Raw genomic sequence first — 57,354 nt, forward strand, 5'->3', positions numbered from 1 at the left:
GCACAATCCAGGCTGCAACGGTAATCCACACACCAGAGCCGGCCGCACAATTCAGGCTGCTACGGTAATCCACACACCAGAGCCGGCCGCACAATCCAGGCTGACCCGGCAACCCACACGCCAGAGTCGGCCGCACAATTCAGGCTGACCCGGCAACCCACACGTCAGAACCGGTCGCACAATCCGCCTGCGCGAGGAAAACCTGCAAAAGTACATCTTTTTCTCGAGGGATACGCCGACTACGGAATATTCCTGCAATTGTGCAGGCTTTTCACCGCGAACGTGGGCTCAGGATCATTTTCGTCGAAAAAGCCTGCACTTTCGCAGGCTTTTCGCCAAAATGAACCATTTTTGTGGAAAAAACCTGCACTTTTGCAGGTTTTCTCCCTTCAAGCCGCGTTGTCCCCCCCCCATTTCAGCTCCACAACCGAGCAAGAGATGCAACCCGTCCGTCGCTGATAAACAATCCGATTTTCGCAAGTTTTCTATACGTTTAAGGAGGTACGTCCGTCCGTTTTCTCACTAAACAGCCTGCACAATCGTGCACAATCGGAGGTTTTTGGCTTGCCCCCGCAGCTGTCACAGGCTTTGCGTCTAGCCCACCGCGCATCTTGCCCGCCGCTTGCGAAGGTGCGCAGGCTTGCCACGCCGGCTCATGAGCGAGCGGCTGTGCAGTCCCGAAAAAAGGGGCCGCCCCAAACTAACCCCGCCCAACGTCCGCCACGGTTGGTGAAAGTTGGCCCAACGGGCAGCCATGGTGGGTGAAAGTTGGCTCAACGGGCTACCACGATGAGTGAAGGTTGGCCCAACGGGCCGCCACGATGGGTGAAGGTTGGCTCAACGGGCCGCCACGATGAGTGAAAGTTGGCTCAACGGGCCGCCACGATGAGTGAAAGTTGGCCCAACGGGCAGCCCCGGTGGGTGAAAGTTGGCTCAACGGGCTACCACGATGAGTGAAGGTTGGCTCAACGGGCCGCCACGATGGGTGAAGGTTGGCTCAACGGGCCGCCACGATGAGTGAAAGTTGGCTCAACGGGCCGCCACGATGAGTGAAAGTTGGCCCAACGGGCAGCCATGGTGGGTGAAAGTTGGCTCAACGTCCGCCGCCATGGGTGAAAGTTAGTTCGAGACAGCCCTTTTCGGCATGTCATCGGCTTATGTGCGCCTTTCGCACCGCGCGCATCTCCCAGCGCGCGGTGTTGCGCTGCATGACGGCGGTTGGTCGACTACTTGTGTTACCGTGCTTCGCGCCAGCCGATCAGGCGTTTAGTTCGCGCCGGCGGCCTGCTGCTCGCTTTTTTGCTGCATATGCGCTTTGGCGTCGATCACTTTGCCGCTGCCGCGCTCGGCGGATGCAGCGCTCATCAGGCTGCTTCCCTGAAAAATGCCGCCTTCCTGAATCACGACGGAACGAACGTCGATGTTGCCGATCAATATGCCGGAGCTCGTTATGATGAGCTTGCCTTTGGTAAAGATGTTGCCTTTGACTTTACCGGCTAAAATGACATCGCGGGCATGAATGTTCGACTGAACGACGGCATTTTCGCCGATTGTAATATCCCCGGCGCATTCGATATCGCCGTTGAACTGGCCTTCGATGCGCACGCTGGCCTCGGAAATCATTTTACCCTCGCAAATCGTGCTTTCGCCGATTAACGTATCGGTCGTTTTGGCATCGATGCTTCTTACTTTGCCGTTTTTGAACATTAGCGTTCATCCTTTCTATCGGAAATGAGATAGGGAGTGGGGTCGATCTGGACGCCGTTCTTATGTACCTCGTAATGAAGATGAGTTCCCGTGCTGCGGCCGGTTGTTCCGACAAGACCGATGTTTTGGCCTTTGGTTACGGTTTCTCCCCGCCTGACGAGCAGCTTGCTCATGTGCATGTATTCCGTCTCCAGCCCGCGCGAATGATCGACAATAATATGATTGCCGTGTTGATCGTCATAGCCGGATTCGATGATTTTGCCGGCCGCCGTCACATAGACCGGATCGCCCAGTTCCCCGTCAAAGTCGATGCCCGTATGCATGGTCGGTTTTTGCGTAAAAGGGTCCCGTCTGATGCCGAAGCCCGATGTGATCGTGTGCGAGACGATCGGCCACAGCGTAGGCGTAATGCTGCGGAGCCGCTCCGCTTCCGCAAGTTTGGCCTCGGATTCCGTCAGATTGCTCAGGAGCTGGTTAATGTCTCCGACAAGCGAGCTGAGCCCTTGCTTCGTATTGGCGACAAGCTGAAATACTTGCCCGGAACTGACGGGCACTTCTTCACCTCCGACATCGTTTCTTGTTCCGGATGGAGTCGGGCTTTTCGTGCTTGTCCCTCCGGTCTGGCTCATCAGTTGGACGACGTGATTCAGCTTTTTGATTTCTTCCAGCTTCGTTTTGAATTCCTCGGCTTTCTGCGACAGGTCGATCAAATTGTTTTGCAGCTGTTCAAGCTCGCCATTTTTAAGGGAAATTTGATCGATCCATTGACGCTCTTGTCCATCAAACGACTCCTGCATCGTGGTCGTCGCTTCATTGAAGTAGGTATTCATCAAGTAAATGGTTGCAAAAAAACCGATCAGCACAAGTGCAATGACGCTGGGCACCACATAAAGGCTGCTTTGTGGAAGCTTGATTCGTACGGTTCGACGGTTGGCGCCCGGAATAATCATTAAGGTCAGTTCCTTTTTACCCCAGATGAACTTCAACCGATATCCTTCCTTTCCGTAACAAAGTCTCCCTCCTTGTTTTCGATTGTATTCGTCAAATCTTCGAGTCATGCCTATTTTATTTGGACAGAAAATCAGTAAGCCCTTTACAGGATGTCCACATGGTACGAGCAGAATTTGGAAAAAAATACATGTTTCACGGAATTCGGTGACATACTAGTGCAGCTTTGCCTATAACTTTTTGATGGTTGGCATCGTCTATACGAGTATAAGGAGGGAATATGAAATGAAGCTGAAAATATTTATGTACACGGCCATCATGGCCATTCTTCTTGCAGGGTGCGAACAAACGGTCGGGACTGCCGGGGAAACGCAGCATCCGGATGCCAGCCCCGCCGCCGGTCAATCGGCATCTCCGCAGCCGACCGCCCCTTCGAGCGCGCCTCCAGTGAGCGCCGCCGAAAGCCCGGCTCCCAGGGTGCCCGCCCAGACTCAAATGGGCAAAGTAACGGCGGTTCGACTCGCCGATGCGAAGTCCGGCTGGGCCGGCGGCGAAGGCTGGATCGCCAGAACCGATGACGGCGGAGCGCATTGGCAAATGCAGTACCAAGGCGCAGGCGCGGTCAAGCAGCTGTTCGCCTTGAATGGCCAGGAGGCGTGGGCGACCGTCGGCGATAACACGGAGCTGCTGAGTACGACCGACGGCGGCAAGCATTGGAGCAAAGCCGGAAAAGCGCCCAACCAGGGCTTCCTGCACTTTGTTTCCAAACAGGAAGCCTACAGTGCGAATGCAAAGACCTTAGACGGCGGCAAAAGCTGGACCCAGCTTGCCGTGCCTGCGAATATCGTGGGGGATGCTTATTTTCACGATAAAGAGAACGGCTGGGCGGCCGTGCAGGCCCAAGGCGCCATCGAAGTGCAGCGTACGCAGGACGGCGGCCGTACGTGGCACAAGGTCATGTCGCGGCAATCGGCAGCGCCGGCTGGTGGAGCCGTCATCCGGTCGGCGGGCGCGAATGACGCATGGATCGAGCTCATCGGCGGTTCCGGGATGACGCAAACGTCGTACTCCTTGTTTCACACAGCAGACGGCGGCAAAACATGGCAGACCGTCATCGCCAATTCGACGGCCGGAGGAGGGCCCGCGCCCGGGTTCCCGCTTGGCTACAACGACGGTCCGTCGAATACGGGGACGAAGCCCGGCCAGCTTTATGTCATGAACGGCCAGGTTGCCTTCATGGGCGGCCAATGCCCGTCTTGCGACAACGGACAAAATACGATCGGCTGGACGAAGGACGGCGGCAAAACGTGGACGAACGGGAAAGCGTCATTCAGCGGATACGGAGAGATGCTGCTGGCAATGGCCGATGCCGAACGGGGCTGGTGGATCACCACGGACAACAAGGAGCCGTCCGTCATGTATACAACCAAAGACGGCGGGGCGAGTTGGACCAAGGCGCACACTTTTGCCAAGCCGCAATAACTTTGTAGAAACTTTGATGAAACTTCTCGATTTGTGTCGCCGTAGTATAAGGTATAAAATAGAATAGATAAGTCTTAGAACAAGGTGGAGACAAAAAGTGAAAACAAAAGTTATTGCAATTTTGACGGCTCTTTTATTAGTCGCTAATACATCGATGGTTGACGCGAAAAGCAGCGCGCCCAGCACGTCGTCACGCTCGGGTTCGTTCTCGACCGGCTCCGGCTCCAAGTCGAACTCCAATTTTAGCGGCGGTTCCAGCAGCAAAACGTCGCCAAGCACATCGACCGACAGCAGCAGCTCGAGTTCCAGCTCCAGCTCCGGTTCGTCCAGCAGCTCGACCTCCTCAGGTTTCAGCGGCGGATCGTCCAGTAAATCGACCGTACCGAGCATGTCCAGTTCCAATTCAAGCTCAAGTACTAGCAGCAGCACGTCGGGCAGCACAGGGTACCAGCGTCCTTCGTCCAGCGTAACAAGCGGAAGCTCGATTAATCCTAACAACGGCAGAACTTACAGCAGAGGCAGCACTTACTCGGAAACCGTTCCGTCCGGAACGCGGGTCAGCAGCTTCTGGCCGGTAGTAGGAGCTTTCGCGGCAGGGTCGATGCTCGGCTCGATGATGCATCCGTGGGGCGGCTATTACCCGGCTTCCGGCGGAGGTTACGTACACCAATCGTTCTCCTTCTTGTCTTTGATTATGGATTTGATTGTGATCGGGGCGATTGTCGGTTTGATCATGTATGTGTACAGAAAGATGCGCAGAAGGAGCTACTAAACGATGAGAATATTATTGGACCAACAGGATGTTTTGGACTCCGTTCATGTGTATATCGCCGCTCAGGATAACCGCGGGAGAGTGGAGGGAAGCGCCCCGCACAACGTTCATGAGGTGGAGCTTTTCTATAACGAACGGCAAGGGTTTTCCGCCAAAGGTTTGTTGTACGGCAGGCAGTACCGTCTGAATGAGCGGGATGTCATCGATGCCGTGGCCGTGTATATGTCGTCCTATTATTCTTTCCGGGCGGACCGTCTGCTGGTCAAGCTTTCCTGGGACGAAGACGGACAGGGAGCATTCAGCGCCGACGTTCTTGTAGAACGGTAATTTCATAATCAGGCATGTCAACGAAAGGATCCGGGGAAACCCGGATTTTTTTATTTTAACCAAGAAATAGGATAGACATCGGTCTTAACGCTCACTTACAATAGTAAGGTCTTACATTTCCATGATTATCCAAACAAACGACGAGGATGGTGTACGATGGAGCAGCTTATTGCAACAGGAAACGGCTGGACGGACATAAGCCCGAAGGAAGCGGGATATGACGCTTCGGCTCTGCAACGGCTTGATGAGCACTACCGGCATTTGATAGACATCGGGACTATTCAAGCTGCGGGCTACTTGCTCGCGCGCGGCGGCCGGGTGTTCGCGCACCGATCGATGGGCAGGCAGACGTGGCAGCCGGACAGCGGGCCTTTGCAGCCGGGAACGATCCGCAAGGTGTATTCGATTACAAAAGTATTCACGGCGGCCGCCATTCACCGGTTGATCGATCAGGGGAAGCTGCACTTGTCGCAAAAAGTAAGTTCAATCGTGCCCGAATTCGATACGGGGCTCCATCGGGATATTAGTATATTTCATTTGCTTACGCATACATCCGGTCTTTCCGCTGATCCGGGCTTTTATGCCGAGCCCTACGGGCTGCCGTGGTACGAATGGTGGTACAGGCAGGCCAAAGAATCGGGCCTGACCGATAATTGGATCAAACTTTTGCTTAGCGGGCCACTGCAAAATGAGATTGGCAAGGAGTGGATCTACTGCTCGGCCGGATACGTCATTTTGGCGGAAGTCGTTTCACGGGTGTCCGGAAAGCCGTATGAGCAGTACGTCATCGATGAAATCGCCGCCCCGCTGGGGATGAAGCACACCTTCTTTGAAGTTCCCGGGCATCTGCACGAACAAGTGTGCTATGTCGACGAATGGGAAAGGGGGGAGTTGTACAATCCCCAGCCGTTCGAGGGACGACCGCCGCGCGGCGGCAACGGTCTTTATTCCACATTGGAAGATTTGTGGCGGTTCGGGCAAATGATGCTGAACGGGGGCGTATGGGGCGGTACGAGGGTATTGTCCAAACGGGCGGTGGAAATCCAGACGACGAATCATCTGCAAGGAATCCCGCACAACGGATGGGGGGACAGGAAAAAAGATTACCCGTTCGGCCTCGGCTGGTCGCTGTACGGCAAAGACCTGTGCTCGCCGGGCACGTTCAACCACGAAGGCTTCGGACACTGCGGCTTGTACATCGACCCGGTCGAACAATTGGTATTCGTATTCTTCGTTCCCAGCATTAAAGGCTACACGGACGAATCCGTCGTCACTCCCCGTGCGATCGCATGGTCGGGACTACTATAAGCGGTCAACCGCGGAAGAAAGGTGAACACCTCTCATGCTTACACAAATGTCATTCAGCCATATCAGTCCGGAAGAGGCGCGGTATGAACCTCAAGCCATCAACCGGCTGAACGATCATTTTCAACAGCTAATCGATAAAAAGAGCATCCAATGCGCCTCCTACATGTTGATGCGGGACGGAGAGATATTTGCCGGCGGAGCGTTCGGCCGATTGTCGCATAAAGACGACAACCATGCGCCGTTCAACATCGATTCGATCCGCAAGTCGGCGTCAGTCAGCAAGCTGTTTACCGCGACCGCCGTGTTTCAATTGATCGAGCAAGGCAAGCTGTTTCTGGATCAGCGGGTTTCCAACTGGATCGAAGAGTTCAAGCATCCTTTATTCGAGCGGATACAAATCTGGCATTTGCTCTCCCACACGTCGGGACTTCAGGCGGATGGCGGCTATTATACGGAGCCGTACTCGCGAGGCTGGTGGTCGGTGCTGTTCGCATTCGATCCTGACCGCGATTCTGAAAAGAAAAGCGAGGACGAGCTTGCGAGATTGCGCCGAACGGCATGGATTCGCGCGATGTTGTCCGGGAAGCCGCTCCATGAGCCGGGCGAAGCTTACGCGTATTCCACTATCGGCTATGCCGCGCTTGCGGAGATTGTCGCCAGAGCGTCAGGGATGCCTTTTGAGAGCTATGTGATGACTCATATCGTGGAGCCTCTTGGCATGACGCGCTCTTTTTACGAGGTGCCCGAATCGCTTCGCTCTGAAGTGTGTACGGTCAACGACTGGGATGAAAAGCATTTGAAAGACGAAGAAGACGGGAACGATCCTTACGCCCACCTTGCAATGCCGCCCCGCGGCGGGTACGGTTTGTATTCTACGCCGGAAGATTTGTGCAAATTCGGGAATATGCTGCTGGGCATGGGAACCTGGCGTGGGGTTAAAATTTTATCCCGCAAATCCGTGGAGCGCATGCTCCGGAAGCCCTCTGGCAAAATCGGCGGAGTGCATTGGGGAAACCGTCTTGAAGATGTTCCGTTCGGGCTCGGCCCCTGGATGCCGAGCGGCGACGAGTGGGTGTCGCCGGGCTCGTTCGGCCATGAAGGGGCCGGGCGCTGCAAGCTGATCGTCGACCCCAGGGAAAGAGCCGTTATCGTGTTCTTCACACCGTCCGCGTCGGATTGGTCGGCCGAGTCCGTCATTTCGCCGCAGACGATCATTTGGTCGGGGTGGCAGTAGCATCCATGAGAACGCTTCCGCAGTCGATTGCCGCAGTAGGCCTCGCCACTTACAAGGAATGGGCGGCGTTTCGGTCGCATATGGCCGTTTCGCTGCTTGTCGGGCCTGTCTTTTATTTGGTTCAGTATTTTATCTGGCATGCGGTGTATGAAGGGCGCGAGCAGATCAATGGCCTGACGCTGCATCAAATGCTGGCCTACTACGGTATTTCCGCCGTCATTCATTATTTGATTTTCGATTTTGCGGACTGGAACTTGCAGATGCTCGTCCGAACGGGGAAGTTCGTGACGTTCGCGCTGCGCCCGATGCCGCACTGGCTGTTCGCCCTGGCCCAAAAGCTGGGGCATCGCACGCTGGGCTTCTGGATCGAGTTCGTGCCGATCGGGCTTTTGTTCCTGTTCGTTTTTCAAGTCGATCTGATTCCGGCTCATCCCGGTTGGGCGGTCTTGTCGATTGCGCTCAGTTTTTTGATGAACTTCATCATCAATTATATGGTGGGGCTGACGGCTTTCTGGCTCGTCAGAGCGGAAGGCATCCGCCGTGTGATGCTGCTGCTGAAAGACATTACGGCGGGCGTGTTCGTGCCGCTTTCCTTTTTTCCCGAGGCGCTGCAAAAAGTGCTGTTTTTCCTGCCGTTTCAGTTCATCGCTTACTTGCCGACGCGAGTCATTATCGGCGATTATGAGCTGGCGGGCATCCGTCTGCCGCTCGCGCAAGCCGTCGCGCTCCAGGCGATTGCGGTGGCGTTGATGGGCGCGTTGATGCTGGTTCTTTATAATGCGGCGCTGCGGCGGTTCACGGGGGTGGGGGTATGAGAGGACTTGCCGCCTGCTTTGCGGCTGTGATCCGCACCAAATTCGGCGAGCAGATGGCGTACCGCAGCCATTTTTTTCTGAGCATCGCGCTGCTTGTGGCGGGCGACCTGATCGTGCCTTTGATTACAGTGCTTGTGTATAAGTCGGGGGCGTCATTTCCGGGCTGGACACTGCATGAAGCGATGCTTATTCAGGCTATTTTCGCTTTATCCAAAGGAATCGCCTTTCCGTTCTTCTTCGGAATGATCGGCACGACGCTCGGGCATGTCCGCGAGGGCACGTTCGATTTGCTGCTGCTGAAGCCGCGCCCGGTACTATTCATGTCGATGCTGTACGGACTTGATGTCGACGATTTTGGCCGTTTGTTCGGCGGGGCGATCTTGTTCGGCTATGCGCTTTCGGGGATTAAGGCGCCGACGGCGGCGGAATGGCTGCATTTTGCCCTTATGCTGTTTGTTTCGCTGACCGTGCTGGCATCGTTCTCGTTTGTCATGTCCGCGCTGTTGTTCAAATGGGTGGGCAGCAGCCGGGTTTACGATATTTTCGATGCGGTCACTGCGTTTGGCATGTATCCGGGGACGATTTTCGCCAAGTCGTTTCAAAACCTGCTGACCTACGTGATGCCGATCGCATTGATTGCTTTTATTCCGGCTCAGGCTCTGCTCGGCCAGGCGGGTGCGGAAACATGGCTGATGACAGCTGCCGCTCTGCTGTTCCTCGCTCTGACGCTGGGCTTCTGGCATCGCATGCTGCGCCACTATACGAGCGCAGGCGGATAAGGAAAGGGAGATTGTATGATCGAGATGCGGGATTTGACGAAAACATATACGACCTATGAGCGCGGGCACACCTGGAAGGAAATGCTCGTGAATGTGTTTCATCGGCCGATGAAGGAAGTGTGCGCGGTGCGCGGCATTTCGCTTCAGGTCGGGCAGGGGGAGATGGTGGCGTTCCTCGGGCCGAACGGCGCAGGGAAATCGACGACGCTCAAAATGCTCAGCGGCGTTCTCCATCCGACGTCCGGCGAAGTCCGGGCGCTCGGGTATGTGCCGTGGAAGCAGCGGCGCGAATATGTGCGGCATATCGGCGCTGTTTTCGGGCAGAAATCGCAGCTGCTGTGGGATATACCGCCGATCGATGCGTTTTATATGAACAAATCGATTTACGGCGTACCCGACAAGCCTTACAAGGATACGCTGGAGGAATTATCGTCCCTGCTCGGCGTAACCGGACTTATTCGCAAGCCGACGCGGCAGCTCTCGCTGGGGGAGCGGATGAAATGCGAATTCATCATGGCGATGCTGCATCAGCCGAAGCTCGTTTTTTTGGATGAGCCGACCATCGGGCTGGATGTCATCGCCAAGGAGAACATCCGTGATTTTATCCGCAGCATGAATAAAAAAGGGACGACGTTTATTTTGACCACACACGATCTGGATGATGTGGAAGCTTTGGCGGAGCGCGTCATCGTCATCAATCACGGGGAGATTGTCTTCGACGATGGCTTGCAGTCGCTGAGAGGGCGGCTCGGCAGCAAAAAGATGGTGCGGATTACGACGGAGAAGCCGCTGCGCGACAGCGATCTGCAGGCAGGCATCCGCCTGCTGAGCAGAGGCGGCGATTGCGAGCTGGAGCTGGAAATCGACACGGAGACGCTGCCGCTCAAGCGTTTTATCGCGGAGATCAATGAAACGTACGGCGTGCACGATATGGCGATCGCGCCTTTGGCGATCGAAACGATCATGAAGGAGCTGTACCACGCGGATGCCCGCCGAGAGGCGGCTCCGGCGGGGCAAGCTTCCCGCTGACGGCCTCAGCGCGGTGGCTGGTCGCCATCGCCGCTTTTTCCGCTGCCGTTCGCGCCGCCGTCATTGCTGCCATTGCCGCCGTTTCCGCCACCCCCGCCGCCGCCGTTGCTCCCGTTACTTCCGTTCCCGTTGAAGAACGTATCGGTGAGCGCGCGGATCTTTTCCATAAACTTCCCGTAGCCGTACCCGGTCAGGAAGGCGACACTGATGCGCGCTGCCATGGAATCGCCTACCTGCAGCAGCAGGATGCCGCTTTTGAACAGCACGATCGTGACGATGGCCGAACCGAAGCAGAGCATGGGGCGCATCACATACCAATAAATCCATTGTGTGGTCAGATTGTGATAATGCTCATGAAACATCCGCAGCCCGTAGAGCGCCCCGCCGAGCGCGCCGGCGAAGCCGAAAGAAGCGTAGTCGCGGTACAGCTTCACATCGATGCCCAGCAGCTTCCCTTGCAGCGTTCCGCTGCCGAGCACGGCCATCATCCAGAGGCTGCCGATGAACCAGACGAGCAAATAAGCGAAGATGAACTGTTTGCCGAACCGCTGAACGGGCTCCATAAAAAAACACCGCCTTACAAATGGTTAATACCATTGTATGAGCGGTGTTTTTGTTGATGACTGTATATAGGGGCGATTCTCGGACAGCTTCAAATGGTGAATGATCGCTTTGGAGCAATCCTGCGCCCGGAACTGCTGGCGGGAGCGGATGTCCGACCGGCGCTGCAGCAGAAGCGGGTACTGCTCCAGCAGCAGCCCGAACCAGTGATCGATCATTTCCAGCGATGTGATCATTTGCCCGTAGCCCTGTTCCTGAAAATATTGGCAGTTCTCTTCCTCCTGCCCCGGAATCGGGCTGTAGAACAGCATCGGGATGCCTTTGGCCATCGCCTCGGTGCAGGTCATGCCGCCGGGCTTGGTGATCAGCAGATCGGAGATGTCCATCAGCTTGTTGATTTCCTGCGTGAAGCCGATCAGATGGACGTTCGGATGCCGGAAAGCCGTTTCCCCGAGAAGCTGCTGGCGCGCTTTTTCGTTCGTGCCCAGGCAGATGAGCAGCTGAACGCGATCTTTCCAGGTGGCGATATAAGTCAGCAGGTCTTCTTTTTCATCCTTCTTGAAAATGCCCCAGCCGCCTCCCATGACCATGACCGTAGGCATATCCTTCAGGCCGAACTCGCTGCGGATTTGCTCTTTGCTGTGCTGGCGGCGAAAATTCGGATGCACGGGGATGCCGGTAACTTCCACTTGCACCGCCGGAACGCCGCGTTCGATCATCCGCTCTCTGACCGTATTCGTCGAGACGAGATATTTGTCTACGGCCGGGTCGATCCAGGTGCCGTGCGCGTCGTAATCGGTGATGACCGTAAAGAGCGGCACGGATAGGCCGGCTCGCTTTAACCGGGATACGATGATGCTCGGAAAAGGGTGCGTGCAGACGATGATATCGGGCTTCAACTGCTCGATCACGGCTTTCGTCTGCGAGTAGAAGAGCCGGTGCAGAGCAAGTCCTGCGACGCGATTCAGCGATTTTTTATGCTGATGGCGGTAGATCATACCATATAGTTTGGGCTGTGTAGTCACCGTGCGGCGGTATGCCGAAAAAATCAAGGGAGCCAGCGTCGGATGCAAAAAGGCGCCGAGCTCGATCACGCGCGTAATAATTTCGGAGGAGCTTTGCCTAAGCTCCACGGACAGCGCGTGCGCGGCTTGAGTATGTCCTTTGCCGAAGCCCTCGGATAAAAGCAGGATCCGTTTTTTGCGCAAGGCACTCACCTTTCTCTGCGATCAAGCCGTAACCGGCTTTTCGCGATCAGACTGTACAAGATTAGACGTTCACTCCGGGGCCTGGCCCTTCACTAACGGGGTTGCCAGCTTTCGTTTTGCGGCATAGCATTTGCGGCATACCGGCACGTAGCTCTCATTGCCCCCGATCTGAATTTGCTCGCCGTGGAATATAGGCTCTCCGTCTTTGCACCGCATATTCATAATCGCTTTTTTGTCGCAGTACCAGCAGACCGTCTTAATCTCCTCAATCGTATCGGCGACTGCGAGCAGCGCGTTGCTTCCTTCAAACAGCTGCCCGAGGAAATCGGCGCGAAGCCCGTAAGCGATGACGGGAATGTCCAAATCGTCCACGATATCGATCAACTGTCCCACCTGCTCTTTATTCAGAAACTGGGCCTCGTCGACCAAAATGCAGTTCGGCCGCTCGTCGCGCGCCATTCGGATCATATCGAGCTGATCGTCGACGACGATGGCGCTTTTGTTCATACCGATGCGGGAGGTGATCTTGCCGACGCCGAACCGGTCGTCCACTACCGGGGTGAACAGCAGCACCTTTTTGCCCTGCTCCTCATAATTGTGGGCAACCCGCAGCACTTCAATCGATTTGCCGCTGTTCATCGTTCCATAACGAAAATATAATTTTGCCAACCCGGCCAGTCCTCTCTGCGTAAATAAAATGAAAGAAAATTCACTGTCAAATGGTAAAAAAGTAAGTCGCGGCCAGCCGGTCCAGTTCGTCCAGCTTTCGTCTGGCGTCGATGCTCGCTTCCGAAGCGGGCCTGCCTGCGATCAGCGGCTGCTTTTTATAAAGCTTGCGAATATTGACTTGAATGCTGCCGGGCACAGGCTCGTAGGCGATTCGAATCCGATGGGGCTCGTACATAAGCACATTCATGATTTCCCCGGCCTGACTGTCGCCGCTTTGCAAAAGCTCCTGAATCAATTCATGGTCGGTGAGCGCGGGAATCCGCTCTTTCGCATCCGGCGAGACTCCGCAGTGGAGTGTCGCGGCTTTGGCCAGCAGCGCGTCCATCGCCAAAAATTCCGGCTGCAGGAAGATCCGGTGATCTTCCACGACGGCGTGGATGAGACCCATAGCGGTATCGGCATCCGCTTCCAAATAATGTCCGCGTATCCGCAGCCTTCTAATCAGCTCGGAAGGCGGCTGCAGATGGCGTCCGGCGGCATAAGTATCTCTTAAAAAGCTGTCTAGGTGATCCAGTCCCATAAGGGTCGTTTTGTTGGTTAACGGGCTGTCCTGATTCAATAAAGATACGATGGAAGCCGGAGACATGCCGTATTTCACTAAAATTTGCTCCACTTCGCCGCTTGTCAGCAGCTGCCCGGTGCGCTCATGATGATCGAATCCGATCGTGCGCTCGATCGCATGGGAAAAAGGCAGATGCCCGATGTCGTGAAGCAGAGCGGCAACCCGCAGCTGCAGATCGTCCGGGAAAAAATGAGCCATGAGCGACCAGACGCCGACGGTGTGCTCGAATCGGGAATGGGTCACGGGCGAAAACAGCGCAGAGGCGCCGAAATGATGCAAAAACTTCAAACGCCGAACCGGCTGCGACCGGAAGAGCGCGATCTCTACCGGGTGAGCTTGAATCTCCAAACGGTATAGAGGCTCCCAAATCGTACCGGAAGTAAACGTGTGCTGAATACTCAAAACAGGGTCCTCCTAGGGTGTGATTCTGGATGGGCGTTTCATTGCAGCGGCTTAAGCTATCATAGCATGAAATAGAGAAGGTTCGCTATCATGAGCGTATGAAATACAATCGCAAAACATGCCTTTTAAGCAGCAGGGACGCGGATGAAGGGGCAAATGCCGGTTTCCGAAAATAGGACTGCCGCCCGGCCGCATAGCCGTTAAGTCCCGGTGTTTGAAAGTGTGGTAAGGGCCTCTTAACCGCACCTTGAAAAAGAATTATTTTTAATAGTCTGAAAATCCATTCTTTTCAATTTTTTCAATTGATCAATAGGAAACCAGATGATAATATAAAATGAAAATAGGATTTTACTGCGTTAAAGCACACCATAGAGTCTGTCCGATGAACCCGGTAGAAAAAATCAGGAAAAGAAAGGTTGCCCAACATGAAAAGAAACGGATTACCTCCCAAACAGGGAATGTATGATCCTCAGTTCGAGCATGACGCCTGCGGCATCGGCTTCGTGGCCAATATTAAAGGCGTCAAATCGCACGAAATCGTCAAGCAGGCGCTTAAGGTGCTTTGCAACTTGGATCATCGCGGGGGCCAGGGCTGCGAAACCAATACCGGCGACGGAGCGGGCATCCTGATGCAAATTCCGGACGCTTATCTCCGGGAGGCATGCAAGCAGGACAATATCAAGCTTCCGGCGGCAGGCAGCTACGGGGTCGGCATGGTTTATTTGCCGCAGGATTTGGAAGCCAGACAAGCGTGCGAAAATATGATCGAACGCATCGTGAACGAAGAAGGTCAGTTCTTCCTCGGCTGGAGAACGGTTCCGACGGATAACAGCTCGCTCGGCGAATCGGCCAAGTCGGCGGAGCCTTTCGTTCGCCAGGTTTTTATCGGCCAAGCAGGGGACACCGCAAGCAACCTCGATTTTGAACGCAAATTGTATGTCATCCGCAAGCTTTCTGAAAACGCTATCTTAACATCTTACAGCAATATTCCGTTCTATTATTCCAGCTTGTCCAGCCGTACTATAGTTTATAAAGGAATGCTGACCCCCGGGCAGGTGGATGCTTATTACTTGGAGCTGCAGGATGACAAAGTGGAGTCCGCGCTTGCGCTCGTTCATTCCCGCTTCAGCACGAACACGTTTCCAAGTTGGGAGCGCGCGCATCCTTACCGCTATTTGATTCATAACGGAGAGATCAACACGCTGCGCGGCAACGTCAACTGGATGCATGCGCGCCAGGCGATGTGCGATTCCGAGTTGTTCGGCGAAGATTTCAAACGCATTCTTCCGATAATCGATACGGCCGGTTCGGATTCACAAATGTTTGACAATACGCTGGAATTTCTGATGCTCGCGGGACGTTCGCTGCCTCATGCGGCGATGATGATGATTCCCGAGCCCTGGTCCAAGCACGAAACGATGGACGACGAAAAGAAAGCGTTTTACGAATATCACAGCACTTTGATGGAGCCGTGGGACGGCCCGGCCGCCATAGCCTTCACGGACGGAAGCATCATCGGCGCGGTGCTGGACCGCAACGGCTTGCGTCCGTCGCGCTATTACGTGACGAGCGACGATTTGATCGTGCTCGCTTCCGAAGTAGGCGTGCTCGATATAGCCCCCGAGCGCATCGTGCACAAAGAGCGCCTGCGGCCCGGCCGCATGCTGCTTGTAGATACGGTCGAAGGGCGCATCGTGTCCGACGAAGAGATCAAAACCCGGATCGCCGGCGAACAGCCGTACCGGGACTGGCTCGACAAGCACCTGGTCAGCCTGGATGAGCTGGAGGACGCGCAGGCGGTGCCCGGCTCCGATTTCGATACCGTGCTGCAGCGCCAGCAGGCTTTCGGCTATACGTTCGAGCAGCTGCGCAAAACGCTGGAGCCTATGGCCAAAACAGGCGTAGATCCCGTCGGCTCGATGGGGATCGACGCTCCGCTTGCCGTGCTGTCGGATCGGCCGCAATTGATGTACAACTACTTCAAACAGTTGTTCGCGCAGGTCACGAATCCGCCGATCGACGCGAACTTCGAAGAGATCATTACCGCACAGGGCACGACCATCGGGCCTGAGCGCAATCTGATCGCCCCCGAGCCGGAAAGCTGCCGCCAGATTTGTCTGAAGACGCCTTTCCTGACGAACGGGGAGCTTGCGAAGCTGCGGCATATTCAGCGCGAAGGGTTCAAAACCGTTACGCTTCCGATTTTGTTCGACGCCGCACAGGGAGCCTCCGGTCTGGAAAGCGCGATGCAGGCGCTGTTTGCCGCCGCCGATCGGGCGATTCAGGACGGAGCGACGCTGCTGATCTTGTCCGACCGCGGCGTTGACGGCAGGAACGCGCCGATTCCGGCGCTGCTGGCAACGTCCGGGCTGCATCACCATTTGATCCGCGAAGGCACGCGCACTAAAGTCGGCCTGCTCGTTGAATCCGGCGAACCGCGGGAAGTGCATCATTTTGCACTGCTGCTCGGCTTTGGCGCAGGGGGGATCAACCCGTATCTGGCGCTCGAGACGCTGGACGACATGATCCGCCGCAAACAGTTGGTCGGCGTGGACACGGAGAAGGCGACGGCCAATTATTTGAAAGCGGCGACGAAAGGCGTCGTCAAAGTTTTGGCGAAAATGGGCATTTCCACGATCCAAAGCTATCGCGGGGCGCAAATTTTTGAAGCGATCGGGCTTAGCCAGGAGTTTGTGGACCGATATTTTACATGGACGTTTACCCCGGTCGGCGGCATCGGCATCGACGTGGTGGCGCAGGAAGCGCTGCTTCGCCATAACCGGGCTTTCTCCGGGCAGGAGGGCCGCGACCGCGTGCTGGATACCGGCGGCGACCTGCAGTGGCGCAAGGACGGCGAGGAGCATTTGTATACGCCGGAGACGGTGCATGCGCTGCAGACGGCGGTGCGGACGAACAACTACGCGATGTACAAACATTTTGTGAAGCTCATCCGGCGGGAGGATGAGAAATATATGGCTCTCCGCGGCCTGCTCAGCTTCAAGGACGGGCGCGAGCCGGTCCCGATCGAAGAGGTGGAGCCGATCGAGTCGATTTTGCGGCGCTTCAAGACCGGAGCCATGTCATACGGCTCCATCAGCAAGGAAGCGCACGAGACTTTGGCGATAGCGATGAACCGCATCGGCGGCAAGAGCAATACCGGCGAAGGCGGCGAGCATCCGGAGCGCTTCGCGCCGGACGCAAGCGGCGATCTTCGCCGCAGCGCGATCAAGCAGGTGGCGTCCGGCCGCTTCGGCGTCACGAGCCATTATCTCGTCAACGCCGACGAGATTCAGATCAAGATGGCGCAGGGCGCCAAGCCCGGCGAGGGCGGCCAGCTGCCGGGATCGAAGGTGTACCCCTGGGTCGCCGAGGTTCGCGGGGTTACTCCGGGCGTGGGGCTGATCTCGCCTCCGCCGCACCATGACATTTATTCGATCGAGGATTTGGCGGAGCTGATCCACGATCTCAAAAATGCCAACCCGCGCGCCCGGATCAGCGTGAAGCTGGTTTCCGAAGTCGGCGTCGGCACGATCGCTGCGGGCGTAGCGAAAGGCAAGGCGGACGTCGTTCTGATCTCCGGCTACGACGGAGGAACGGGCGCATCGCCGCAGACGAGCATCCGCCACGCCGGACTGCCGTGGGAGCTGGGGCTGGCCGAGACGCATCAGACGCTCGTGCTCAACAACTTGCGCAGCCGGATTGCCGTCGAGACCGACGGCAAGCTGATGAGCGGGCGCGACGTGGTCGTGGCGGCGCTGCTGGGCGCCGAGGAGTTCGGCTTCGCGACGACTCCGCTCATTACGATCGGCTGCGTCATGATGCGCGTATGCCATCTGGACACCTGCCCGGTCGGCGTCGCGACGCAAAATCCGGAGCTGCGCAAAAAGTTTGCCGGCGACCCGCAGCATGTCGTGAACTTCATGACTTTTATCGCGCAGGATGTGCGCGAGATTATGGCGGAGCTCGGCTTCCGCACCGTCGAAGAAATGGTCGGGCGCACCGACGCGCTGGAGTCCAGGCAGGCCGTCGAGCATTGGAAGGCGAGGGGCATCGACTTGTCGCCGCTGCTGCACCAGCCGGAAGCCGGCGAAGACGTGGGGCGCTTCTGCCAAATCGAGCAGGATCACGGCCTGGACCGTTCCCTCGACATGACGCGGCTGCTGGCCATCTGCGAGCCTGCGCTGGAACGGAAGGAGCATGTGCATGCGATCCTTCCGATCGCCAACACGAATCGTGTCGTCGGCACGATTCTCGGCAGCGAAGTCACCCGCCGCTATGGAGCGGAAGGGCTGCCGCACGATACGATCCGCCTGCATTTCAACGGCTCGGCGGGCCAAAGCTTCGGCGCTTTCGTGCCGAAGGGGATCACGCTTTCGCTGGAAGGCGATGCCAACGACTACGTCGGCAAAGGATTGTCCGGCGGCAAGCTGGCGATTTTCCCGCCCGCCAAGTCCGTATTCGTGCCGGAGGAGAACATCATCATCGGCAACACCGCTTTTTACGGCGCGACCGATGGGGATGCTTACATCCGCGGCATAGCCGGCGAACGCTTCTGCGTGAGAAACAGCGGCGCGCGTGCAGTCGTGGAAGGCGTCGGCGATCATGGCTGCGAGTACATGACCGGAGGGCGCGTCGTCGTGCTGGGGCGAACGGGCCGCAACTTTGCCGCAGGCATGTCGGGCGGCATCGCCTACGTGCTCGATGAGCAGGGCGATTTTGCCGGCAGGGTGAACAGGGAAATGGTTTTGCTCGAACAGTTGGAAGAAACTTACGAAATGAATGAGCTGAAGACGATGATTCAGCATCATGCCACGTTTACCGACAGTTCGGTTGCCCATCACGTGTTGAACAACTGGGAACAATTCGTCTGGAAGTTTGTGAAGGTTATTCCGAAGGACTACAAACGGATGTTCGAAGCGATCGAGAAGGTGAAACGTTCCGGACTCAGCCAGCAGGAAGCGGTTATGGTCGCTTTTGAGGCGAACATGAAGGACGTGTCGCGCGTCGGCGGCAATTAGGAGTTTGTCCGACGGAGTTACTTTTGTGCATACCGGATGAATCATGACCGCATATATTGCCGCTTACGCTGCATGATTACTATCATTTTGCAGATATATACCTTCTGCTGAGTTCTTCGGACAGACTCCCAGGAGTTTGTCCGCGAAATTCCGCAGGTTTTCGGCGTTAACGAACGCGGCCGGCGCCATTCTTTTACGCAGCCGGCCTTCCTGCGGAAAGCTCAGCGAAAGGTCATAAAGCCGGCTTTCCTGCGGAAAACTCAGCAGATGCTCACGAAGATAGTTTTCCTGCGGAAAACTCAGCAGATGCTTACGAAGATAGTTTTCCTGCGGAAAACTCAGCAGATGCTCACGAAGATAGTTTTCCTGCGGAAAACTCAGCAGATGCTTACGAAGACAGTTTTCCTGCGGGAAGTTCAGCAGATGCTTACGAAGCCAGCTTTCCTAACGGAAAGCTCTTAGGAGGAAACACAATGGGCAAACCAACTGGGTTTATGGAATATAGCCGTGAAGTAGCGTCCGAAGCCGCCCCGCTGGAGCGTATCGGCCACTGGAACGAGTTTGCGGTTCCCCTTACCGAGGAAAAGCTGCAGACGCAAGGCGCCAGGTGCATGGACTGCGGCATTCCTTTTTGCCATACGGGCAAGCTGATCAGCGGAATGGCCGCCGGTTGTCCGGTCAACAACCTGATTCCTGAGTGGAACGATCTGGTCTACCGCGGGCAATGGAGGGAAGCGCTGGACCGCCTGCACAAGACGAACAATTTCCCTGAATTTACGGGGCGCGTCTGCCCCGCTCCATGCGAGGGCTCATGTACGGTTGGGCTGAAAGATACGCCCGTTACGATCAAAAGCATCGAAAAAGCGATCGTCGACAAAGGCTTCGCCGAGGGCTGGATTACGGCCGAACCGCCCGAAGTCCGCACAGGCAAAAAAGTGGCCGTCGTCGGGTCAGGTCCGTCCGGTCTGGCGGCCGCGGCGCAGCTCAATAAAGCCGGCCATTGGGTAACGGTGTTCGAACGGGCCGATCGCATAGGCGGGCTGCTCATGTACGGAATTCCGAACATGAAGCTGGATAAAAAATACGTGCAGCGCCGCGTCGATTTGCTGGAAGCGGAGGGCGTTACGTTTATTACCGGCGCTCATGTCGGCGTGAACTACCCGGTAGAAAAGCTGCAGGAGGAATTCGACGCGATTGTGCTGTGCGGCGGCGCGACCAAAGGACGCGATCTGCCGATCGAAGGCCGCGAGCTGGGCGGCATTCATTTGGCGATGGAATTTCTGGGCAAAAATACAAAAAGCTTGCTCGATTCCGAGCACGCCGACGGCGCATTCATCACGGCCGAGGGCAAAGATGTCATCGTGATCGGCGGCGGCGATACCGGAACGGACTGTGTGGGCACTTCATTGCGCCACAAGTGCAAAAGCGTCACGCAGTTCGAAATCATGCCCAAAGCGCCGGAGACGCGGGCGGCGAACAATCCTTGGCCGGAGTGGCCGAAAGTGCTGAAGGTGGACTACGGCCAACAGGAGGCCGCCGCCGTTCAGGGCGAGGACCCGCGCCGATATCTCATCAACACGAAGAAATTCGTCGGCGATGAGAATGGCAACCTGAAGGAGCTGCACACGGTGCTGATCGAGTGGCAAAAGAACGAGAAAGGCCAGTTCGTGCCGGTAGAAGTTCCAGGCAGCGAAAAAGTGTACCCGGCCCAACTGGCGCTTATCGCCATGGGCTTCACCGGCCCGGAGAATACGATTCTGGAGCAGCTCGGCATCGATAGAGACGAGCGATCCAACGCGAAAGCCGAGTACGGCAAATTCGCCACGAACGCCCAAGGCATCTTCGCCGCAGGCGACATGCGCCGCGGGCAAAGCCTCGTCGTCTGGGCGATCAACGAAGGCCGCGCCGCCGCCCGCGAAGTGGACCGCTACCTGATGGGAGCGTCAAATCTGCCATAATTCTACAAGCAAAATGCAAAGCATCCTTTGTTGTAGGCGGCATCGCCGGCTTCCGTGCGGAAAAAGCCTGCAAAAGTACAGTTTTTTGCTCGATGAGACGCTCACAACGAAAAATTCCTGCAAATGTGCAGGCTTTTAAGCGTGAACATGGGCTTAGGCCCATTTTCATCGAAAATTCCTGCACAATCGCAGGCTTTTCCTCCAAATGGACCGCATTTACGGAAAAAGCCTGCACTTTCGCAGGTTTTCCCGGCTGCCATGCCAAAAGAGCCGCTATAATGAGGCACAGGAGGTTGATTACCGGTGCCTTTTCCTAACGCGCACGAATCCCGGCGCGCGTTTCGGCGCCTGCACATGGCGGCGTACCACTCGGCTTGCCTTGGGGCAAGTCCGGTTGCCCAGGCTTGCCGCTTCCGGAGCAAGTCCCGGTGCCAAGGCTTGCCACCTCGGAACAGTCCGGGCGTATGTATTCGAACAGGCTGTCCTTACGGTTGTTTTGATCGTATGGGGCGGCCTTTTTAGCACGTCCATATCCCATTTGCCGCCCGCATCGGGCGTCGGGGTCGTAGTTAAATTATGGAATCCCCACATAATCGCTAGCTTTTATAGTATAATTAATAATATATTTAATAAATATACCAATTTTAACCATTGAAAGGACGTATTTATTGAATGAATCGCAATGCAATTCGGACTCTGTTTTCATTTTTGGCGGTTCCTGTGCTGACGGTTTCGTTGGCGGTGCCGGCTTTTGCTGCTGATAAAAATTACAATATCACCGTCCATACTGCAAACGTGGCCGACGCCGGAACGGACGCCGACATTTATATAGGTCTCAACGGCAGTCTCGGGAACTCTCCGATGGTTAAAATGGATAAACCGTACTATGACGATTTTGAACGAAATTCGACGGACACGTACACATTTTCTTTCAGCGACGTAGGCATTGTCAAATCGGTTACGTTATGGAACAACATGACGGGAAATAAGGCCGAATGGCTTGTGGATTATGTCATGGTGAACGACGGCACGAATATTTGGTATTACTACAATACGAACGATAGCTGGACTAATCTTTATTCACAAAGCGTTACTTTAAACAAACAGTAGATAATAGTTAGTAGTAAGTAGCTAGTAGATAGCGAACGATCGCGAATTTGAGGCGTACTGCGGGCGCTGCGTGGCGGCGGCCGCTCCGGGTCAGGCCCGATGGCAGTCGGCGCTTGGCATTCCATTTTGTCGTCTCGCAGCAGCCGTGCAGAATTTTCTGCCCGGTTTTTTTCATGTGGGGCCGGCCCTCTGGGTTAAGGGGAAACAAAGCGTGAACATTTTCGGCTAATCATGTAAAATAGAAGGAACAGGCGGCCCAGGGGCTCAGGCACGAGCCGCCCGAATCGAGCGGAACCATGGGGTGAGCGCGTGAAGAAGGAAGATTTCGTTACGCAGGCGGAACTAAGCGCACTGCTTTCTAACAGCGGCAATTCCATGCAGGCTGACGAGCATCAGAACGGCCGCGGGCTCCATTCCTTGCATGAGGCGGTGCTGCTGCTTGCCAAGCAGATTGAACTGCTGCAAATCCAGATGCAGGGGCAATTCCAACTGCAGCAAAAGGAGCAGGAGCAGCTGCTGAGGCATTTCAAATACCAGCTTGAGCATTATTTACGGCAGCAGCAGGCGGTTGCAGGCATCGAGCAGCCGCAGCAGTCCCAACTGCCGCAGCTTGCGGCGGAATATGCCGGAGCGGAAGTGTCCGCGGCGGACATTGAGGCTGCTGAAGCGGCCAATCCGGCGGCCGGCGAACAGCCGCCTGCATTTTCCCGCGTGCAAACGTACGGGAAAACCCGAAAAAGAAAAAAATCTTTGTTCGGAAGATTGTTTGAATAAAAGCAAAAAAGCCATTTTCATGACGGACGCCCTGCAAAGGTTCCTTCCATCGTTGAAATTGGCTTTTTGTTTGTGTTACAGCAGGCCTTCGTCGTGAGCTTTTTTGGACGCTTGTATGCGGTCGCGCACGTCCATTTTGGAGTAGATGCTGGAGATATAGTTTTTCACCGTACCTTCGGAAAGGTACAGTTTCTCGGCGATCTCCTTGTTGCTCAGGCCGTCGGCGATGCAGTGCAGCACCTGGACTTCGCGGTCGCTCAATCCGTACGCGTCGGTGCGGACGGTTTCCTCGACTTCCTTGGCGTCGAAATCGCGTTCTTCGAACGTTTGAGCTCCCCGCGCTTGCTTGACGAGCATTTTGGCGATGTCCTGCGGGATCAGCGTGCCGCCTTGGTGCACCCATTTGATGCCGGCGGCCAAATCTTTCGGATGTATCGCCTTGAGCAGATACCCTTCCGCGCCCGCGCCCAGCGCATCCATCACATAGTTGATTTCCTGAAACGTGGTCAGGATAATAACGCGGGTGCCGGGCCATTTTGTTTTAATTTGCCGCGTGGCTTCGACCCCGTCCATGACAGGCATGTGAATATCCATCAGCACGATATCCGGCTGCTGCTCTTCGCACAGCTTTATGGCGGCGCAGCCGTTCTCGGCAAGTCCGACTACGGTAATGTCCGGGTCCATATCCAGCACGATATGGAGGCTTTCTCTAATTAAATCCTGATCGTCGACCAAGAGCAGCTTTAATGGGCTTGAGTTCATCGGTTTACCCTCCTGAACATATTGTACCACTGGCATGCACAACTAAAAAGCAGGCTGCCGCCTGGCAGGGATCTTACAGGAAACTACCGTTCCCTGATCGGGTACGGAGCGGACCTGAAGTGTGCCCTGAAGGGCGGCGATGCGCTCCTGCATCGCGCTGATCCCGAAGCCGGCTTTCAATTGTTCCGCGCCGACACCGTTATCTTCAATGGTGAGCGCCACCTGGTCGCGGCAGTAAGCGAGCTTTACTTCAATGGCCGTAGCCCTGCCGTGCCGTTTGGCATTGGTTAGCGATTCCTGCAGGCAGCGGATGAGCGAAAGCTGCGTCTGCTTGGCAAGTTCATATTCGTCTCCGTCCATCATGAACCGGATCTGGGTTCCGGTATGCAGCGAGAACTCGCCTGTCAAGTGGGTAAGCTGGTAAGAAAGCAGCATGTCGCCGCCGTCAGGCACCATCTGATGAATGCTGCGGCGGACTTCTTCCAGACCGCTTCTGGTAACGTTGCGCAGCACGTCCAGCTTTTCCTTGGCTTTTTCCGGCGATGCTTCAATCAAATAAGCGACGGCATCCATCCCCATGATGACGGACGTAAACGTATGGCCAACGGTGTCGTGCAGTTCCCGCGCCATGCGATTGCGTTCCTCCAGAAGCGTAAGGTGTTCAATTTGGTTGGCGTATTGCTCCAGCGCCTTGTTTTGCTCATGGATCAGCATGTATTGATGCTGGTTTTCGGCCAGCAGGCGCACTGTTTTTTCATTGGAAGTGACGACCCGCTGCAGAGAGATTCCGATGGCAAAAGCGAGCGCCGCATTCATCATCTGGCCGAGCACATCTGCTAATAGATTGCGGCTTTCCAGGAAGAAAAAATAAGAGAAAGGCACGATCAGCAGAAAAATGGGCGCGATCCACCATGCATTTTTTCGGTCGGTGAGGAATCCGATGATCATTAATGGGCAATTAATAAGAGAGTAGGCTTCTTTCTCTGCCCAAGATAGATAGATTTGCATAGGCGCATTCGTCAAAAGCACGGCAATCGGGTATAAAGTGGGGTTGATATAATTAGGCCGCCAAAACAGCAGCGGCAGCAAATAGCTAATCAGGATGCCGACGATAGTAATCGATACGGAAGCATGCTGGAACTCGTTTAAATGCAGCAGAATATAGAGCAGGCTAATAACGGTCGTACCTATCAATATAATAAAAAGAGACCATTCCGCGCCATGCCACTGTCTTCTTTGGACCATGCCCAAGCTCCTTTGCAGCGTTGTTGACCTTATGTTTATTGTACATAAAAAAAACCGGTTTCCATAGTGAGCCCAGTCATGGCTGTCATATGACTTTGCATGTGACTCCGGCATGACGATCGCCACTAGGAACGTGAAAAGACCATTTGCTAAGATGGATTTAATTGAAAAAGGAGAGGATTTAATGAAAACGGCAAATCCCGATGCACCCATTGTGCAAATCAGACGCGTTTCCAAAAAAATCGGTTCCAAGACGATCATCGACCAGCTCAGCTTTGACGTGCCGCGGGGAGAAGTGTTCGGCTTTTTGGGGCCTAACGGCGCGGGCAAAACAACGACGATCCGCATGATCGTAGGGCTCATGTCGATCACGGAGGGCGATATCCTTATCGGCGGCCGGTCGATCCGCACGCATTTCGAGGAGGCGATCCGCCATGTCGGCGCTATTGTGGAAAACCCGGAAATGTATAAATTTTTAAGCGGCTACCAAAATCTCATCCATTACGCCAGAATGATTCCCGGCATTAAGGAAGATCGAATTCAGGAAGTCATTACGCTCGTCGGGATGGAGAACCGGATTCATGATAAAGTCAAAACCTATTCGCTCGGCATGCGCCAGCGTCTGGGAATTGCGCAGGCACTGCTGCATAAGCCGTCCGTGCTCATTCTGGATGAGCCGACGAACGGACTGGACCCGGCCGGAATCCGCGAGCTGCGCGATCATTTGCGCAAACTGACCCGCGAGGAAGGGATCTCCGTCATCGTATCCAGCCACCTGCTCGCCGAGATGGAGCTGATGTGCGACCGCGTAGCGATTATCCAAAACGGCAAGCTCGTCGACGTCAGGCCGATCGGGGAGTTCGTGCAGACCGGCGAAGCGATGCAGGTCGCTTTCGAGGTCGAGCCTTTGGATAAGGCGGCTGCGCTGATTGCCCAAATATCGCCGGAAACGGGCTTCGAGGTGCGGGGCGCCTCGCTCGTCATGGTGCTGGAAAAAGCCCGGATAGCGGAGTGGAACAAGCGCTTCGTAACGGCTGGCCTTCAAGTCTACGGGATTCGGACCGCGGCGAAATCGCTGGAAGATCAATTTTTGGAAATGACGGGAAGTGATCAGATTGCTTAACTTGGTGCAGAACGAGAATATGAAAATTTACCGCAGGCTGCGGACGTGGATTCTCTGTTTGCTGCTGATCGTTTTCGTCGGCTTCGCGGCGGCTTTCGCTCATGACGGCGTGCAAGCGAAGCAATCGGAGTGGCGGACCAACACACAGCTTTTGATCGAACAACAGAAAAAAGATATGGTGAATCCCGGCATGCCGACGCGCCTCAAGGACGAATTGCGGAAAGAAATCGCGCTGAGCCAGTATGCTCTGGATCACGATATCCCGCCTATCGGGACGACGATGTGGGGCGGCGTGCAAACGGCGGCCGGGCTGGTAAGCATAGTCACGTTGTTTACCGTCATCATTGCCGGAGACATGGTGGCGGGCGAATTTACGTGGGGGACGATCAAGCTGCTGCTGATTCGCCCTGCGAGCCGCTCGAAAATATTGCTGTCCAAATACGCGGCTACCTTGCTGTTCGCAGCCTTTTTGCTTGTCGTTTTGTTCGTCAGCGCGCTGATCATAAACGGGCTTCTCTTCGGCGTCCACAATCTGGGGATGCCTTACTTGACGGCCGGCGCCGACGGTGTCGTCCATGAGAGCGGCATGCTGGGGCACATATTGTCCGTATACGGTCTGAAGCTCGTTGAACTGATCATGGTGGTCACTCTTTCGTTCATGATCTCCACGGTATTCCGCAGTTCCTCGCTTGCGATCGGCTTAAGCATCTTCATCATGACGGCCGGACAAATCGTGACAACGCTGCTGCTGCGCTACAGCTGGGGCAAATACTTTTTGTTTGCCAACACGGATCTGACGCAGTATTTGGACGGTCAACCGCCTGTGAATGGAATGACGATGGGCTTTTCCATTACTGTGCTGCTTTTCTACTATCTGCTTTTTATCGCGCTCTCCTGGGAAATATTCCGCAGAAGGGACGTAGCGGCGTAACAAATGAAAACTGCGCTTCTCCCAGGCGGGATGCGCAGTTTTTTTGCGTCAATCTAAGCTTATTCGATTCCCTCCGGATACTTCCTTACATAATCGCGAATCGCACCCGGCACTTCCTGCAGGGAGGAAAGCTGGTAGAAAGCGCCCTGCGGCGCAACATCGATCGTTCCGGTATTGTATTCCCAATCCTGATGGGCTGGGATATGGATCGAATGGATGCCTGCGTGAAGCGCGGGCAGCACGTCGGTTCGGACCGAGTTGCCGATCATCCAGGTATGCCGCCGGTCAAAGCGCTGCTCCTGCAAAAGCGTCTGCATGAACTCTTTCGTTTTATGCACAGTCACAAAAATCCGGTCGTCGAAGTAGGCGTTCAGCCCCGAATCGCGCACTTTTTTCATCTGGATCGACGCGTCTCCGCCTGTATACAGAAACAGCTTGTGTCCGCCATTTTGCAGAGTTTCCAGCGTTTCATTCATTTGCGGATAAGGCTCGACCGTGTATTCGTATACGGTATGTCCAAGATCCATCAGCATTGCTTCCTCGCGCGGGCTTGCCGGGCGGTTGTACGTTTCGGAGAACCATTGATACGTCTCTACGAACGATTTGGGAAAGCGGTCAGGCATGAAGCCGTGGATTTGGACGCCCGCCAGGTCGATCTCCAACTGCTTTTGCTTGATGTGCTGCGGCTGCAGCTGCCTGCCGGAAAACCAGGTCAGCATCAGATCGACGAACTGGTCGATGACATAGTCAAAATATTTGTTGCAGTGAATGAGCGTGTCGTCAAGATCAAATAGAATCGTCTGTTCTTTCATCGGCATGTCTCCTGCATCAGCCAGAAATAAGGAATAACTACCATTATAACATGGCTATGGCAAACAGCCCAATAGAGAATGCGGCCAGCTATGGCAAAACAACTCTCACACGGTCGGATGCGGGGGGAATTTTAAATGGCGACGGTAACTCCGTCCATGGATTCGTTTTCTCCGGTCGGTGCCGGGAGGCTCTCCGGGCTGGCGGCGCTGCCGCTCTGGGCCGCTGGGGACGGCAGCTTTTTTTCCATGACGCTCGTACCCTGGAACACTCCGCCTTCCTCAATCGTGATGGAAGAGGTGTTGATGTTGCCCAAAAGGGAGCCGGTCGAAGTGATGATCAGCTTGCCGTTTGTCGCAACGTTGCCGTGCACGCTGCCGGCCACAATGACGTCCCGGGCCGTAATATCGGACTTCAGACTGCCGCGTTCGCCGATGATGACGTCGCCTGCGCACCGGATGTCGCCTGTGATCCGGCCTTCGATGCGGATGCTTGCCTCCGAACGGATGCATCCTTCGAAAGAGGTGCCTTCTCCGATGAGCGTATCGGTCGTATTCGGATTCGGGGCTTGCTTTTTGCTTTTGAACATGTCAGGGCGCGTCCTTTCGTATCGTTTTCAAATAAGGCCTCGGATTCGTGCTTTTGCCGTTTTTGGTCACTTCGTAATGCAGATGGGGTCCGGTACTGCGTCCGGTGGAACCGACGAGCCCGATGACGGCTCCTTCTTCCACGGTATCTTCCGGGTTGACGAAAATTTTGTTCAGATGCATGTAGCAGGTGCGCAAGCCTCCGCCATGCTCCAGCACGATGTTGTTCCCGCGGAACCGGTCGCTGCCGGTGCTGACGACTTTGCCGTAAGCCGCGGCGAACACGGGCTCGTCAGCTTTGGCGCCGATATCGATGCCGGAATGAAAGCTCGGCTGCGCGGTAAAAGGGTCCTTCCGATAGCCAAAATCGGAAGTGACAAGCTGTGAAGCCGTCGGCCACAGCGAAGGGACGGCACGGCTGAGCCGCAGCCGGTGCTGGGCTCCGGTCAAGCTTGCCCGGAGCTTGTTCGCATCGGCGTGGAGCGCGGCCAGCGAGGCGGCCGTCCGTTCGCCGAGCTCCAATATTTCCGCCTGAGACACCGGGTTGTACAACCCGCCGGTGCCGAAGACGGAAATATCGGGTTTGCTTGCCGCGAGGCCGAGCCCGGCCGGGGCGCCGGAACCCGCCCCGGGCGGCGCGAGCGTCAGCAGATCCCGCTCCAGCTTTTGTATCCGCGCCACTTCGGCTTTCATTTGCTCGGTCTGGCGGGAGAGCCGGATGACCTCGTTTTGCAATTGGTCGATAGCTTGATTTTTGGCGGCCAGAGCGGCGTTGAGCTGCTGCCGTTCGCCGTGCAGCTGCGATTGTAACACGCCTGCGTGCTGGTTTGCGTGCAGATAGAGCGCGTAGACGAGCAGCGCGGCTGTCAGCAGCATGAAACTGCCTGCGGCGGCCAAACAAGCATATATATTGGCAATTCGGAACCTGACGACGGATCGGTTGGCTTCGGGAATAATGACCAGCGTCAAGTTTTCCTGCTTCCATTTTAATTTCATAACGGTTTTGCATTCTCCTTGCATAGTTTTTGGCGGCTTTCATTGTCCGCCGAAAGGCAGGCACTAGGCGTCGACTTCTGGTGCCCAATGAATCGCGGCTGCATATATGCCACTCGCGCTGCGTCTTCGTACAGACTCCTGGTGGCCGTGCAGCGCCTGCAAATAACTGCAGCTGTGCTGGCCTCGAGGGGCGAGCTGGCCGGCAAGAGACGGCGCATCATTGGCACATGCGCGGCATAGAAAACCTGCAAAAGTGCATCTTTTTGCGGCTTAATACGCTTGCCGCGAAATATTCCTGCAAATCTGCAGGAATTCTCGCTCGTGCGCAGGGCTGGGCCCGTTTTAAGCGGAAATTCCTGCACAATTGCAGGTATTTTCCCAAAACGGGCCGTTAGCATCGAAAAAGCCTGCACTTTCGCAGGTTTTTCGGCTGTTGGCCCTTTTCGTGGGGCTCGCCGCCAGCCACCCAGGGGAGCGTAGCCGTCAGTTGGCTTCGCAGGCCTGCGCTTGTCGTCAACCGGCTTGCGGTCTTTGCCTCCAGCCAGGGGAGCATCGCCGTCAGCTGGCTTCGCAGGCTTGCCGGCTACGCCCCCGAGGGCGAGCTGTTTTTGCTCGCCGGCCAGATCCGGCGCATCATTGGCACATGCGCGGCACAGAAAACCTGCAAAAGTGCATCTTTTTGCGGCTTAATGCGCTTGCCGCGAAATATTCCTGCAAATCTGCAGGAATTCTCGCTCTTGCGCAGGGCTGGGCCCGTTTTGAGCGGAAATTCCTGCACAATTGCAGGTATTTCCCAGAAACGGGCCGTTAGCATCGAAAAAGCCTGCACTTTCGCAGGTTTTTCGGCCGCCAGCCCCTTTCGCAGGGTTTTGCCGTCCCCGAACCCCGCGATCTTTGCCGCGGACCACCCTCACGCGCTTGCCGCCACCCGCCCCCGCGAGCCCGCCACCCGCCGGCTTCGCCGGCGGACCACCACACGCGCCGTCTTTGCCGGCCAAGCGCAGCGGAGCCGGCTGCTGCCACCGTCTCCGCCGTTCGGCCGACGGCCCTGCTGTGCACTGCATGCCTGCCAATCGCGCGAGCCCGCCGCCCGCCGTCTCCGCGGTTTTCGCTGGCGGACCGCCACACGCGCCGTCTTTGTCGGCTAAGCGCAGCGGAGGCGGCTTCCCCCATGCGGCTGAAGCCGTCTCCGCCGTTCGGCCGACGGCCCTGCTGTGCGCTGCATGCCTGCCAATCGCGCGAGCCCGCCGCCCGCCGTCTTTGCCGGCCGACGGGCCTGCTATGCGCTGCGTGCCAACCGCAGGTGGCGTCGGCCAAGCTACGTATTGGATTTCGACTGCTTCAATTGGCTTACTTCCATATAGGTGGTGACGGCGGCAAGCGTCAGGCAGATGGCGTAGCCGACTGCGCAGAAAATTGCGACGCGTGGGGAGGTTTTGCCGAACATAAGGCCGACCCCGATGCAAACTGCGCACAGCAGTATAAGCGCATTGCCCGTCCAAATCCACCCGGTATACGAGAACCGCTGGCTCCATGCAGCAGTCTTGGTCTCGGGCTCCATTGAAGAGTCGGCTCCGGGGGCCTGCTGCGAATGTTCGCACTCAGTCTGCCTGCGGCGAAGTTTGGAGGCGGCAAACAGGATAGCCATAACCAAAGGCTGATAAGCGAGCACGATGACCGGGAAGCTGAAATTGGCAAAAGAGAGCATCTCCGTCGTGCTTCGGAACGAGACGATGGTAGTGAGGCATATGAGCAAAGCCGCCTGCTTGTTGAAGATCGGATAATTGCGCTCTTTCAACAAGCTGCTGATCCCCAGCAGCAAGGCGGTATAGATGGCCAACGTCTTGCAGACGATCGTCGGAAACCAGACGCTCAGGATAGCGATGTCAACCCGGTCCAGGAAATCCGTCACATGAATCATCTGGATCAGATTATGCGTCGGATACAGAAATTTGCCGGGCATTTTCGGCCCGAGCACAATCAGAATCGTAAAAATGACAAGAGTCAGAATCACGATGCCAAGCACGGTGCCATGGCGTATCGCAGAACGGATATGATCGGCGTTGTAAAGCCCGTGCAAAAAGGCCCCTAAAACGAAAATATCTCCTGCGCCCCCGAGAGCCAGTATGTTGGTCGAGCCGATCGCCTGGAACGGAACGGTCAAAGCCGGCAGCACAAGTTTAAGGGACAATTCGTTCGACAAAAAGATCGGCATCAGGACAACAGTGATGACGAATAAAGGATAGAACAGATCATTGACGCGAACGATGACTTCCATGCTGCTTTTGCCGTAATAAATGAGAATCAGACAAGCGAGCAAGACCAATATTTCCAATGGCGTATTATGGAGCAATAAAGTGGCGCTGAATCTGGACATGTAAGAAATGTCGCGGACGACAGCCAGCCAAAAATGGAGCAAAATGAGCAGGTTGACGGCCGTTCCTCCCCATCTTCCCAGCAGCAGCATCGAAATTTCAAAAATATGCATGTTCGGAAAATGTTTGGTCAAATAACCGAAAAAGGCGGCTACAAGAAACACATACGCAGCCGGCAGTAAGTAGCTGAACCATGCATCCATCTCGCCTACCCGAATGAGCACATTTTGCAGACTCAGGACGCCCCAGCTTGTGAGCAGGGAAGAGGAGAGCCAGGCGACCTGCCGCTGATTAATGATTTGTTTGCTGTCCATGGAAATGTTGTTCACCCCTTTCCGTGTTAAGTTCCGTGCATTACATGCCAATCAAGCTGCTGAACCAAGGGGCGACCGTAAGAATGAAGAAACGGGTCGGTGTAAAAACGGGCATATGCAAATATTTGAATGTGAAAAGTACGGCGATTCCGGCGAACTGTAGCGCATATAACGTTTTCACGCTATTTTTCTCTTTCTTGAGGATTTTCCAATCCATCGCAACGCTGAGCGCTACGATGAAAAGAAAAGCGAGCATAAATATGAGGTTCATGGATTCATCCCATCCTTCACCGCATTTTGATTGATGAGTCCCGTTTCCGTAACGGAAGCTTCGACTTTAATGTTGAACCGGGCTTTCTTGAAAGTTTCCTCCCAATTTTCCGCCAAACGTTCTTTCCATACCTTCGGATGGCTGCGCCATACGATCAAGCCGAGCTGCGCCGAATCCGTTCCTTCCTTTTGCATCTGCTTGATGGTTGCCTGAACGCACTTCTTCACCTGATCGGCGAACTTTCGTTCGATTCTGTGATCGTTGTCCGCATTGTTTAAATCTTGTTCGGAGCGATCCTCGCGTACGGTGCCGATCGCTTCCAACGTCAAGTCGAACGTTACTTCGTCTCCATTGATCACCGGCACAATTTCAGTGCGTCCTTTTGATACCAATATGCTCATGTATTTGTCATCCTCTACGGGAAAAGTAAGCGTATGTTCTTTTACCTTGTTTCTCAGCCACATGAGGCCTTGCGCCTCGCGGTCTTTATATACGCCTACCATTTTCTCCCCTTTGAACTGAGCGTATCCGGCCAATTGCACCTCTTTGGACTTATGATTCGTGCCTTCGCTGTCCTTTTCTTCGAAGTAAGAGATGAACGGATCGCCGTGGAAGGCGAGCGCGAGGCCGATGTCTTTCGTCGAGGTAGGGATGGCGAGCGACGATTTGGCGAGCTCGCGGATCGCTTCCGCCGGAAAACGCTCGAATTTGGGCGTTGTATTGAGCAATTCGTAGCCCTTGCCTTTGGCGATGACGAGAAAGCTGGTCATCCGGCTGTCCGTGGACCGCGGGACTACGTCGAACATGAGGGCTATGCCTTGTTTGGCCAAAGCTTCGCCGATGATGATCGTCCGCCGGTGCGCCAGGAACAGCTTGCGGGACATGCGCATCTGCAGCTTGCTGGTAGCTTCCCGAAAGGTCTTGCCCACTTCCGAATCGATGTAGTAGCTTTTGGCTCCGGATGTACCGCCGCCGCCGCCGCTTGCTCCGCCCATGGAGCCGGGAAGCGGAAGCTGGTAAGCTACCCGAAACCTCCCGTCCTCCTCCAAATCGACCGAAGAGCTTAAAACAAAAGCAACGTCGTTCGTCTCGATGCGGTCCCAACAGCCTGTCAGCAAAGGCGCGGTTAAGGCGAAGGTCGCAACCAGCGTGAGCGGCAGTTTACGATTTGCCATTTTGCTTGTCCTCCCTGTTCGCTCTATGTTCATGCCGAATGTTGCTTCCGTCCACGCCTCCGTCCTGTTGAATCTGTTCGCTCAAACCGCCGTCCAAACGATTCGTATCCTGGATGGGCATGAATTCCGGACGTTTTTGCATTTTCCACCATGGGGCGCGGATGAGCACATCTTGGAGGTCGCCGGTCGATAGAGGCCCGAGCGGGGACAAATACGGCGCCCCGAAGGAGCGGAGATTGGCCAAATGTCCGACCAGAAGCATCAGGCAGAAAAAAATGCCGTAAAAGCCGAACAAGGCGCCTGCTATCAATATCGGAAAGCGCATCATCCGGATGGCGATCGCCCCGTTGAAGCGGGGAATGGTAAAGGAAGCGATGCCCGTAATGGATACGACGATAACCATCGGCGCCGAAACGATGCCGGCTTGAACGGACGCTTGTCCGACAACGAGCGCCCCCAGGATGCTGACCGCGGAGCCGACGGCTTTGGGCAACCGGATGCCCGCTTCCCGCAGCGCTTCGAACGTGATTTCCATAATGAAAGCTTCGACGACCGCCGGAAAAGGAATGGCTTCGCGGGATGCCGCTACGCTCAGCATTAATGTCGTCGGCAGCAGTTCCTGATGATACGTTGTGATCGCCACATACAATGCCGGCGTCGTCAACGACAGAAATAAAAACACATACCTGAGCCAGCGGAGCAATGTCCCGATCTGGAAGCGCTCATAGTAGTCCTCGCTGGCCTGCAAAATTTGCACGAAAACAAAGGGGACGAGCAGCACAAACGGCGTTCCGTCGATCAAAATCGCTACTCTGCCCTGCAGCAGCGCCGTCGTCACGACATCCGGCCGCTCGGTGTTCTGGATCTGCGGGAACGGCGAGTACGTATCGTCCTGAATCAATTCCTCGATCATGCCCGATTCAATGACGGAATCGATATGGATCTGTTCCAACCGCTTGACGACTTCCTCGACAAGCGACGGCGTAGCCAGATCGTCAATATAAGAGACGACGATGCTCGTATTGCTTTCCTTGCCGATGGTCATCGATTTCATCTTCAGCCTCGGCGTCTTCAGCTTGCGGCGGATCATCGATGTATTCGTGCGCAGACTTTCAACGAAGCCTTCTTTCGGTCCGCGAACGACGGTTTCCGTATCGGGCTCGTTGACCGAACGCTTCTCCATGCCGCGAATGCCGAGCAAAGCCGCCTTCGCGTTGCCTTCCACCAGCAGAGCGGTATCACCGCTCAGCGTCGAGACGAGAAGGTCTCCGTAATTGTCGGAGACCTGGGTTTGCGAGACCGGCAGCGTCACGTTGACGATCCGCTCGATCGACGTCTCGCCGCCGCCAAACAGCATCAGCGACCTCATCGTATCGTTGAGCAGCTGCGTGTTGACCAGCCCGTCTACGAACAGCAGCAGCGCGGGAACGTTCGGATGAATCTCGAACTCCCGCACCACGATATCCGAGCAATCCCGAAAAATCTCTTTAATGAAGTCGTGATTATCTTCCAGCAAAAGTGACAGCTTCGTCTTTTTCAGATCTTCGATAAATTGGTAGTCCAACGATTCCGCCAAATCATGCGGCGCATCGTCCGGCTTGCCGTGCACGCGGTTTCGCAGCAGGCGGTTCATCAACCCTTTGGATCTGTCCGACATGTTGGTATACCTCCCGTTGCAGGCTGGAACGAATCCACATATATTGTTCTCGAATCGCAGGATTTTATTACGATTTTTGGAAGCCGGCACCTCCGTCCGGCAGATTCCTGGCACAAAATCCGTAAACTGGAATAGCCGATCAGCCGTTGGTATAAGCTAACACGACAGCATAGCGTGCAGTGTTTCAGCCGGATTTTGAGAGACAAAGGAGATGACGCCGTGTTTTGGCTCGTTATGGTGCTGCTGCTCTTCATATTCCAGGCGGCGACCATCCTGATCGGCGAATATCGAAGGCCTTCGAAGACGGTGGCGTGGCTGCTGGTTCTGTTTATTTTTCCCATCATCGGATTTGTCATGTACTATTTTCTAGCCAAAGAATATACGCAGCGCAAAATGGTCCGCCGGAAAGGTCCGCGCAAAATCGATGAACTTCAGCATCAATTGCTGAGTCAGGTATCCCCGGCAGGCGGCCAGGCCGATGCCTCGCTGTGCGAGCTGTTCAAGGAACCGCGGCTTTGCAGCCTGCTCCATAACATCCCCGGCTCGCCGATTACGCGCAACAACCGGGTGGTCGTGCTGACGAACGCGGACGCTACCTACGATTCCATGCTTGAGGCGCTTGAAAAAGCGGAGAAGCATATCCACTTCGAGTTCTACACGATCAGGCACGACCGGATCGGAACGAAGTTTCAGGAGGTGCTGATCCGCAAGGCGCGGGAGGGGGTCAAAGTAAGGATTATTTATGACGGTATCGGCAGCTACAAGCTGGCGGGCGAGTACATAAACAAGCTGAAACAGGCGGGAGCGGAGGTGCACCCGTTCCTGCCGCCGCTGATCGCTTTTTTTGACAAACGGCTTAATTACCGGAATCATCGTAAAATTGTCGTCGTCGACGGTTTGACGGGCTTTTTGGGCGGGATTAATATTGGGGACGAATATTTGGGTAAAGATTCCAGTCTCGGCTTTTGGCGCGACACGCATCTGAAGCTGCTGGGGGATTCGGTATACTGCTTGCAGCAGACGTTCCTGACCGACTGGCTGTTCGTTAGCGGCAAGCGGCCGGCCGAGGATACCCTGTTTCCCGAACACGAGCAGCCGCCGTCCTCTTTGGTGCAGATCATCTCAAGCGGGCCCGACGCGCATTGGGATTCCATTCAGGAAATGTTTTTTGCCGGGATCGTCGCCGCGAAAAGACGGGTTTACATGACGACGCCGTATTTCATACCCGACCCGAGCATCGCCATGGCGCTCAAAACAGCCGTCGTCAGCGGCGTCGATGTCCGAATCATTTTGCCGTTCAAAGCCGATTCCCGGCTGGTTCAATACGCGTCAAGGTCGTATTTGCGCGAGCTGATGCAGGCCGGAGTCCGCTTTTATTTGTACCGCAAAGGGTTCATTCACGCCAAAGTGATGCTTATCGACCGGATCATGGCTACGGTGGGCACGGCCAACATGGATTTGCGCAGCTTTTTCAGCAATTTCGAACAAAATGCGGTCATGTTTGACCGGGAGGTGATCGAACGGCTGGAGGATGATTTTATGCAGGATCTGAAAGCAAGCGAGGAGCTGAAGCTCGCTGAGTTCGAGAAGCGGTCCCGGTTGGAAAAGGGCAAGGAAGTTTTGGCGCGGATGCTGTCGCCGCTGTTTTGAAGCCGGCATGCCGTTGATGCTGTTTATGCCGCAGTGTTGCTATTGCAGCCGTTCGAGAACGGCATCCAGATTTTGCGGCGGGACCTGCTCGATCAGGTCTCCCATCTGCCGCAGCCTGCCCGTAACGGTATGCAGATTGAACTCGCCGGGCTTTGGGCGCAGTTGGACCTCTTTCCATAAAAGCGGCGTAGAGACCGAAGCGTGCTTCGTGGCGCGCGGCGTGTAGGGAGCGGACAGCGTTTTTCCGTACCAGTGCTGCAAATAATCGATGTAAATAAGGTCGCCCCTGTTCTTCTTGAACCGTTCGATGGTGAAGAGACGGGGGTGTTTTTTTACCGCATAAGCTCCGACAAAATGGCCGATCCGCCGCAATTGCTCAAACGTATAGCCCGGGCGAATCGGAATATAGATCTGTACGCCGGTGGCCCCCGACGTTTTGGCTATGGACTGGATGCGCAGGGAATCGAGTATTTCCCCGATGATCAGAGCGGCCTCCATAATCCGCGGCTCCTCCGTCAGGCTCGGGTCGATATCGATGACCCACTCTGCGGGAAGCGTCTCGCCGACGCGGTGGAAGGACGGATGAAATTCCAGGCAAGCGAGATTGCCGAGCCAGATCAAGGTCGGGACCGAGTCGAGGTTCACGTAATTGATGCCGTCCAGCGGGGCCAGCTTGACAAAGCTTGGCACCGGTTCGGGCGCATTTTTTTGGTAAAACGACTTGTCGTTGTATCCATGGGGAAAGCGGATGGTCGTCAGATGCCGGTTGCGGCAGTACCGCAGCAGGAACGGAGCGAGCTCGGTCAGCTTGACCAAATAATCGGCTTTCGTAATTCCTGCCTCGGGCCACAAAGGTTTGCCGGGGTTCGTTATCGTCAACTCGTGGCCTTCTACAAGCAAAATACCTTTCGTTGTAACTGCCATTGCGGCGGCTCCTTTCGGGGGGAATGATACGCTCTAGTATTTCCAATATCGGATGTTCTCAAAAACAAGTTGACAAAAAGGTTCGAATCTATAATAATAAAAGTGTATTACAATTAGTTAGCGACATCCAAAAGGATAGTTTATATGAAATCGTAATTATATTGAACAAGCCTGGAAAAAGCCGGCGGTGTGGTGCAGTGCGCGCACGGATTTGCGGGCCGCTAACTGACTGTAGATGCACATTTCTTAATAGAAATCGGAGGAGTAAGGCTAATGAGCACACCATTTTTCACTGCTGTAAAAGAAAGACGTTCGGTTTATGGCTTGGGCAAAGAAGAGATCGTATCGCGCGAGAAAATTCAGGAAATCGTATTGGAAGCTGTGAAACATACGCCATCCTCATTTAATTCTCAAAGTGCCCGGGTAGTCGTTCTGTTCGGCGAACAATCCGATAAATTGTGGAACATTACGAAAGAAACGCTTAGAAAAATCGTTCCAGCCGAAAATTTCGCTTCGACCGAAGAAAGAGTGAACAGCTTTGCCGGCGGCTACGGCACGGTTCTGTTCTTCGAGGATCAAACGGTTATCGAAGGCTTGCAAAAGCAATTCGCCACATACGCGGACAACTTCCCGATCTGGTCCGGCCATTCCTCCGGCATGCTGCAATTCGTCGTTTGGACGGCCTTGGAAGCGGAAGGTCTGGGCGCATCCCTGCAGCACTACAACCCGCTGATCGACGCGGAAGTTAAACAAACATGGAACATTCCAAACGAATGGAACTTGATCGCGCAGATGCCTTTCGGCAAGCCAACCGTGACATCAGGCGAAAAACAGTTCCAACCGCTCGAAGAAAGAGTAAAATTCATTCAATAATTTTCCCTATACAAAAGGCTGCCTACGGGCAGTCTTTTTGTTTTTTGGAAGCTTTCTGCCGGCAAGGTGAAAAACGAGTGCACTAGAGCCGGCAGCACAGTTGTCCGGCAACGCGAAGAATAGCTGCAACGCGTGAGAATGTCTGCAAAGTGCGAAGAAGACCTGCAACACGTGAGAATATCAGCAGCACGCGAAGAAAACCTGCAAAAGTGCAGTTTTTTCCTCGTCGGTGAGGCTGTTGCGAAATATTCCTGCAAAAGTGCAGGCTTTTTTGCATGTTCACGAGTTTAGGCCCATTTTTATCAGGAATTCCTGCACTATCGCAGGTTTTTCCTCAAAATGAACCGCATTTGCAGAAAAAACCTGCACTTTTGCAGGTTTTCGGGCTGCTGCCTGCCCGCTTCATGAATGCGCACTCGCGGCAGCTCCCAGTGCGCGGTGTTGCGCCGCATGACGGCGGCCGGTCGGCCACATGGCTGCGCCAAAGGCACCATCGGGCTGCTCAACAACAGCCTGACTTTTGCAGGCGCACGCTCCCGGCGGTATGCCGGCGAACAGGTTTTGCACAGGCTATCCATACATTTGCAGTAGTGCAGGACGTATAGAAGCGGGCGGTTTGGCGGAGTCTAATGGAAAATGACAGGAGTCAAATGGCGGAGGTACTATGGAATTTCAACCGGTCATTCCTTTCGAGCCTGTATCGGGGGCGTCCGCTCCGGAAGGCCCTGAGTGGATTCATCAAGTGAAGTGGGACGGCGTCCGGATGCTCGTCTATTACGACGGCAGCGGCTGCCGGCTGTTCAATCGCAAACGGAACGAGCGGACGCTGAACTATCCGGAGCTGACGGACGTCGCCGCTTACTGCGCGGCCGAATCGGTCATTCTGGATGGCGAGATTATCGCGCTGGACGCTTCAGGCAAGCCATCCTTTCATGAAGTGATGCGCCGGGACGGCATTCGCCGGGCGGATAAGCTCGAAGCGGCACGCCGGGCAGTGCCGATCACATATATGGTATTCGACGTGCTCTACTATAACGGCGAATGGGTGACGAGCCGGCCGCTGACCGAGCGCCTGGAGCTGCTTGACCGGATTGTCGACGGGAACGAATCCGTGCAAAAAGTGCCGTCCTTTCCCGACGGCAGCCAGCTTTTTCAGCTTATGAAGTCGCAGGGGATGGAGGGAATCGTCAGCAAAAACAAAAACAGCGTCTACGCCGCCGACGGCAAAGACCAACGCTGGATCAAGGTGAAAAATTACGGTGACATCATTGCCGTCATCGGGGGCTATACGCTGAACGGCGGCGTCGTGAACGCCGTTTTGGTCGGCGTATACGATGACAAGCAGCGGCTGTACTACATCGGTCACGTAGGCACAGGCAAAATAGCCAGAAGCGAGTGGGTCCGGCTTACGAAAGAGCTGGAACCGACGGTGATTATGCAGAAGCCTTTTTTCAACAGCCATCCGGATATGAGAGGGGCCTTTTGGGTAAAGCCGCAAAAAGCGGTCAAAATCCAATACACCGAATGGCGCTACCAAGAAGGAAGAACGCTGCGCCAGCCTTCGATCCAGGCTTTTGTAGACGTTCCGCCGTACGAATGTGTGTTCATGTTCAGGTAATGCTTTCCTTCGACTTCGCCTTCCGGGTCCGCGGCTTCGGTTTGGCGGCGTCCTTCTCTTTCCCTGTGGCCTCGGATTCAGGCGCCAAAAGCTTTTCCGCATCCAGCGGCTTCACCGCATCCAGACTGGCCTGAAGCGCGGCCATCAAATCGATCACGCTCGTTCTTTGCAGCTCCGGCGCGGCCTGCACTTCCTCGCCGGCCACTTTATGCTCAATGGCCTCCATCAGCCTGCTGCGGTATTCGTCCTTATACTTTTCCGGCTCGAACGGGGTGGAGAGCTGGTTGATCAGCATTTTTGCCATTTCCAGCTCGCGGTCGTTCACCGTAATCCGCTCGGGCAAATTGGGGACTTGGTTGATCGGGCGAATCTCGTCCGGGTAAAAGATCGTCTCCATAGCAATGCAGTTATCGATGACGCGGATCGCGGCAAGCGAGCTTTTGGAGCGGATCGACACTTTGGCGATGCCGATTTTGCCCGACTGCTTCATCGATTCCAGCAGCAGATTGTAGGCTCCCGCTCCGGTCTCGCCAGGGGCCAAATAATACGTTTTTTGAAAATATACCGGATCGATGTCCGTTAAATTGACAAAATCCAGTATTTTAATTTCCTTGTTCGCCTCGCCGGAAATCAATTCAAGCTCTTCTTTTTCAAAAAGTACAAACCGCCCCGGTTCATACTCGTAGCCCCGCGTAATTTCTTCCCACTCTACTTCCCTCTCGCAAGTATGGCATTTACGCACATAAGCCAGCGGGGTAATGCAAGCTTTGTGAATATAACGCATGGAGATGTCTTTATCCTCCGTCGCCGAAAACATTTTCACAGGCACATGGACCAGACCGAAGCTGATCGCGCCTTTCCAAACGGTATGCATGCCGACTCCCTCCAAAAAAGGTTGATTCTATCAATTGTTCTTATACAGTATTCTCCAGGATGAGAGGCTTTATACGATAGACAGCGGCGAGCGGCGGGCATGATTTTGCGCTGTGGGGGCAACTTAAAAGTGGAAGCATGGACACAAATAGAGGAGGAATAGTCGGATGGCTGAAAATCCGCAGGCAGAGAAAGATTTGGACCACCAGGGGCAAAAAGATTATTTCATGGACATCGACCGCATGATCAACGAAGGGTTGGGCGGCGGCAATGTAACGGTGCATAACGGTCTGATCGAAGAATCCACGACAGATACGATGGATCATCCGGAATCTGTTGTGGATGAGCCCTAGACTATCGCTTGGAAAAGGAGTGCAGCTGTCATGAATGTGAACCGTGCCCGGGAAATATTGGCTGAAGGCCGCAAAATTACGGTCGAGCTGAGCGGAGTCCTCGTCTGGATCGATAGTGTCGATTCCGCCAAAAACTCGGCTAAAGTACATGCGGAGCATAATCCGGCCGACTCGCGCGTCGTATCCGTCGAGGAGCTGGAGGAAGTGTTCTAAAGAGAAACGCACACGGCAAAAGCCCAAGCCGGACAGGGAATAGCATCCCTTGCTCCGGATGGGCTTTTTGCGCTGCTCGTCATATGTAGTGTGGGCTATCCGGCGAATCCGGTTGCTTTAAGCAAATTGTTCCATCGCTTGTGTGACTTCGTCGAACAAATCCGATACGCTTTGATCGGTTGCTGTCGACGAATCGAAGCCTGACAGCGCATTTTTGATCGTATAGATCGTTTTGGCCGCGCTGCCGGTGCCGGCACTATTGGCCGACTCGCCTGAGCCTGATTCGATGGAGTCAAGCGAGCTCAGCTTGTTTTGGATGTTGGCCAAAATCGATTTCTTTTGTTCCGTCGTAAGCGTATTAGCGGCGTCATTGCTTTGTTCGGAATCTTCCTGAGAGCCGTTCAAGCCCCAGGCAAAAGGAGGCGTAATCCCGCCCATCGCTTTCATCATCGGCGGCAGTCCGGGTCCGCCTGCGGGCGGTTGAGCGTTATCGCCATTGAATGAAGGGCGGGAGCTTTTCAGCGTTTGCATCACTTCGTCGAACAGATCCGATACCTGGGAATCGGTCGCACTGGAGGCGTCGAATCCGGACAGCTCGCTTTTGACCGTTGCAATGGCATCAGTCGCGCCGTCAGCGCCATTACCGCTCGAATCGCTTGTCTGGGAAGCGGAGAGCGAGCTCAGCCTCTTTTGCATGTCGGTCAACATCATTTTCTTTTGCTCCGCCGTCAGCGCCGTATCGTTGGAATCGGAACCGTAGTTGCCTGTCGATACTGGAGCCTGGTTCTGGCAGCCCGATAAATAATCCATCATCTCCGGGCTCAGTTGTACGGAATCGGAAGCTGTTCCTTGCTCTTTGTCCGCTGAACTTTTGGAGGTCGGATGATGGGAGTGATGGCGGCCTGTGACCGTATTCGAGCTGTCCGACTGCGTCGTCGAATAGGAAGAACCGGTACTGTAAGGATTGATGGATAGGGACATGATTATTCTCCTCTCTTTTTCCATTCGCTAATGCGGAAAGCCCACAGGATATACATCGGACGGCAATATGAATGCAGGGTGAACACTAGTTGAATGTTTACTGAGGATTGGCTTAATATATATGGGAACGCCGGTTGACAGAATCGGCAGTTGCTACCCATCCTATTTTACCGCGAAATGTGTTTGGGAGTTGCTGCGGCTGCGGACGAGGACTATAATAGGAGCAGCAGTACAAGGAAACGGAAGGAAAGAGTTGAGGAAGCTGGATCAAGCGGCGTACACATACAAATCCCTGAGCGAAGACGATACGGAAAAGCTGGCCCGCCTGCTTGCACCTTATTTGGAGCCCGGCACGGTCATTACACTGGACGGCGACCTTGGGGCCGGGAAGACGAGATTTTCCCAAGGCTTCGGCAGAGCCATCGGCGTAAGTGAAATCGTGAATAGTCCGACTTTTACGATAGTGAAAGAATATGAGGGGGCGCAGCTCCCTTTTTACCATATGGATATGTATCGCATTTCGCAAGAGGAAGCCGACGAGCTGGGGCTGGACGAGTATTTTTATGGCGGCGGCGTCACGCTGATCGAATGGTCGGTGCTGATCGAGGACCTGCTTCCGCAGCAAAGGCTTGGCATATTTATTGAAAATTCGGGCGATCCATCCCGCGTGTTCCGGCTGACGCCGCACGGAGAGCCGTATACGGCCTGGTGCCGACAAATGAAGGAGAACGGACATTTACAATGACAGAAACGACACGACAAAATTCAGGATATTGTCTGGCTATGGATACATCGACCTCCTCGATGACAGTGGCCTTACTGCGCGGCGGCGAACTGGTCGGAGAGCAGCATTCCCAGGCGGAACGCAATCACTCGATCGGGCTGCTTCCGCATATTCACAAGCTGCTTGAGGCGCACGGCCTAAGACCGCGCGATTTGCAATCCGTCGCTGCCGGAATTGGGCCGGGCTCCTATACCGGGGTCCGGATCGCCGTTTCCGTAGCCAAAACATTGGCATGGTCGCTCGGCCTTGATTTGCTCGGTGTCTCCAGCCTCGAAGCGATGGCGCTTGGAGGCGCTCACACGTTGGCCCAAGAGCAGGAGAGCCGCGGCGCGCAAGGGCCGGCCTGGATCGTGCCGCTCATGGATGCCAGACGGACGCAGGCGTTTACGGCGGTCTATGAAGACCGCGGCGTTGCGGGCTCGGGTCAAGCCGGGCCGGACGTGTGGCGGGAAATGATGCTTGACGGCATACGGCTGATGGGCGCGTGGACCGAACAGCTGCTGGCCCTCGCCGCGGAAGCCGGACAGGCCCCGGGCCAAATTGTTTTTGTAGGCGAAACAGAAAGTTTTGCGGCTCAAATCGAGCGTTTCACGGAGCAGTGGACGACCGGCACGGTTCGCACGCTTGCATACCGAATAGAAGCCGAGTATATCGGCCGCTTGGCCTTTCCTCGCTTTGCAAATGGGGAAAAGGATGACGTTCATTCCTTTGTCCCGAACTACACGCAGCTGCCGGAAGCGGAAGTCAAGCTTTTGGCAAAGGCGCAAAAAGGGGAGGATTGACGATGGAGCGGCAGCATGAGCATTCGCAAGAACCCGGACCCTCGGTCGAATTCCGTTCCATGCGTCTGGAAGATATTCCGTTTATTTGCGAAATCGAGCAAGAAGCGTTTACGACTCCGTGGACCGAGGGCGCCTTTCACAATGAGCTGACGAACAACCAGTTCGCCCGCTATATGGTTCTCGACGTCTCCGGCGAAGTAGCCGGTTATGGCGGCATGTGGCTGATCATGGAAGAAGCCCATGTGACGAATATCGCGATTCGCCATACGTACCGGGGGCAAAAGTTCGGTGAGCGACTGCTGCGTGAAATGATGCGGACGGCGGCCTTCTTGGGCGCCATCCGTATGACGCTGGAAGTGCGGGCTTCGAATTTTGTGGCGCAAAGCCTGTATGAGAAGCTCGGCTTCCGTTCGGTCGGTCTAAGAAGAGGTTATTATACCGATAACCGCGAGGACGCGATCATTATGTGGGCGGATCTGCCCAAGTCCAAGAAAAGAAGCGACGGTCTCGAAGCCGGAGACCGCATGGAATAGGTGAACCAATTGACAACGGAAACGAACGTACAACAGGAAGCGGGTTCCGCAAAGCCTGTCTATATTATGGCGATCGAAACGAGCTGCGATGAAACATCGGTGGCTATCGTCGAGAACGGCAAAATCATCCGGGCCAACGTCGTGTCCAGCCAGATCGAAACGCATCAGCGCTACGGCGGCGTCGTACCGGAAGTGGCGTCCCGCAAGCATGTGGAGTCGATTACGTGGATGCTGCAGGAAGCGGTGCAGGAAGCGGGAGTGCCGCTGCGGGACTTATCCGCGATAGCCGTCACGCAGGGGCCCGGGCTCGTAGGCGCGCTGCTGGTGGGCGTAGTGGCCGCGAAGGCGCTTGCTCTGTCGCTGGAGCTGCCTTTGATCGGCGTCCATCATATCGCCGGGCACATCTACGCCAATCAGCTCGCCCATGAACTGGAGTACCCGCTGATTGCGCTCGTCGTCTCGGGCGGCCATACCGAGCTCATTCATATGGAGGGCCCGGGGCAGTTCCGGATCATCGGCCGGACTCGCGACGACGCCGCGGGCGAAGCGTACGACAAAGTCGCGCGGGCCATGGGCCTGCCATATCCGGGCGGCCCTCATGTCGACCGGCTTGCCGGCGAAGCCGACCACGAGATCCAGATGCCGCGGGCCTGGCTCGAGGCGGACTCCTACGACTTCAGCTTCAGCGGATTGAAATCCGCGGTGCTGAACGTCGTGAATCAGTCCCGGATGCGCGGCGAAGCGCTGCAAACCGCGCAAATCGCCAAAGGCTTCCAAGAGTCGGTCATCGACGTCTTGGTGGAGAAGGCGAGCCGCGCCGTACGCGAATACGGCGCCAGGCAGCTGCTGCTCGCGGGCGGCGTCGCCGCGAACAAAGGGCTGCGCAGCCGGCTGGCCGAGCGCGCCGGCGAGCTGGGCGTGCCGCTGCTCGTGCCGCCGCTGAGCCTTTGCACGGACAACGCCGCGATGATTGCCGCCGCGGCGTTTCTGAAGTGGCGAAAGCGCGAGTTCGCCGAGCTGGACCTGAAGGCGGAGCCGCTGCTCAAGCTCGAAGAGTGGTAAGCCGGCCGGGGGCTCGGCCTCCGAGTGGAAAGACGCCTCCAAGCGAGGCGTCTTGTTGTAAAAAGGGGTGAACGATGCTCACCCCTTTTTAACGTTTCGTCAAGCTGTCACGATACTCACAGATTGCTGGCCACCCTTTTGCCAAGGCCGCTTGTTCTTTTGCCGTCCAGCGAACGGTGCCGCCGTCTGTGAAGTGGCTTGACTGCCTGTACAACAACGACCTTCCAACCGTAAAAACCTGCGAAAGTACATGTTTTTTCGATGGAAACGGTCGGTCTTGGGGAAAAGCCTGCAATTGTACAGGAATTTCCGCTGATGAGGGGGCTAGACCCCATGTATGGGCGGAAAAGCCTGCAGATTTGCAGGAATTTCCCGCTGCAGGCGCATAATGGAGCAAAAGGATGCACTTTTGCAGGCTTTTCTGCTCATTGCATTGCCAAGCAGATGCACCAGCTCTAGCCGCAGGGGGATTTTGTTCTCGGATTGGCTCGGAGGGCCAGGCAGATTAGTTGAATAATTGTGTACGAGGCGGTTTTACAGGTATACATATCTCGCAATAATCGTTGTATATCATATCGCCTGTGTATCTTTCAAAAATCGGTTTGTTGTCAATTTGATATCCGCTGTTTTGTAAAGACGGAAAAATTTCAGCCCATGCTTTTTGAATGTCTTCTGCCGTATGTTTGATTTTGCAAGTAACATAGTTTCCGCCGGAAAGTTCACTTTCGCAAATGGAATTATCCATTTGATAATCGTTGGAAATGACCATACAAGCATCATATCGACAGTTTTCAGGAAGTGTCGTTTCCGGGTTATCTTGCGGAATTCCCAGCAGTATAGCCGATTCGCCAAGCAGATTTTTCTCCTTGGCCCATTTTTTTAATTTTTCCATTGCATGAATGTTTCCAGGGCCATAGGGACCTACTTGTCGCACATACGCGATGCGATATTTTGGAAGAGTTTCGACTTTAAGATTCATATTTTCTTTGTCCTCTCTGTATGATATTTCTTACATTCCGAATGCTAACATGATATAAAAATATAATCACTTGTTTTTTTTAAAATGCTAAAATGCCCCCATACCGTTTACAGTCATGTGCGGGATCATACCCTTATCCGGAGGAGAGGGCGATCTATGAATATATCGATTATCCAGATGAATCCTGTTTTGGATGCTGTTATTAGAAAAGCTCCCGAACTTAAAATAGAGCATTATTATATAGGCGCGGGTTGCATAACTCAAAGTGTTTGGAACCGCCAATGCGGGTTTCCGGTTAATAGAGGTATTAAAGACATTGATTTTGTCTATTTCGACTCGGACCTATCGTATGAAAAGGAGTGCGCGGTCATAGAACGAGTCAAAGGTCTGTTCGGCGATCTTCCAATAAGTGTTGATGTCAAAAAATCAAGCGCGTGTCCATCTATGGCATGAGCAACATTTCGGTTACGCGATAGCTCCGTATCTTTCGCTTGAAGAGGCAATTAATACTTGGCCTACAACAGCTACTGCAATCGGATTGAGAAAAAATGAAAACGAAACATGGAGATTGTACGCGCCTTTTGGATTAAATGATTTATTCGGTTTAATTGTAAGGGCAAACAAAGCCCAAATCACAAAAGAGATATACGGAAAGAAAGTACTTCGGTGGAAAACGAACTGGCCGAATCTTACTGTACTCCCATGGGATTAAATGCGGCTGCCTGGCTTTTTATTTCACGTTCGGGATTGCGAGGCTTGGAGCAGCATTGAGTGTCAATATAAGCTGTTGAAGGCGTTGTTCAACCAAGGTTTATCGGTATCGCGGCCTATGGGTTGGGGGTTGGAGAAAAATTCCAATCAAGTATTGTTAACCGGTTTCGATGGTTCGCCGGTGATGAAAGTAAATCAGTCTATACTTATTTATTTTGCGAAAATATTATCCGATATTCATAGGTTTCCTCCGGAAGATTTAGGTGGTTAAGAACATATTGAAGAGCAATAAACATTTGAACCAAAACCTGATTTGAAAACCAATCAAAGAACGCGGGAATTTCTTAGTCAACTACAATAAGGTCTGGATTTTAACGTTTTCTGAAAGGAAGCAGAAATGAAAATATTAAAGATCGCTTGGCTGTCCTTATTTGCTTTATCTGTACTCACTTTCATTACCGGTATGAATATACACCCACTAATCCCTTACCAGGATCCAACTCCAGAGATGTTAATACAACAAAACAATGCGACAAATTTGGCCGATCGTTTTTTCCTGATTAGTTTGGCTCTGCTAATAAGTTCGATTTGTACATATATCATCTGGTCATTTTTGCGGAAAAGAAAGAAAAATTCAGATCGATTACGATAGCATCTACTTCTGCATGAGAACGAGCACTCACTACAATGAAACTTTTTCCATATATGTCGCGTCTAAATATTTGGATTTTGCTTATGGGAATTTATACCACCCAATTAGGAGGAGCATTTCATGCAAGCAAAAAGTAAAAGTAACAATCGGTTTGTACGACCATTGCTGTTGGCCGCGGTACTGACCGCTGCGTTCGGTTCTTCGGCCTATGCCGAATCGACACCCGCCGGAGTGCAGACTGCCGATCGCATGCATGTAGAAACAGGGGGTGTCGACGTTGCATATAACGACAACGGAGACATTTGGTACTGGGGAGGGTCTCCGAATGGGAGCACTCCTGTCCGAGTGGGTCAGATGAAAGATATTGCCCAAGTGTATCCCGGAGGGCTCAGTATGTTTGTTAAAAAGGATGGAACGGTATGGAGATGGATGACGAGTCCGGATCCGAACCGCTCCTACTTCGAGAAAGGAAAAGAACCGCAGCAACTTCCCGAATTACACGATGTAAGCAGGTTTGAAGCCGGATTCGGCTTTCAAGCAGCCATGCTCAAAGACGGTACCGTCTGGGTCTGGGTGCCGATTCCTTCTTTGTCTTCGGAATATGCTGCAGGCCACGGAAAGCCAGTGAAGCTTGAAGGCGTCCATGATGCGGTTTCCATCGCACAAACGAATAATAAATTGATCATTCTGAAGAAAGACGGTACGGTATGGCAATGGAATAAGGATACGTCAATTGCCAACTTGTTGAACATTGACCCTGCCAATATTTCGCAAATCAAGGGCTTTAGCAATGTCGCGAGTATTGCGGTTCAAAGTTTCTTCGTCGGTCAAGATGCCGTATTGGCTTTGAAGAAGGATGGAACCGTCTGGGGCTGGGGCAGTAATGAACTTGGCCGAATCGGCCTTAAAGAGCACAAGTTTTATGATGTCGCCGAACCGATACCCGGATTGACGGATGTAGCGAAAGTAATATCCGGAGGGTACGGCCAATTTGCAGTCAAGAAGGACGGATCTGTCTTAAGTTGGGGTACCAATACAGGTCAACTAGGCCTCAGCGAACCGAAAATTTACGAGCCGACACCGGTTCCGGGTTTAAAGGATGTGGTCGATATCGTCGCTGATATCGATTTCTCCAGCGTACTTAAGAAAGACGGAACCGTCTGGACACTTGGGCCCAATAACGTGGTGTCGGGGGGCCGCCTTGAGAGTAACCCCACTTCATTCCCGACAGAACCGAAGCGTGTCGAGGGTTTGAAGGATGTAGTTGCTATCGCCGGCTCATTCAGCCACACCGTTGCGGTTAAGAAGGACGGAACCGTCTGGACTTGGGGCGTGAACAGTTCCGGTCAATTGGGGGATGGAACCACGACTTCACGCACGAACCCGATCCAAGTGAAACTGGATTAGAATTGATGTCGGGATCGGGGATCGGGGCTGTTACCCGGGAATGGATTGAATAATTGTATACTCTTCCATTTTATTAGCGAGGGCATCCATCTGCTTTTCTATGGCGGTTAGATGCTCTCGGTAATGGAAGATGCTGAAATACGTTTCAAGACCGCCGGATGGCTTTAAAACAGCGTATTAATTCGCATATATGGCCCGGAACCGCAACGCCTTTCCTAGATTATGGAATAATTAATCCAATCCCCTTGAACGCCCCCCATTTTTTCAAAAAAACGTTGAGCTCGTTTATTATCAGTACCTGTTATCCAAGTCATATGAGCGTAGCCGTGTTCCCGCGAGTAATTTTGACATTTTAAAAACAATTGTGATTCAACTTCTGTATCTCTGTATGGCTCAATGAGAAAAAGATCGTTCATTAAAGCAATTTTATCTGCTTTCATTGTGCTGAATGTAAAGTACAACGTAGCGAATCCGACTAATTTTCCGTCTTTTTCCGCTACAAATTGTATACCCAGTTGAGTTTCTAAAAGAGTTTGAATCAAACGATGTATCTTTTCAATGTCCGGTCTAGGTTTTCGATAAAAACCAACTATGTATTCATACATTAACTCGGTTAAATTGTTTACGTCATCCGGCTCGGCGTTTCTTATGACAAGAGACATGGGGGCTCCTCCTAATTGTTTATGATGAATAAATATACACCATAACGAATTATTATTCAATTCTTGGATGAGAAAAGTCTCTATAAGTTTGAATCTTTTTGGGAGGAATAAGCTTGGCAGAAATAGAAATTCGATGAAGTGATATCTGCTGTCGAGAAAGGAGCCTTCCATGTCAAAATCGTCAGAATCCACATCTGAGAAGCAGTGCCCCGAATGTCAAAAGCCTATAGCATTAACAAAAGGTTATGCCCTGTGGTGTGAACACTGTAACTGGAATCTGCAAGCTGATTCTTTCTTGACTAAGCCTGCTGATCTATTTGAAAAAGTTTATCTATCAATCGGGAATAAGCTTGGTCTCAATTTGCTTAACTCATTTATTGAATCAAAACATCAAGTTTCTTCTATGTCATTGAGCAAAATATGCACGCTGCTATTAGCAGCTTGTGTTCATGTATTAAGTATTGGTGCATTTTTGATTGGTGTTTACCTGCTTGTGCAAAGTTACCCCAACTGGATAATGATGTTGTTAAGCTTTGTGATTCTTTTGTTCGCTTGGTATGCGAAACCTCAATTGCCAAAGCTGGAAAGAAACACACTCTCAAGAGCCGACTTTCCGGTTTTGTATAAAGTAATTGATGATATTGCAATCAGCATGAATTCGAACAAGGTTTCCGGAATTATAATCAACGAGGAGTTCAATGCATCATTTTACCAAGCAGGATTTAAACGAAAAAAAATCGTACGCCTCGGCCTGCCATTGTTATTGATACTTGATAAGCAAGAATTCGTCGCACTGGTTGCTCACGAACTCGCTCATGGAATCAATGGGGACTCGAAGCGTGGACTTGTGGTTGGCACCGCCATTGATACATTGAACGGTTGGCATGAAATAATGCGTCCTCTTGATGTAAGGGGCAGCATCTTTATGATAATTCCTAATGCCGTACTTTGGTTCGCAACCAAAGTGATTGAACTATGGCTTTATATCCTTTGCCATCTGAACTGGCGTAATTCCCAGCGTGCCGAGTATTTGGCTGATCAGTATGCAGCAATAACTGCAGGTAAAACATTCAAGATGTCCTTGCTTCACAAGCTGCATTTGCGAGAAATGTTTCAATTTTCCGTATTAAAGGTGATCAATACGAAGCAAGATGGCCATTTTTTTGAAACGCTGCAGGAGTACATCCATAATATGCCCGCTAAAGAGTTGGAAAGAATTAAACGTATCAAAGCAGCATCCGGTTCAAGACTGGATGCATCCCATCCGCCTACAGGTTTCCGAATAATCTATATTCAATCATTAGATGATTCACAGCCTTTATATGAATTGAAACAAGAAACATATGAAGCACTGCTTCAAGAATTAAACACACTAAAAGCGCCTATTGAGAGTACATTGTTAGCGAATTATCGCATGCAGTATATGCAGTAATAGAGCCTTTACAAGCCAGTGCCGCCATTGGGCCGCGGCTGGCGGCAGCCTACGGCTTGAAAAAATCGGATGGGCTTTTGCCCGTAATCAGCTTGCACACCTGGCTGAAATATGTCGTGTTGTTGAAGCCGACCATTTCGCTTACCTCGTAGACCATATGCTGGCCGGATTGCAGATGTTCGATCGCTTTGCCGATGCGGTAACGGTTCAAATAGGTGACGAAATTTTCCCCGGTCACTCGCTTGAACAGCGCGCTCAAATATTTCGGATGGACGAACAAATCTTTGGCGATGGCCGCAAAGCTGATCTCCCGCATGTAATTTTGCTCCACATATTGTTTGACGCTGCTTACCAGCGGATTGCTCTTTTTCCCCGATAGCTCTTGCGCGGCGCACTGCATCCACTCGCTCACCAAACCGTTCATCCACATGGCCAGAGGCTTCAGCGTATAGTGCTGCTGGATTTCCTGCAAAAATTGCGACATCGTGCGCGGCGGCTCGATCAGCGGAAACTGATCGTTCCAGTACTGGGTCAAGGAACTGAACAAGGTCACGCATACCGTCTGGATGTCGGTGAGGGAAATCCCCGGGCCGCCCAGCATGCGGTCATAAATCGACTGCCAGATTTCGCCGGCTTTGTTCCAATCCTTTGCGGCCAGCGCTTCGCTCCAGTGATGCAGCAGCGGAGCCAAATGATCCGCAGCCGTCTGGTACTCGACGTAGTCGCGGAACTGGTACACGGTGCTGGAATCGTGAAACTCCAGCGCTTCGAGCGCTTCCCGGCTCTCCAGATAGGAGTCGATCAGCTCGTTCAGGCTGTTTTTTACCGAGCCGACCCCGGCGGAAGCTTCGATTTTCAAATAAATTCTGATTTTCTCGATGGTCTTTTGGGCAATTATTTCAGCCGCGCCGTACAAAATTTCCTGATCGGCCGTCCCGCTGAGCAGCGGCAGAACAAACAGGTGATCGGAATAATCGAGCACATGACCGCTCAGGTCCGGATAGGCGGCAAGCTCTTCCTTGATCATTTCCCGGACAATATTGCCCGCGCCGAATTTCAGCAGCTGCCAGTCGCGTTCCTTTAGCTTCGAGGCGAAGGAGGGGCGCGCGATGCGCAGGCTGACGGCAATCACCTTTTGCGGCCGGGGGATTTCCAAATATTCCAACCGTTCCGGCGGAAGCTCCCCTGGGGAATAGCGGGTCGTTAAAATTTCGAAAAACAGCTTTTCCCGCAGATAAGGCAGCATCAGGCCGATTTCCCGCCTGTAGTGCTCCTCCAGCCGCTGCTTTTGCTCGATCACATCCAGCTCCTGGTTAATTTCTTTCACAACCGCTTCAATCTCGCTTACACTGGAGGGTTTTGTCAAAAAATGATTCACGCCCCAGCGCATTGCCTGGCGCGCATTTTCGAATTCCTCGTAGCCGCTCAGAATAATGATCGGGATGTGCGCGTTTTCTCCCCGGATCGACTGCACGAGCTGAATGCCGTCCATGCTCGGCATGAATACATCGGTCATCAGCATATCGGGCCGGAGCGATTTGTAAGCTTCAAAAGCTTCTATGCCGTCCTTCGCCGTTCCGGCAATGCGGATATTCATCGAGGCCCAATCGACATGCTTGGACAAGGCTTTGAGAATAGCTTCCTCATCATCGACAAGCAAAATTGATCTCATGAATTCTCACCATCCAACCATTGTTTTAACTGCTCTTCGCTTTCGATGACCGGCAGCAGAATCGTGACGAGAGCCCCGCGGGGTTCCCTGTTGGACATTTGCAAACCAAAGCGCGGGCCGCAAAACAGCTGGATGCGGTTGTGCACATTGCGGATTCCGATCCCTTTGGATTTCTCCATATCCCAACCTTCAGGGAAGCCTTCGCCGTTGTCGCTCAAGCGGATTTCCAGCATTTTCGAATGGCCGGGCCCCTGGATTTCGCCGATGTCCAGCCGGATTTCGAGAGGTTCGGCCGGATCTTTGGGCTTGCCGTGAATGGCCGCATTTTCAATGATCGGCTGCAAAATAATTTTAGGTATATAGTAGCTCTTCATGTGCGGCTCTATATGCTCGGTAAAGATGATGGCAAAAGGCAGCCGCTCCTTTTGGATGCTGACGTAGCAGCGGGCGTGTTCAAGCTCGTCCCGCAGCCGGATGAACAGCTTGCCCCCGCTTAAGCCGATATGCAGCAGTTTGCCGAGCTGATTGATCATAAAGCTGATATCATGCGCGTTGTAATCCAGCGCCCGCCAGTGGATCATATCCAGCGTATTGTATAAAAAATGCGGCTTGATCTGCGCTTCCAGCAGGCTCGTCTGCGCCTCGCGCTTCGCCTTGCTTTCCGTGCGCACGCTCTCCATCAATTCCTGCAGCCGGGTTACCATGTGATTGAAGCCGAAGGAAAGCTGGACGTATTCCTCGGTAAACGAGCTTTTCACCTGGGCCCGGAAATCCCCGCGCTCCAGCTTTTTCATCTCGATCATCATCCGGCGCAGCGGCGTGATCATGTTTTTGACGAACACATAGACCAGCACCCCGGATACGAGCAGGCTGAGCCCGCCGATGCCGAGTACGTACCAGCCGGCTTTTTGGGTGCTGGCCAGCAGCTTGCTCACCGGAATGATCTGGACGAGCCGCCACTGCACCGTGCTTGGCTTGGAGAACATGACCAAATACGACTGGCCGCCTTTTTGATAAATCTCGGAGCCGTCGCTAAGCCCGTCCGAATGCTTGGACAGCCAGCCGGCGTCCGGCACGGGCTCCTGATCGAACGCCGTCGAATCGTTGACCTGCACGATCACTTTCCCGGCTGTGTCGACGAGCAGCACCTGTCCGTCGAGCGACATCGGAACGTCGGCGAATTTGTGCAGCACATCGGCGGCCGACATGCGGATCAGCACGTAGCCGATCGTCTCGCCCTTGCTGTTGAACAGATGCTGGACGTAGCCGATCAGCGAATCGGGCACGTCGTTTTCCTGCTCCGACAGCCAAATCGCGTCCGCCTGTTTCAGTTTGCCGAACCAGGATTTCCCCGATATTTGACTGGTCGGAAAGACGAGATCCGTGGCGCTGTAGGGAGCGGCGTTGAAGGCGTCGGAATATATTTCAAGCGAAGAGATACCGTTGTTGACCACAAGGGAGTGATGCAAAATGTCCGAAATGTCCCGCCGGTTGCTGACGATTTCGAATTTGCTCGGATGCGGCGACTCCAGCTTTTCGACGATTTCCTTGTTGCTTACCGTGGAGTAGGCGATGCCGGAGACGTTCGTAATAAAATCGAAGCCCCGGCGGGTGTTTTCATTGAGCAGCGCAAGCCTGGCCCTGCTGATTTCGGTAAAAGTAACCCCGGAAAAAGCCTGATAGGCCAGACCGATAATGCCGATCAGCACGAGCAGGTTCAAGCATATAAAACAGGTAATCATCAACGTGGAAAGCTTGCTCCGCTTCAAAACGGCCTTCATCTGCATCCAGAGCGCTCGCATCATGCTAGTATCATCCATTCTTGTAGGCAAATTAATTCCGATTTTAGCCCTTAATGCCGGATGTCGCAATTCCTTCGACAAAATATTTTTGACAGACGATAAAAATAACGAAGCAGGGGATCAGCGACAGGACGGACATGGCGAACATAGGTCCCCAATCCGACTGCGAGCTTGCATCCAGAAACAGCCGCAAACCGAGCGGAACCGTGTAACGGCTCACTTCGCTCAAGTAAATGAGCTGGCTGAAAAAATCGTCCCACGTCCACAAAAAGGTGAAGATGGCCGTCGTAATCAGCGCCGGAAGCGCCAAAGGAATAATGATTCGGGTGTAAATCCGGATCGGGCCGCAGCCGTCGATCGTCGCCGATTCGTCAAGTTCCCTGGGCAAACCGCGGATAAACTGGATCGTCAAAAAAATAAAAAACGCGTCCGTTGCAAGCCATTTGGGCACGATTAACGGCAAAAAGGTGTTCACCCAGCCCAGCTTGTTGAACAAAATATATTGCGGGATCAAAGTAACATGATGCGGCAGCATAATGGTCATTAGCATCAGTCCGAAGCACAGCGCCTTAAAGCGGAAGTCAAGTCTGGCGAATGCGTAAGCGGCCATGGAGCAGGAAATGACGTTGCCGATCACAGCGAATATAGAGACGATCAGCGAATTGGTCAAAAAGGCGGAAAACGGATTGCCGGCTGCGCCTGCCCAGCCTTTCGAGTAATTGTCCAGCACCCATTGTCTGGGCCAGATCCATATTTCCGTGAAAATCTGATTGGCCGGCTTGAAGGAGCTGCCGAGCATCCACAGCACGGGATACAGCATGACGAAAGCGATGGCGATGATCAGCGCATGCTTGAGAATGGGCAGTCTGCCCGTTGTCGTTTCCATAAGCTATTTCCCTCCATCCTCATAGTGCACCCAGGATTGGCTTGTTTTAAACACGAACACGGTCATAATGCCGATAATGACGAGCAGCACCCAGGCCATGGCCGAAGCATATCCCATTTGGAAAAACGAAAATCCTTTTTTGTATAAATACAAGGAATACATCAGGGTCGCATTGATCGGTCCGCCTGTGCCGTTGCTGATGACGTACGCCTGAGTGAACGATTGGAAGGAAGAGATGAGCTGCATGACGAGATTAAAGAAAATAACCGGCGTAAGAATCGGAATCGTAATCAAAAAAAACTGCCGCGCGGGCTTCGCGCCGTCGACGGCTGAAGCTTCATAAAGTTCTACGGGAATTTGCTTCAAACCGGCCAGAAAAATAATCATGGAAGAGCCGAACTGCCAGACCGACAGCATAACAATCGAATACAGCGCATATTTCGGGTTGGACACCCAATCCGGAGCCTGGATGCCGACATGCAGCAGCAACTGGTTCAGCAGGCCGTCGCCGCCAAGCATTTTGCGCCATAGAATGGCAATGGCTACGCTGCCGCCGAGCAGCGAAGGAATGTAGTACACAGTGCGGTATATGCCGAGGCCGCGGATGCCTTTATTCAGCAGCACGGCTACCCCGAGGGCAATCGCCAGCTTGAAGGGAACGGACAAAAATACATAGATAAAGGTCACCTTGAGCGATGTCAAAAACAGCGGGTCTTGAGTGAACAGCGTCGTGTAGTTGGAGCCGCCGACCCATGTCGGACTGTTTAAAATCGTATAGTCGGTAAACGAAAAATAAAGCGATGCCAGCATAGGGCCTACCGTCAGAACAAGCACTCCGATAAACCAGGGGGCCAGAAACAACGCGGCAATTCCATTTTGCCGGTTACGCCGTTTCGCTCTCGCCTGCAATTGTGCAGCCGACGCGATGGAAGTGGTTGATGAATTCATGATCGTGTCCGCCTTCTTTATAAGAATACGGTAACCGTAAAGCGGGTTTACGGTTACCGGTTGGCTGTCCTTACTTGTTTTTGCTCAATGTTTGATTCGAGCTTGTGATGAATTGATTCGCGACATCGTCGATGGAAGCTTGGCCGAAGCCGACTTTTTGCGCCGATACGGTGAAGTTTTTGTCGATTTCCGCAAAGCCCTGCGGGTATGGCGGATCGATGTTGCTCGAATTTTTGGAAACCGTATCGATAAAGTCAAAGATCATCTGATCGCCTTCCGAGAGCGATGCTTTCAGCTTCTGGCGAATTTGCGCGTTGATCGGCACGCCGCGCTCGGAGCCGAGAATTTGCGCCGCGTCAGGGTCGTTGGCGAGGAAATCGATCACCATTGCGACTTCCGTAGGGTGGGCGGATTTGGCGTAGCCGGAAATGAACATGCTTGGTTTCAAATATTCGCCGTTTTTCTTTTCGCCTTCAAGGTGAGGCAGAACTTGCACTTTGATTTTGTCATTCTGATTTTTGATGACCTTCTGGAACGTGTTCACCTGGTTGGAGAAAGCGAAGTCCATGGCTGCGGTGCCCAGGGAAA

The 57,354-nt window shown here is 53.8% G+C and carries 53 protein-coding genes (1 of these 53 only partly in view); 27 read left to right on the plus strand and 26 right to left on the minus strand.

Annotated features, from left to right (window positions below):
- Positions 1-1,266: 1,266 nt before the first annotated feature.
- Positions 1,267-1,707, minus strand: a complete 441-nt coding sequence (locus tag AC6RNO_RS32000) for a polymer-forming cytoskeletal protein (protein ID WP_497107891.1) — start codon at positions 1,705-1,707, stop codon at positions 1,267-1,269.
- The gene (locus tag AC6RNO_RS32005; RefSeq protein WP_488434241.1) at positions 1,707-2,693 is read right to left on the minus strand and encodes a M23 family metallopeptidase; all 987 of its coding nucleotides are present in this window, start codon (positions 2,691-2,693) and stop codon (positions 1,707-1,709) included. The genes AC6RNO_RS32000 and AC6RNO_RS32005 overlap by 1 nt, the downstream gene beginning before the upstream one ends.
- Positions 2,694-2,940: 247 nt before the next feature.
- Between AC6RNO_RS32005 and AC6RNO_RS32010 the strand changes: the two genes are divergently transcribed.
- The 8 genes from AC6RNO_RS32010 to AC6RNO_RS32045 all read left to right on the plus strand — a co-directional run bounded on the left by AC6RNO_RS32010 (position 2,941) and on the right by AC6RNO_RS32045 (position 10,401).
- Complete coding sequence (locus tag AC6RNO_RS32010; RefSeq protein ID WP_497107892.1) at positions 2,941-4,137, plus strand: WD40/YVTN/BNR-like repeat-containing protein; 1,197 nt, start codon at positions 2,941-2,943, stop codon at positions 4,135-4,137.
- A 97-nt stretch (positions 4,138-4,234) separates the two neighbouring features.
- Positions 4,235-4,909, plus strand: coding sequence for a hypothetical protein (locus AC6RNO_RS32015; protein WP_497107893.1), 675 nt, complete (start codon positions 4,235-4,237; stop codon positions 4,907-4,909).
- Positions 4,910-4,912: 3 nt separating this feature from the next.
- Positions 4,913-5,236, plus strand: coding sequence for a DUF2653 family protein (locus AC6RNO_RS32020; RefSeq protein WP_497107894.1), 324 nt, complete (start codon positions 4,913-4,915; stop codon positions 5,234-5,236).
- A gap of 156 nt (positions 5,237-5,392) precedes the next feature.
- Positions 5,393-6,544 (plus strand): serine hydrolase, encoded by a 1,152-nt coding sequence (locus AC6RNO_RS32025; RefSeq protein ID WP_497107895.1) that lies wholly within the window; start codon positions 5,393-5,395, stop codon positions 6,542-6,544.
- A 34-nt stretch (positions 6,545-6,578) separates the two neighbouring features.
- The gene (locus AC6RNO_RS32030; protein WP_497107896.1) at positions 6,579-7,778 is read left to right on the plus strand and encodes a serine hydrolase; all 1,200 of its coding nucleotides are present in this window, start codon (positions 6,579-6,581) and stop codon (positions 7,776-7,778) included.
- Between the two features lie 5 nt (positions 7,779-7,783).
- Positions 7,784-8,593 carry an ABC-2 family transporter protein gene (locus AC6RNO_RS32035; RefSeq protein WP_497107897.1) on the plus strand — a complete coding sequence of 270 codons (810 nt, stop codon included), beginning with the start codon at positions 7,784-7,786 and terminating at the stop codon, positions 8,591-8,593.
- Complete coding sequence (locus AC6RNO_RS32040) at positions 8,590-9,372, plus strand: ABC transporter permease (RefSeq protein ID WP_488434249.1); 783 nt, start codon at positions 8,590-8,592, stop codon at positions 9,370-9,372. Before AC6RNO_RS32035 ends, AC6RNO_RS32040 begins: the two co-directional genes overlap by 4 nt.
- A gap of 15 nt (positions 9,373-9,387) precedes the next feature.
- The gene (locus AC6RNO_RS32045) at positions 9,388-10,401 is read left to right on the plus strand and encodes an ABC transporter ATP-binding protein (protein WP_488434250.1); all 1,014 of its coding nucleotides are present in this window, start codon (positions 9,388-9,390) and stop codon (positions 10,399-10,401) included.
- A 5-nt stretch (positions 10,402-10,406) separates the two neighbouring features.
- Here AC6RNO_RS32045 and AC6RNO_RS32050 read toward each other — a convergent pair whose 3' ends face one another.
- The 4 genes from AC6RNO_RS32050 to AC6RNO_RS32065 form a co-directional block, all read right to left on the minus strand.
- Positions 10,407-10,964 carry a hypothetical protein gene (locus AC6RNO_RS32050; protein WP_497107898.1) on the minus strand — a complete coding sequence of 186 codons (558 nt, stop codon included), beginning with the start codon at positions 10,962-10,964 and terminating at the stop codon, positions 10,407-10,409.
- A gap of 24 nt (positions 10,965-10,988) precedes the next feature.
- On the minus strand, positions 10,989-12,170 hold the full coding sequence (locus AC6RNO_RS32055; protein ID WP_488434252.1) for an MGDG synthase family glycosyltransferase: 1,182 nt from the start codon (positions 12,168-12,170) through the stop codon (positions 10,989-10,991).
- A 69-nt stretch (positions 12,171-12,239) separates the two neighbouring features.
- Entirely contained in the window at positions 12,240-12,839 is a 600-nt protein-coding gene (locus AC6RNO_RS32060; protein ID WP_497107899.1) for a thymidine kinase, read from the minus strand.
- Between the two features lie 46 nt (positions 12,840-12,885).
- Entirely contained in the window at positions 12,886-13,863 is a 978-nt protein-coding gene (locus AC6RNO_RS32065) for an HD domain-containing protein (protein WP_474682226.1), read from the minus strand.
- A gap of 425 nt (positions 13,864-14,288) precedes the next feature.
- Here AC6RNO_RS32065 and gltB point away from each other — a divergent pair, with 425 nt between their 5' ends.
- From gltB to AC6RNO_RS32085, 4 genes are all read left to right on the plus strand, one after another.
- A complete protein-coding gene (gene gltB, locus AC6RNO_RS32070; protein WP_497107900.1) occupies positions 14,289-18,881 on the plus strand; it encodes a glutamate synthase large subunit in 4,593 nt (1,530 codons plus the stop codon).
- Between the two features lie 473 nt (positions 18,882-19,354).
- Entirely contained in the window at positions 19,355-20,839 is a 1,485-nt protein-coding gene (locus AC6RNO_RS32075; protein ID WP_474682228.1) for a glutamate synthase subunit beta, read from the plus strand.
- Positions 20,840-21,511: 672 nt separating this feature from the next.
- Complete coding sequence (locus AC6RNO_RS32080) at positions 21,512-21,949, plus strand: PLAT/LH2 domain-containing protein (RefSeq protein ID WP_474682229.1); 438 nt, start codon at positions 21,512-21,514, stop codon at positions 21,947-21,949.
- Positions 21,950-22,258: 309 nt separating this feature from the next.
- Positions 22,259-22,723, plus strand: coding sequence for a hypothetical protein (locus AC6RNO_RS32085; RefSeq protein ID WP_497107901.1), 465 nt, complete (start codon positions 22,259-22,261; stop codon positions 22,721-22,723).
- A gap of 75 nt (positions 22,724-22,798) precedes the next feature.
- Here AC6RNO_RS32085 and AC6RNO_RS32090 read toward each other — a convergent pair whose 3' ends face one another.
- Both AC6RNO_RS32090 and AC6RNO_RS32095 read right to left on the minus strand, forming a co-directional pair.
- On the minus strand, positions 22,799-23,485 hold the full coding sequence (locus AC6RNO_RS32090) for a response regulator (protein WP_497107902.1): 687 nt from the start codon (positions 23,483-23,485) through the stop codon (positions 22,799-22,801).
- A 42-nt stretch (positions 23,486-23,527) separates the two neighbouring features.
- Positions 23,528-24,730 (minus strand): histidine kinase, encoded by a 1,203-nt coding sequence (locus tag AC6RNO_RS32095; RefSeq protein ID WP_497107903.1) that lies wholly within the window; start codon positions 24,728-24,730, stop codon positions 23,528-23,530.
- Positions 24,731-24,914: 184 nt separating this feature from the next.
- On the opposite strand from AC6RNO_RS32095, the gene AC6RNO_RS32100 reads away from it, so the two are divergent.
- Positions 24,915-25,853 (plus strand): ATP-binding cassette domain-containing protein, encoded by a 939-nt coding sequence (locus tag AC6RNO_RS32100; RefSeq protein ID WP_497107904.1) that lies wholly within the window; start codon positions 24,915-24,917, stop codon positions 25,851-25,853.
- The gene (locus AC6RNO_RS32105; protein ID WP_497107905.1) at positions 25,837-26,784 is read left to right on the plus strand and encodes a DUF2705 family protein; all 948 of its coding nucleotides are present in this window, start codon (positions 25,837-25,839) and stop codon (positions 26,782-26,784) included. Before AC6RNO_RS32100 ends, AC6RNO_RS32105 begins: the two co-directional genes overlap by 17 nt.
- Before the next feature lie 59 nt (positions 26,785-26,843).
- Here AC6RNO_RS32105 and AC6RNO_RS32110 read toward each other — a convergent pair whose 3' ends face one another.
- The 8 genes from AC6RNO_RS32110 to AC6RNO_RS32145 all read right to left on the minus strand — a co-directional run bounded on the left by AC6RNO_RS32110 (position 26,844) and on the right by AC6RNO_RS32145 (position 34,969).
- Complete coding sequence (locus AC6RNO_RS32110) at positions 26,844-27,596, minus strand: HAD family hydrolase (protein WP_497107906.1); 753 nt, start codon at positions 27,594-27,596, stop codon at positions 26,844-26,846.
- Between the two features lie 131 nt (positions 27,597-27,727).
- Positions 27,728-28,183, minus strand: a complete 456-nt coding sequence (locus AC6RNO_RS32115) for a polymer-forming cytoskeletal protein (protein ID WP_497107907.1) — start codon at positions 28,181-28,183, stop codon at positions 27,728-27,730.
- Position 28,184: 1 nt separating this feature from the next.
- Entirely contained in the window at positions 28,185-29,177 is a 993-nt protein-coding gene (locus AC6RNO_RS32120; RefSeq protein WP_488434261.1) for a peptidoglycan DD-metalloendopeptidase family protein, read from the minus strand.
- 583 nt (positions 29,178-29,760) lie between these two features.
- Positions 29,761-29,991 (minus strand): hypothetical protein, encoded by a 231-nt coding sequence (locus AC6RNO_RS32125; RefSeq protein WP_497107908.1) that lies wholly within the window; start codon positions 29,989-29,991, stop codon positions 29,761-29,763.
- Between the two features lie 504 nt (positions 29,992-30,495).
- Positions 30,496-31,866, minus strand: a complete 1,371-nt coding sequence (locus AC6RNO_RS32130) for an endospore germination permease (RefSeq protein ID WP_497107909.1) — start codon at positions 31,864-31,866, stop codon at positions 30,496-30,498.
- 40 nt (positions 31,867-31,906) lie between these two features.
- Positions 31,907-32,137 (minus strand): hypothetical protein, encoded by a 231-nt coding sequence (locus AC6RNO_RS32135; protein ID WP_474682240.1) that lies wholly within the window; start codon positions 32,135-32,137, stop codon positions 31,907-31,909.
- Entirely contained in the window at positions 32,134-33,312 is a 1,179-nt protein-coding gene (locus AC6RNO_RS32140; RefSeq protein WP_474682241.1) for a Ger(x)C family spore germination protein, read from the minus strand. Before AC6RNO_RS32140 ends, AC6RNO_RS32135 begins: the two co-directional genes overlap by 4 nt.
- Positions 33,299-34,969 (minus strand): spore germination protein, encoded by a 1,671-nt coding sequence (locus AC6RNO_RS32145; protein ID WP_474682242.1) that lies wholly within the window; start codon positions 34,967-34,969, stop codon positions 33,299-33,301. The genes AC6RNO_RS32140 and AC6RNO_RS32145 overlap by 14 nt, the downstream gene beginning before the upstream one ends.
- A gap of 219 nt (positions 34,970-35,188) precedes the next feature.
- On the opposite strand from AC6RNO_RS32145, the gene cls reads away from it, so the two are divergent.
- Positions 35,189-36,619: a cardiolipin synthase gene (cls, locus tag AC6RNO_RS32150; RefSeq protein ID WP_474682243.1), complete on the plus strand. Its 1,431-nt coding sequence runs from the start codon at positions 35,189-35,191 to the stop codon at positions 36,617-36,619.
- Between the two features lie 39 nt (positions 36,620-36,658).
- On the opposite strand, the gene ligD is transcribed toward cls, so the two are convergent.
- Complete coding sequence (ligD, locus tag AC6RNO_RS32155) at positions 36,659-37,543, minus strand: non-homologous end-joining DNA ligase (protein WP_497107910.1); 885 nt, start codon at positions 37,541-37,543, stop codon at positions 36,659-36,661.
- A gap of 273 nt (positions 37,544-37,816) precedes the next feature.
- Between ligD and AC6RNO_RS32160 the strand changes: the two genes are divergently transcribed.
- Complete coding sequence (locus AC6RNO_RS32160) at positions 37,817-38,416, plus strand: nitroreductase family protein (protein ID WP_474682245.1); 600 nt, start codon at positions 37,817-37,819, stop codon at positions 38,414-38,416.
- Positions 38,417-39,080: 664 nt separating this feature from the next.
- Entirely contained in the window at positions 39,081-40,034 is a 954-nt protein-coding gene (locus AC6RNO_RS32165; RefSeq protein ID WP_497107911.1) for an ATP-dependent DNA ligase, read from the plus strand.
- Here the strand turns inward: AC6RNO_RS32165 and ku are convergent.
- Positions 40,027-40,908 (minus strand): non-homologous end joining protein Ku, encoded by an 882-nt coding sequence (gene ku, locus AC6RNO_RS32170; protein WP_488434266.1) that lies wholly within the window; start codon positions 40,906-40,908, stop codon positions 40,027-40,029. The two genes, AC6RNO_RS32165 and ku, sit on opposite strands and share 8 nt — an antisense overlap.
- A gap of 166 nt (positions 40,909-41,074) precedes the next feature.
- Here ku and AC6RNO_RS32175 point away from each other — a divergent pair, with 166 nt between their 5' ends.
- Positions 41,075-41,260 (plus strand): hypothetical protein, encoded by a 186-nt coding sequence (locus tag AC6RNO_RS32175; protein WP_474682249.1) that lies wholly within the window; start codon positions 41,075-41,077, stop codon positions 41,258-41,260.
- A 30-nt stretch (positions 41,261-41,290) separates the two neighbouring features.
- Positions 41,291-41,473: a small, acid-soluble spore protein, H family gene (locus tag AC6RNO_RS32180; protein ID WP_497107912.1), complete on the plus strand. Its 183-nt coding sequence runs from the start codon at positions 41,291-41,293 to the stop codon at positions 41,471-41,473.
- A 117-nt stretch (positions 41,474-41,590) separates the two neighbouring features.
- Here the strand turns inward: AC6RNO_RS32180 and AC6RNO_RS32185 are convergent, their stop codons facing one another.
- Positions 41,591-42,454, minus strand: a complete 864-nt coding sequence (locus AC6RNO_RS32185) for a hypothetical protein (RefSeq protein WP_497107913.1) — start codon at positions 42,452-42,454, stop codon at positions 41,591-41,593.
- A gap of 262 nt (positions 42,455-42,716) precedes the next feature.
- Between AC6RNO_RS32185 and tsaE the strand changes: the two genes are divergently transcribed.
- Genes tsaE through tsaD form a run of 4 tightly spaced genes read left to right on the plus strand, consistent with a single transcriptional unit; the run spans position 42,717 to position 45,615 of the window.
- Positions 42,717-43,199, plus strand: a complete 483-nt coding sequence (gene tsaE / locus AC6RNO_RS32190; RefSeq protein WP_474682279.1) for a tRNA (adenosine(37)-N6)-threonylcarbamoyltransferase complex ATPase subunit type 1 TsaE — start codon at positions 42,717-42,719, stop codon at positions 43,197-43,199.
- A gap of 38 nt (positions 43,200-43,237) precedes the next feature.
- Positions 43,238-44,020: a tRNA (adenosine(37)-N6)-threonylcarbamoyltransferase complex dimerization subunit type 1 TsaB gene (gene tsaB / locus AC6RNO_RS32195; protein ID WP_497107914.1), complete on the plus strand. Its 783-nt coding sequence runs from the start codon at positions 43,238-43,240 to the stop codon at positions 44,018-44,020.
- Between the two features lie 2 nt (positions 44,021-44,022).
- The gene (gene rimI, locus AC6RNO_RS32200) at positions 44,023-44,553 is read left to right on the plus strand and encodes a ribosomal protein S18-alanine N-acetyltransferase (RefSeq protein ID WP_474682253.1); all 531 of its coding nucleotides are present in this window, start codon (positions 44,023-44,025) and stop codon (positions 44,551-44,553) included.
- 9 nt (positions 44,554-44,562) lie between these two features.
- On the plus strand, positions 44,563-45,615 hold the full coding sequence (tsaD, locus tag AC6RNO_RS32205; protein WP_474682254.1) for a tRNA (adenosine(37)-N6)-threonylcarbamoyltransferase complex transferase subunit TsaD: 1,053 nt from the start codon (positions 44,563-44,565) through the stop codon (positions 45,613-45,615).
- Between the two features lie 505 nt (positions 45,616-46,120).
- Here the strand turns inward: tsaD and AC6RNO_RS32210 are convergent.
- Positions 46,121-46,594, minus strand: coding sequence for a GyrI-like domain-containing protein (locus tag AC6RNO_RS32210; RefSeq protein WP_497107915.1), 474 nt, complete (start codon positions 46,592-46,594; stop codon positions 46,121-46,123).
- Between the two features lie 156 nt (positions 46,595-46,750).
- Between AC6RNO_RS32210 and AC6RNO_RS32215 the strand changes: the two genes are divergently transcribed.
- The 3 genes from AC6RNO_RS32215 to AC6RNO_RS32225 all read left to right on the plus strand — a co-directional run bounded on the left by AC6RNO_RS32215 (position 46,751) and on the right by AC6RNO_RS32225 (position 49,364).
- Positions 46,751-47,047 carry a nucleotidyltransferase family protein gene (locus tag AC6RNO_RS32215; protein WP_497107916.1) on the plus strand — a complete coding sequence of 99 codons (297 nt, stop codon included), beginning with the start codon at positions 46,751-46,753 and terminating at the stop codon, positions 47,045-47,047.
- Positions 47,010-47,306 (plus strand): nucleotidyltransferase family protein, encoded by a 297-nt coding sequence (locus AC6RNO_RS32220; protein WP_497107926.1) that lies wholly within the window; start codon positions 47,010-47,012, stop codon positions 47,304-47,306. The genes AC6RNO_RS32215 and AC6RNO_RS32220 overlap by 38 nt, the downstream gene beginning before the upstream one ends.
- A gap of 771 nt (positions 47,307-48,077) precedes the next feature.
- On the plus strand, positions 48,078-49,364 hold the full coding sequence (locus AC6RNO_RS32225; protein ID WP_497107917.1) for an RCC1 domain-containing protein: 1,287 nt from the start codon (positions 48,078-48,080) through the stop codon (positions 49,362-49,364).
- A 215-nt stretch (positions 49,365-49,579) separates the two neighbouring features.
- Here the strand turns inward: AC6RNO_RS32225 and AC6RNO_RS32230 are convergent, their stop codons facing one another.
- Positions 49,580-50,026 carry a GNAT family N-acetyltransferase gene (locus tag AC6RNO_RS32230; protein ID WP_497107918.1) on the minus strand — a complete coding sequence of 149 codons (447 nt, stop codon included), beginning with the start codon at positions 50,024-50,026 and terminating at the stop codon, positions 49,580-49,582.
- 169 nt (positions 50,027-50,195) lie between these two features.
- On the opposite strand from AC6RNO_RS32230, the gene AC6RNO_RS32235 reads away from it, so the two are divergent.
- A complete protein-coding gene (locus tag AC6RNO_RS32235) occupies positions 50,196-51,458 on the plus strand; it encodes a M48 family metalloprotease (protein WP_497107919.1) in 1,263 nt (420 codons plus the stop codon).
- A gap of 49 nt (positions 51,459-51,507) precedes the next feature.
- Here AC6RNO_RS32235 and AC6RNO_RS32240 read toward each other — a convergent pair whose 3' ends face one another.
- The 5 genes from AC6RNO_RS32240 to AC6RNO_RS32260 all read right to left on the minus strand — a co-directional run.
- A complete protein-coding gene (locus AC6RNO_RS32240) occupies positions 51,508-53,130 on the minus strand; it encodes a response regulator (protein ID WP_497107920.1) in 1,623 nt (540 codons plus the stop codon).
- A complete protein-coding gene (locus AC6RNO_RS32245; protein WP_497107921.1) occupies positions 53,127-54,935 on the minus strand; it encodes a histidine kinase in 1,809 nt (602 codons plus the stop codon). Before AC6RNO_RS32245 ends, AC6RNO_RS32240 begins: the two co-directional genes overlap by 4 nt.
- Before the next feature lie 40 nt (positions 54,936-54,975).
- Positions 54,976-55,818 carry an ABC transporter permease subunit gene (locus tag AC6RNO_RS32250; protein WP_497107922.1) on the minus strand — a complete coding sequence of 281 codons (843 nt, stop codon included), beginning with the start codon at positions 55,816-55,818 and terminating at the stop codon, positions 54,976-54,978.
- A gap of 3 nt (positions 55,819-55,821) precedes the next feature.
- A complete protein-coding gene (locus AC6RNO_RS32255) occupies positions 55,822-56,766 on the minus strand; it encodes an ABC transporter permease subunit (RefSeq protein ID WP_497107923.1) in 945 nt (314 codons plus the stop codon).
- A 70-nt stretch (positions 56,767-56,836) separates the two neighbouring features.
- Positions 56,837-57,354, minus strand: the end of a protein-coding gene (locus AC6RNO_RS32260) for an extracellular solute-binding protein (RefSeq protein WP_497107924.1). The gene runs 841 nt beyond the window's last position; only the last 518 of its 1,359 coding nucleotides appear in the window; the start codon falls outside the window, past its right edge; its stop codon occupies positions 56,837-56,839.

The sequence above is a fragment of the Paenibacillus sp. sgz302190 genome, assembly GCF_059820445.1.

What these genes read in the sequence shown, in the direction of transcription:
- AC6RNO_RS32000 (WP_497107891.1), bottom strand. Translation starts at nt 1,707, where the DNA reads ATGTTCAAAAACGGCAAAGTAAGAAGCATCGATGCCAAAACGACCGAT.
- AC6RNO_RS32010 (WP_497107892.1), top strand. Translation starts at nt 2,941, where the DNA reads ATGAAGCTGAAAATATTTATGTACACGGCCATCATGGCCATTCTTCTT.
- AC6RNO_RS32020 (WP_497107894.1), top strand. Translation starts at nt 4,913, where the DNA reads ATGAGAATATTATTGGACCAACAGGATGTTTTGGACTCCGTTCATGTG.
- AC6RNO_RS32025 (WP_497107895.1), top strand. Translation starts at nt 5,393, where the DNA reads ATGGAGCAGCTTATTGCAACAGGAAACGGCTGGACGGACATAAGCCCG.
- AC6RNO_RS32030 (WP_497107896.1), top strand. Translation starts at nt 6,579, where the DNA reads ATGCTTACACAAATGTCATTCAGCCATATCAGTCCGGAAGAGGCGCGG.
- AC6RNO_RS32035 (WP_497107897.1), top strand. Translation starts at nt 7,784, where the DNA reads ATGAGAACGCTTCCGCAGTCGATTGCCGCAGTAGGCCTCGCCACTTAC.
- AC6RNO_RS32040 (WP_488434249.1), top strand. Translation starts at nt 8,590, where the DNA reads ATGAGAGGACTTGCCGCCTGCTTTGCGGCTGTGATCCGCACCAAATTC.
- AC6RNO_RS32045 (WP_488434250.1), top strand. Translation starts at nt 9,388, where the DNA reads ATGATCGAGATGCGGGATTTGACGAAAACATATACGACCTATGAGCGC.
- AC6RNO_RS32050 (WP_497107898.1), bottom strand. Translation starts at nt 10,964, where the DNA reads ATGGAGCCCGTTCAGCGGTTCGGCAAACAGTTCATCTTCGCTTATTTG.
- gltB (WP_497107900.1), top strand. Translation starts at nt 14,289, where the DNA reads ATGAAAAGAAACGGATTACCTCCCAAACAGGGAATGTATGATCCTCAG.
- AC6RNO_RS32075 (WP_474682228.1), top strand. Translation starts at nt 19,355, where the DNA reads ATGGGCAAACCAACTGGGTTTATGGAATATAGCCGTGAAGTAGCGTCC.
- AC6RNO_RS32080 (WP_474682229.1), top strand. Translation starts at nt 21,512, where the DNA reads ATGAATCGCAATGCAATTCGGACTCTGTTTTCATTTTTGGCGGTTCCT.
- AC6RNO_RS32090 (WP_497107902.1), bottom strand. Translation starts at nt 23,485, where the DNA reads ATGAACTCAAGCCCATTAAAGCTGCTCTTGGTCGACGATCAGGATTTA.
- AC6RNO_RS32095 (WP_497107903.1), bottom strand. Translation starts at nt 24,730, where the DNA reads ATGGTCCAAAGAAGACAGTGGCATGGCGCGGAATGGTCTCTTTTTATT.
- AC6RNO_RS32100 (WP_497107904.1), top strand. Translation starts at nt 24,915, where the DNA reads ATGAAAACGGCAAATCCCGATGCACCCATTGTGCAAATCAGACGCGTT.
- AC6RNO_RS32110 (WP_497107906.1), bottom strand. Translation starts at nt 27,596, where the DNA reads ATGAAAGAACAGACGATTCTATTTGATCTTGACGACACGCTCATTCAC.
- AC6RNO_RS32115 (WP_497107907.1), bottom strand. Translation starts at nt 28,183, where the DNA reads ATGTTCAAAAGCAAAAAGCAAGCCCCGAATCCGAATACGACCGATACG.
- AC6RNO_RS32120 (WP_488434261.1), bottom strand. Translation starts at nt 29,177, where the DNA reads ATGAAATTAAAATGGAAGCAGGAAAACTTGACGCTGGTCATTATTCCC.
- AC6RNO_RS32125 (WP_497107908.1), bottom strand. Translation starts at nt 29,991, where the DNA reads ATGCTAACGGCCCGTTTCTGGGAAATACCTGCAATTGTGCAGGAATTT.
- AC6RNO_RS32130 (WP_497107909.1), bottom strand. Translation starts at nt 31,866, where the DNA reads ATGGACAGCAAACAAATCATTAATCAGCGGCAGGTCGCCTGGCTCTCC.
- AC6RNO_RS32135 (WP_474682240.1), bottom strand. Translation starts at nt 32,137, where the DNA reads ATGAACCTCATATTTATGCTCGCTTTTCTTTTCATCGTAGCGCTCAGC.
- AC6RNO_RS32140 (WP_474682241.1), bottom strand. Translation starts at nt 33,312, where the DNA reads ATGGCAAATCGTAAACTGCCGCTCACGCTGGTTGCGACCTTCGCCTTA.
- AC6RNO_RS32145 (WP_474682242.1), bottom strand. Translation starts at nt 34,969, where the DNA reads ATGTCGGACAGATCCAAAGGGTTGATGAACCGCCTGCTGCGAAACCGC.
- ligD (WP_497107910.1), bottom strand. Translation starts at nt 37,543, where the DNA reads ATGGCAGTTACAACGAAAGGTATTTTGCTTGTAGAAGGCCACGAGTTG.
- AC6RNO_RS32160 (WP_474682245.1), top strand. Translation starts at nt 37,817, where the DNA reads ATGAGCACACCATTTTTCACTGCTGTAAAAGAAAGACGTTCGGTTTAT.
- AC6RNO_RS32165 (WP_497107911.1), top strand. Translation starts at nt 39,081, where the DNA reads ATGGAATTTCAACCGGTCATTCCTTTCGAGCCTGTATCGGGGGCGTCC.
- ku (WP_488434266.1), bottom strand. Translation starts at nt 40,908, where the DNA reads ATGCATACCGTTTGGAAAGGCGCGATCAGCTTCGGTCTGGTCCATGTG.
- AC6RNO_RS32175 (WP_474682249.1), top strand. Translation starts at nt 41,075, where the DNA reads ATGGCTGAAAATCCGCAGGCAGAGAAAGATTTGGACCACCAGGGGCAA.
- AC6RNO_RS32180 (WP_497107912.1), top strand. Translation starts at nt 41,291, where the DNA reads ATGAATGTGAACCGTGCCCGGGAAATATTGGCTGAAGGCCGCAAAATT.
- AC6RNO_RS32185 (WP_497107913.1), bottom strand. Translation starts at nt 42,454, where the DNA reads ATGTCCCTATCCATCAATCCTTACAGTACCGGTTCTTCCTATTCGACG.
- tsaB (WP_497107914.1), top strand. Translation starts at nt 43,238, where the DNA reads ATGGATACATCGACCTCCTCGATGACAGTGGCCTTACTGCGCGGCGGC.
- rimI (WP_474682253.1), top strand. Translation starts at nt 44,023, where the DNA reads ATGGAGCGGCAGCATGAGCATTCGCAAGAACCCGGACCCTCGGTCGAA.
- AC6RNO_RS32210 (WP_497107915.1), bottom strand. Translation starts at nt 46,594, where the DNA reads ATGAATCTTAAAGTCGAAACTCTTCCAAAATATCGCATCGCGTATGTG.
- AC6RNO_RS32215 (WP_497107916.1), top strand. Translation starts at nt 46,751, where the DNA reads ATGAATATATCGATTATCCAGATGAATCCTGTTTTGGATGCTGTTATT.
- AC6RNO_RS32220 (WP_497107926.1), top strand. Translation starts at nt 47,010, where the DNA reads ATGTCAAAAAATCAAGCGCGTGTCCATCTATGGCATGAGCAACATTTC.
- AC6RNO_RS32225 (WP_497107917.1), top strand. Translation starts at nt 48,078, where the DNA reads ATGCAAGCAAAAAGTAAAAGTAACAATCGGTTTGTACGACCATTGCTG.
- AC6RNO_RS32230 (WP_497107918.1), bottom strand. Translation starts at nt 50,026, where the DNA reads ATGTCTCTTGTCATAAGAAACGCCGAGCCGGATGACGTAAACAATTTA.
- AC6RNO_RS32235 (WP_497107919.1), top strand. Translation starts at nt 50,196, where the DNA reads ATGTCAAAATCGTCAGAATCCACATCTGAGAAGCAGTGCCCCGAATGT.
- AC6RNO_RS32240 (WP_497107920.1), bottom strand. Translation starts at nt 53,130, where the DNA reads ATGAGATCAATTTTGCTTGTCGATGATGAGGAAGCTATTCTCAAAGCC.
- AC6RNO_RS32245 (WP_497107921.1), bottom strand. Translation starts at nt 54,935, where the DNA reads ATGATGCGAGCGCTCTGGATGCAGATGAAGGCCGTTTTGAAGCGGAGC.
- AC6RNO_RS32250 (WP_497107922.1), bottom strand. Translation starts at nt 55,818, where the DNA reads ATGGAAACGACAACGGGCAGACTGCCCATTCTCAAGCATGCGCTGATC.
- AC6RNO_RS32255 (WP_497107923.1), bottom strand. Translation starts at nt 56,766, where the DNA reads ATGAATTCATCAACCACTTCCATCGCGTCGGCTGCACAATTGCAGGCG.